Consider the following 56758-nt stretch of genomic DNA (forward strand, 5'->3'; position numbering starts at 1 on the left):
GGCGCGCAGGGGCGGGGAGCCGCCGGCGGCCGCCCGCCGGTGGGGGTGCGGCGGCCGCCCCTGCCGAGGGGGCCGCAGGTGCGGCCCCCGACGCGTCCGGCGCCGGTGGGTGATCCACGCCTCGCCGAGCGGCCGGGGCCCGCGCTTCCCGGCTGGCTGGCGCTGTTCACCGTGGCGGCCGGGGTCGCCGGGGGCGGCGTCGTGCTCTGGTGGATCGGCGCGCTGCCCGCCGCCGCGCTCGCCCGGTTCGGGATCGGCTCCCGCCCGTACGACGGGATCGGGATCGGTGCCTGGGCGGCGTTCGCCGCGCTGATGTCGCTGGTGCTCTTCGCGCTCGGTGGCCTGAGCCGCGGACGCGTGGGGTACGCCTGGGTGCTGACGCTGTTCGGCGAGTACCGGGGAAGCGTGCGGCGTACCGGGCTGATGTGGATCAGCCCGCTGCTGCTGCGCCGCCGGATCGACGTACGGCTGCGGCACTGGCGCAGCGAACCGCTCCCCGCCGTGGACGCCAACGGTACGGCGCTGCGCGTCGTCGTCCTCGTGGTGTGGCGGATCGAGGACACGGTGCGGGCGGCGCTCGGGGTCGCCGACCACGAGGAGTATCTGCGCGAGCAGGTCGAGGCGGCGATGGCCCGGGTGCTCTCGCAGCTGCCCGCCGACGCCTTCCACGAGGACGCGCACACCCTGCGCAACGCCGAGGCGGTCGGCGACGCGCTGACCCGGATGCTGAAGGCGGACTGCGAGCCCGTCGGCATCGAGGTGTACTCGGCGCAGCCGACCGGTATCGAGTACGCGCCGGAGGTCGCCGCGGCGATGCAGCGCCGCCGGATCGCGGCCATCGACGCCAAACACCGTGACAGCGTCTTGACTTCGGTGGTCGACGCGGTCGACGACACGGTCAACCGGCTGACCGCGCGGGGCCTCGTGGAGCTGGACGACTACGAACGGAAGGCCCTGGTCAAGGACTTGACGGTGGCCTTCTACACCGGACGCAGCGGCGGTGAGGGGGCCTGAGGGACGCACGGGGCAGCCGGTCCGGTCAAGCGGAATCCAGTTCTCATTGGTCTGGACATGTTCATATTCCGTCAATAATCTAAGTCTTGGTCTAGACCGCAGGACACGCGTGCAGCACGGCTCATGGAACCTCCCCCACGTTCTTGAGGAGCGACAGCAATGCGTAAAAGGGCAAGCGCGGCCGTGGTCGGCCTGGCCATCGCGGGCGTCTCGATGTTCGCGACGAGCAGTGCCAGCAGCCACGGCTACACCGACAACCCCATCAGCCGTCAGAAGCTCTGTGCCAACGGCACCGTGACGGGCTGCGGCAACATCCAGTGGGAGCCGCAGAGCGTCGAGGGCCCGAAGGGCTTCCCGGCGGCGGGTCCGGCCGACGGCGCGATCTGCTCCGGCGGTCATGGCGAGTTCGCCCAGCTCGACGACCCGCGCGGCGGCAACTGGCCCGCCACCCAGGTCACCGGCGGCCAGGGCTTCAACTTCCGCTGGCAGTTCACCGCGCGCCACGCGACGACGGACTTCCGCTACTACATCACCAAGGACGGCTGGGACCCCACCAAGCCGCTCACCAGGGCCGCCCTGGAATCGCAGCCCTTCATGACGGTGCCGTACGGCGGCAAGCAGCCGCCCGCGACCCTGACCCAGCAGGGCACCATCCCCACCCAGAAGAGCGGGAAGCACATCATCCTGAGCGTCTGGAACATCGCTGACACCGGGAACGCGTTCTACGCCTGCTCCGATGTTCAGTTCTGACGCATAGTCAGTTACCGTGCGGCGCCATGAGGAGCGCAGGCACCGTAGCGGAGCTCGTACAGCGCCAATGGGGCGACCACCGGCCCGGACTGAGACATCGGGACACCGTCCTCACTCATCACCAGGTCGCCTCCGGCGCTGCCGCACGGGCCGCGCTCCTGGCGGATCTGCTGTCGGCGGGCGGCGAACCGCACCTCGGGGTGCTGCTGGACAACACCCCTGAATTTCCTCTCTGGTTGAGCGCGGCGGCCCTGGCCGGGGCCGCCGTGGCCGGTATCAACCCCACCAGGCGCGGCGCCGAGCTGGCCCGCGACATCCTGCACACCGACTGCCGGGTCCTGGTCACCGAACGCGCCCATCTGCCGCTGCTCGACGGCCTGGACCTGCCAGGCGTCCGGATGCTGGTGACCGACACCGACGCGTACGCCGCCCTCCTCGCCCCGTACGCCGGGGCCGAGCCGGGCGACACGGTCCGGCCGGGCATCGGACCCGCGACCAGGATGCTGCTCTACTTCACCTCCGGATCGACGGGCGCGCCCAAGGCCGCGATCTGCACCCAGGGGCGGCTGGCGGCGGCCGGACGGTCGCTCGTCGACCACTTCGGCGTCCGGCGCGAGGACGTCCACTACATCTGCATGCCGATGTTCCACGGCAACGCGGTGATCGCCGACTGGGCGCCCGCACTGGCCGGCGGGGCCGCCGTCGCGCTGCGCCGCCGCTTCTCGGCCTCCGGATTCCTCGACGACGTACGGGCGCACGGGGCGACCTACTTCACCTATGTCGGCCGCGCCGTGCAGTACCTGCTGGCCACCCCGGAGCGCCCGGACGACCGCGAGCACCCGCTCCGGCTCGGCTTCGGCACCGAGGCCGGTGCGGTGGACGCGGCCCGGTTCCGGGAGCGGTTCGGGGTGCGGCTGGTCGAGGGCTACGGCTCCTCCGAGGGCGGCGCGGCGATCCAGCGGACCGGGGACACCCCGGCGCGGGCGATCGGGAGGGCGTCGGCGGGCGACGATCTCGCGGTCGTGGACCCCGAGACCGGCGAGGAGCGCACCGCCGCGGTCTTCGACGCGGCGGGCCGGCTGACCAACGGGGCCGAGGCGATCGGGGAGCTGGTCAACCGGGGGCGCACCCCCTTCGAGGGCTACTGGCGCAACGCGGCGGCGGAGGCCGAGCGGGTGCGCGGCGGCTGGTACTGGACCGGGGACCTCTTCTTCCGCGACGCCGAGGGCTTCCTCTACTTCGCGGGCCGCACCGACGACCGGCTGCGGGTGGACAGCGAGAACCTGGCCGCCGCGGTGATCGAGAACATCCTGGCCCGCTGGGCGGAGGCGGCGGCCGTGGCGGTGTACGCGGTGCCGGACCCGGTCGCCGGGGACCAGGTGATGGCGGCGCTGGCCATGCGGGCGGGGGCCGCCTTCGACCCGGCCGCCTTCACCGCGTTCCTCGCGGCCCAGACGGACCTGGGCACGAAGATGGCCCCCGCCTTCGTACGGATCGTCCCGGGGATGCCGGTGACGGCGACGAACAAGGTGCACCGGGTGGGGCTGCGCCGGGAGGGGTTCTGGTGCGGTGATCCCGTGTGGCGGCGGGATCCGGACGGCGGCTACGCGCCCCTCGGGGGCGAGCGGCTGGCGGCCCTGCTGGGCGAGTACGAGGAGCGGGGGACGCAACTGCCGGACGGGCCCGGAATCCGGGCCCGGCCGGCGAGCGAGGACGGAACGGCGTACCCGCACTAGTCCGTCAGGGCCATCTCCTCCCGCACGGCGGCCGCCGCCGTGCCCGCGCCCGCTTTCGCGGACCGCCGCAGCAGCGCCGCGGCCAGCACCGCGCCCACCAGCAGCAGCGCGGCCCCCGCCACCGAGGCGTACTGCATGCTGTGCACGAAGGCCTCCCGCCCGACCGGGATCAGCGAACCGTCGCCCGTGGCCACCGCTCCGGCGAGGGTCTTGCGGGCGGCCTCGGGAGCGGAGTCCGGCATGTCCGCGGTGTAGATCGCGGTGGCCACCGCACCCAGCAGGGCCATCCCCGTCGCACCGCCGAACTCCTGGCCGGTCTCCAGCAGCGAGGCCGCCGTACCGGCCTTCTCCGGCGGGGCCGTGGACAGCGCCAGGTCCGAGACGAGCGCCATCACGGTGACGATGCCGCAGCTCATCACGGCGCAGCCGGTGAGCAGCAGCGCCAAGGAATCCGTACCGGTCAGGGCGAGGACGGCGAAACCGGCGGCGGCGATGACGAAGCCGGCGCAGATCACTCGCACACGGTCGGTCCGCTGGGCGATCGCCGTGGCCGTCGGGGCCGCGGCGCCCACCGCCAGCGACGGCGCCAGGCTCCACAGCGCGGCCTCCATCGTGCCCATGCCGAGCACCGACTGGAGGTACTGCGTGGTGAAGAACGAGGAGCCCATCATCGCGAACGCGGCCAGTGCGTTCAGCCCGATCCCCACCGAGAAGCCGCGGTCGCGGAAGAGCTCCCGGCTGATCATCGCGTCGGCGTGGCGGCGCTGGCGCCGGACGAAGAGCCGGCCGATCAGCAGCCCGGCCGCGATGATCAGGCCGTTGCGCAGGCCGAGCCCGTGGGCGGCGCTCTCCTTGATGCCGTAGATGACCGGCAGCGCGGACCCCATCGACAGCGGCACGCTGAGGAAGTCGAACCGGCCGGGCTCCGGGTCCTTGAACTCCGGGACCAGCACCGGCACCAGGACCAGCAGCAGCACCATCGCCGGCACATTGATCAGGAAGACCGAGCCCCACCAGAAGTGCTCCAGCATGAGCCCGCTGAGCACCGAACCGAGCGCGATCCCGCCCGCCATGGCCCCCGACCAGATCCCCACGGCCCGGCCGCGCTGCCGCTCGTCGCGGAACATGTTCCGCACCAGCCCCATGGTCGACGGCATCAGCGTCGCCCCGCCGATCCCGAGCAGGGCGCGGGCCGCGATCAGCATCTCGGGGCTGGTGGCGTACGCGGCGGCGACGGACGCGGCACTGAAGGCGACCGCGCCCAGGAGCAGCAGCTTGCGACGGCCGATCCGGTCGCCGAGCGAGCCCATCGTGATGAGCAGGCCGGCCAGGGCGAAGGCGTACACATCGAAGATCCAGAGCTGCTGGGTGGCGCTGGGGGCGAGGTCCCGGTCGATGGCCGGGATCGCGAAGAAGAGGACGGAGATGTCCATCGAGACGAGGAGGAGGGGGAGCAGGAGGACCACGAAGGCGGTCCATTCCCGGCGACCGGCGAGGTGGCCGCGCTCGGCGGTGGTGCTCGTTGCGTTCGTCATGCCAAGGAATGTACGGGCGTTTAAAACACTTGTCTAGTACGCATGTATAAAACGTACGGACGTGTAAGACGTTCGTACATCTCCGAGGGCAGCGAAAAACGCACTGGGCGGTTCACGTGTGTACGTGAACCGCCCAGTGCGTTGTCTGTGCGCCGCCAGGGACTCGAACCCCGGACCCGCTGATTAAGAGTCAGCTGCTCTAACCAACTGAGCTAGCGGCGCCTGCTGACTCGAAAATAATACCTGCTCCCGAGGGGTGCTGATGACACCCCCGCCGGACGGGGCCCGGGGAGGCCCGTCCGGAACGGGACCCTTAGAGCGCCATCGACAGGAGGACCGGCGCCGCCCGCCGGTTCAGCGTCTCCGCCGCCGCGCGCAGCCGGTGCGCGTCCTCGACCGGAAGCGACAGTGCCAGACAGCCCGCCGATGCCCCGGCCGTCAGCGGCACCGCCGCGCACACCGTGCCGACCGCGTACTCCTGGAGGTCGAGCACCGGGACCGTCGCGGGCTGGCTGTCCAGCTTGGAGAGGAGCACCTTCTCGTTGGTGATCGTCCGCGAGGTGAGCCGGGGCGTCTTGTGGCGGGAGATGTGGTCGCGGCGGCCGTTCTGGTCGAGCTGGGCCAGCAGGCACTTGCCGACCGCCGAGGCGTGCGCGGAGGACCGGAAGTCCACCCACTCGTTGACCGCGGGGGTGTGCGGGCCGTCGGCGTACTGCGTGATCCGGATCTCGCCGTCGACGTACCGGCTGATGTAGACCGCCGCGCCGACCGAATCGCGCAGCTGCGCCAGTATCCGCTGGAGCCTGGTCTCCAGGGCCTGTCTGCGGGCCGGCCCGGAACCGATGAGCAGGAGCGAGGAGCCGACGACGTACGCGCCGTCGGTGACCTGCTCGACGTAGCCCTCGCGGCGCAGGGTCAGCAGCAGCGGGGTGAGATGCCCGGCGGGCAGCCCCGTCTCCCGGGAGATCTGGGTGCCCGTCACGCCGTCGCCGTGCTTGGAGACCGTTTCGAGAACGCGAAGGGCGTACTGCACCGAAGGGAACGGTGCGGTCGGCTCGGGCTTCAATGCCACGGTTTCCCCCTGCCAGGTTGTGACCGCAAGCTCTGTCCTCACGATAGCCGCCAAGGCCCCTTGCGGGGGCGGCTGTTGACGACTCGGCGGAGCGCCCCGGCGTCGTGAGCTGGGGCGCATCCGTCCGGCATATGCCAAAGTCACTGTCGTTCGGTGAGTGGCGAGGTCACAGCACTGCGTCGAGGAACGCGCGGGTACGTTCGTGCTCCGGATCCGAGAAGATTTTCTCCGGCGGCCCGGATTCGACCACGTGTCCTGCATCGAACATCAGTACCTTCTTCGAGACGTCCCGGGCGAAGTTCATCTCGTGGGTCACACAGACCATGGTGATGTCGGTGTTCCTGGCGATGTCGCTCAGCAGATCCAGCACGCCCGCCACCAGCTCCGGGTCGAGCGCCGACGTCACCTCGTCCAGCAGCAGGATCTCCGGCCGCATCGCCAGCGCGCGGGCGATCGCCACCCGCTGCTGCTGACCGCCGGAGAGCTGGGACGGATGCGCGTCGATCTTCCCCGAGAGCCCCACCAGGTCGAGCAGTTCGCGGGCCCGGTCCTCCGCTTCGGCGCGGTCCATGCCCAGTACGTTGACCGGGGCCTCGGTGATGTTCCGCAGCACGTTCATGTTCGGGAAGAGGTTGAACTGCTGGAAGACCATGCCGATCTTCTTCCGGGCCTCGCGCAGATGCTTCTCGCTCGCGGGCTTCAGCGATCCGTCGGGCGCCGCGACGTGGGACAGCGGGCTGCCGTCCACCCAGATCACGCCGTCGCTGACCTTCTCCAGGGTCATCAGCAGCCGCAGGATGGTGGTCTTGCCGGAACCGCTGGGACCGATCAGGGTGACGTGCTCGCCGCGCCGCACCGAGAAGTTCAGCCGGTCGAGGACGACGTGGTCGCCGTACCGCTTGACGACGTCGTCGAAGCGGACCAGCGGCGGGCCGGTCTCCGGCGCGGCCCGGGGCGCGGTGGCCGGCACGGCGTCCCGGGGGGCCGCTGCCGCCGGCTTCTGCAGGGGGAGGGGTTCAGTGGCCAAGACGCTTCTCCAGCTTTCTCATAAGGAGCGAGGTGGGGTAGCTCGCGACCAGGAAGACCAGGCCGGCGAGCGTGAATGCCTCGGTGTACGCGAAGTGGTCGGCGCCGTACTTACGGGCCTCGAAGACCATTTCCTGCACCGTGATCACGGCGAGGAACGGGGTCTCCTTGAACATCGAGATCGCGTAGTTGCCGAGCGCGGGCAGCACATTGCGCACCGCCTGCGGCAGGATCACGGCCTGCCAGGTCCGCCGCGGGCCGAGCGAGAGCGCCCGGCAGGCCTCCCACTGGCCCTTCGGCACCCCGTCGATCCCGGCGCGGTACACCTCGGAGGTGTACGTGGCGTAGTGGACACCCAGCACCACGATGCCGATGGTCAGCGGCTCCACCGAGCTGAACAGGGCGGCCGCGCCGACCAGTTGGACGAGCAGCGGGGTGGACCGGATGAACTCCATCACGACCCGCACCGGCACCGTCACCCACCTGCTCGGGGCACGTCCGGCGACCGCGATGGCCAGCCCCAGGACGGCGGCGACCAGCGTGCCGAGAACGGTCGCGAGCAGGGTGACCTCGAAACCCTTGAGCAGCAGGGGGAGGGCGTCCCCGGCGGCGTTCCAGTCGAAGCCGTTCACCGGGCACCTCCCGCCGGCGAGGCGACGGCCTCGGTGGCGCTGCGGCTGCGCAGCAGCGAACCCGCGCCGGTGTGCAGCCCGAGCCGCCGCTTGGCGCTCCGCTCCAGCAGATTCATCAGCAGGGTCAGCGCGTAGGCCAGCACGAAGTAGATGACCAGCAGGGTCAGATACGCGGCGAGCGTCTCACCGGTGCGGTCGCGCAGCTGCTGGACCACGGTCATCAGGTCGGCCGCGGAGATCAGCCACAGCAGCGGGGTGCACTTCAGCAGCTGGATCAGCAGATTGGTGAAGGACGGGATCATCTGCACCCAGGCCTGCGGAAGGATCACCTTGCGCATCCGGTGCAGCGGCGACATGTTCAGCGCGACGGCCGCCTCGTACTGGCCGCGCGGCACGGAACCGATCGCCCCGCGCACCACCTCGGCGCCGTACGCGCCGTAGTTGAGACCGAAGGCGACGACACCGCAGAGCAGCGGGTCCAGCTCGTACCCCGTCAGGGTCGGCATCGCGTAGTAGAGCCAGAACAGCTGGATGTAGAGCGAGGTGCCGCGGAAGAACTCCACGACCACGCGCGACACCCCGCGCAGCACCAGCAGCCGGCCGACCGACATCAGGCCGAGGGCGAACGACAGGAGCAGGGCGGCCAGCGCGCCCAGGACGGTGGCCTGGAGGGTCACCCACAGCCCGGAGCGCAACTGCGGCAGATCGTCGAGGAAGGCGGAGAAGAAATCACTCATGCGGCGCGGTCCGTCCCTGTCAGCCCTTGCACAGATCGGCCGTCTTCAAGGTGGCCGGGGGGAGTTCGGAGGCCCCGAAGCCGTACTCCTGGAGCAGGCCGACATAGCGCGACCGGTCCGCGACGATCTTCTTCAGCTCGCGGTTGAAGGCGTCCCGCAGGTCCTCGTTGCCCTTGCGGAAGACGGCGCCGCCGGGGCTGTACTGCTTCGTGCCGTCCAGCTCCGGCAGGAAGGCGTCGGTGACCTCGGTGTCCGGATTCGTCTTCGCCAGCCAGCGCAGCGAGATCCCGGTGAGCAGGAACGCGTCGATCCGGCCGCCCTTGACCGCGTCGGCGCCGTCCTGCGGCTTCTGCAGCGTCTTGATCCGGCCCTCGGGGATGCCGGCGCCCTGGGCGTACCTGGCCTCGACGGCGCCCGACATCACCCCGACGGTGATCCCGGCGGCCTTCGCGGACGCCAGGTCGGTGACCTTCTTCGGGTTGCCCTTCCTGACCATCAGGGCGGTGGGGGAGATGAACTCCGGTTCGGAGAAGAGGGCGTTGGCGCAGCGCTCGGGCGTGATCGCCATTCCGGCGCTGACCACGTCGTACTTGCCCGCCTGGAGTCCGGGGATCAGACCGTCCCACTCGGAGAGCGTGGGCTTCAGCTCGTCGACGCCGAGCGCCTTGAAGATCTCCCGGTGCAGGGTGGGCGCCTCGCCCTTGAGCTGCTTGCCCTCCAGGTAGCCGTACGGGGCCTCATTGGCGTACGCGACCCGGACGAAGCCCTGCTTGCGGAGCTTGTCGAGCGCCCCCGCCCCGTCCGCGGAACCGGCGTCGGTCTTGCTGCACGCGGAGAGCAGACCGGGAACGACGAGCAGGCCGCCCACGGCTGCCGATCGGTTCAGAAAGCCCCGGCGGGACAGATTCGGGAAGTCAGCCATGGTTCGCAGTCTCCTGGAGGGGTCGAACAGTCCGGACAGGGTGAGCGCCTGCCCGATCCGGTACGTCTATGCAGGAGACGGCCGCATGTGACCGAACGGTGTCCGGAAGGTGACCTTCCCGTGTCCCGTCCGGGGGCGCGGCGAGGCCCGGTGCGCGGGGCCTACTACCCAGTGCGCAAAGCTTCATGACGGCCAGTCATGCGCCGGGAGCGGTGGCCGGCGGACCGGACCAGGTCAGCTCACTTCATTCGCCCGGCTCCCGCACGGGGACGTAACCCCGTTGCTTGTCCACCACGTTGGGCAACGGCTCCCCGGCCGCCCAGAGTTCGTACATCGCCACGAACTGCTCGCTCAGCCGGTCCCGCCAGCCCGCGGTGTCGCCGCTCATGTGCGGGGACACGATCAGATCCGGTACGTCCCAGAGCGGGCTCTTTGGCCCCAGCGGTTCCCGCTCGAAGACGTCGAGTGCCGCTCCCGCGATCCAGCGCCTGCGCAGGGCCTCGGCCAGATCGTCCTCGACGACCATCGGTCCGCGCCCCACGTTGATGAAGCGGGCCGACGGCTGCATCAGCCCGAAGAACCGGGCGTCGAACATGGCGCGGGTCGACTCGGTCAGCGGAGCCGCGCAGATCACCCAGTCGGCCAGGGCGGTCAGCCGGTCCAGGTCCTCGGTGCCGTGGATGGTGCGCCGCGCCGTGCGCCCCACGAGCGCCACCTGGACGCCCAGCGCGATCAGCAGTCTGGTGATCTCCCGCCCGATCGGGCCCGCGCCGACGACCACCGCGCGGCTGCCCGCGAGCCGGATGGTCTCGCGGTGGCGCCACTGTCGCCGCCGCTGGAGCTCCAGCGTGCCGGGGAGATCCTTGGCGAACGCCAGCACCAGACCGGTCACGTACTCGGCGATCGGCCGCTCGAAGATGCCCCGGGCGTTGGTCACCACCGTGCCGGAGGCCGTCAGCTCCGGGCAGAGCAGCCGGTCCACACCCGCGCTCGCCGTGTGCACCCAGGCCGGGCGCGGTCCGTCGCCGGGCCAGGCGGCCCGTACCGCGTCGGAGGTGAAGTCCCACACCAGCAGCACATCGGCCGTCGGGAGCCGTGCGGCGAGTCCGGCCCCGTCCGTGTACCGGATCCGGGCCCGGCCGGTCAGCCGGCCGAGCCGGGGCGACGGGTCGGTGTCCAGCACGAGCAGGGTGGGCACTGACATGAGGGACCGTCGCTCCGCTGCCTCTGGGATGTGCGGATTGACCACGCTCGCACTCGGGCCCGGACCCGTCAACAGGGCACCGCGGGACTCATGTCATATGGGGGAATACTGGTAAGGAACGGGATGTACGGGCGCGGGCCGATCCGCCGCGCCCCGGACGGAACGGGAAGGGTGACATGACGACCGTCGGAATTCTCTACCCGGGCCATCGCGCGGAGGACGACTTCCCGCGGATGGAGATCCTGCTCGACGCCGTCAGGCTGGTCGTGCACCGCACCGATGTCGACGACGACGCCTACACGGCCGACGCGCTGACGCGTACCGGCGCGCCCGAGCGCCTGGCCGCCGGAGTGGAGGAGCTCCAGCGCGCCGGTGTCGAGTCCGTCGTCTGGGCGAGCGGCGGCGGCAGTTTCCTGTACGGCTGGGAGGGTGCCCATGAACAGACCGCCGCCCTGGCGCGGGCGGTCGGCGTGCCCGCCTCCAGCACCGCGCTCGGCTTCGTCCACGCGGTACGGGAGCTGGACGCCGTACGGGTCGCCGTCGCCTCCACCTACCCCGAGCGCCTCACCGGCCTGTTCGCCGACTTCCTGCGCGCCGGGGGCATCGAGGTGGCCGGCACCCGTGCCGAGCCGCTCGGATCGGCCACCGAGGCCGCCGCCTGGGACCTGGGCCGGGTGAAGGAACTCGCCGTCGCCGCCGACCGGCCGGAGGCGGACGCGGTACTGCTGCCCGACACGGCGCTGCACACCGCCGGGCACGAGGCGGAACTGGAGGAACTCCTCGGCAAGCCGGTCCTCACCGCGAACCAGGTCACCGTCCGCGAGGGGCTGCGGCTGGCCGGCCGCCGCGCGTGGTCCCCGGCGCTGGGCAGGCTCTTCGCCGACCGGGAGGCACCGCCGGCCCCGGTCGGCGCCTGGGGCGCGGGGCGGGAACGCGCCCACGGCGGCCGGCACGGACGGCCCGGAAAGTAGCCGGCAGGTCCTGCGGGAGCGGCCCGGGAATAAAACGGAGACGACCTCCTGTTACGCGCTGAGGACGTACGAGCTACGCGCTGAGGGCCTACGAGCCGGACGCAGGCGCACCACCGGAGAGGCCAGGACGTGGACGAGATTCGAGGCGACGAGATCCGGGGCAAGGCGGAGGGAACGGCCACCGTGCCGCTCTCCGTACTCGACCTGGTGACCGTGGGGCAGGGCCGCACCGCCACCCAGGCGCTGCGCACGAGCGTGGACATCGCACGGCTCGCCGAGCGCCGCGGATTCCACCGCTACTGGGTCGCCGAGCACCACTCCATGCCCGGCGTCGCCTCCTCCTCCCCGGCCGTGATCCTGGCCCACCTGGCCGCCCACACCGAGCGCATCAGGCTCGGCTCCGGCGGCGTGATGCTCCCCAACCACGCCCCGCTCGTCATCGCGGAACAGTTCGGCACCCTGGAGGCCATGGCCCCCGGCCGCATCGACCTCGGCCTCGGCCGCGCCCCCGGCACCGACGGCGCGACGGCGGCCGCCCTGCGCCGCAGCGACCGGCTGAACGAAGGGGCCGACGACTTCCCGCAGCAGCTCGCCGAGCTGACCCGGTTCCTGGACGACGACTTCCCCGACGGCCACCCCTACGCCCGGATCCACGCGGTCCCCGGCCCCGTCCAGGCCACGGCCGAGGGCGGCGTCCAGTCGCCGGCCCGCCCGCCGGTCTGGCTGCTCGGCTCCTCCGGCTTCAGCGCCCGGCTGGCCGGGGTACTCGGCCTGCCCTTCGCCTTCGCCCACCACTTCTCGGCCCAGAACACGATCCCGGCGCTCGACCTGTACCGCGAGTCGTTCCGCCCGTCCGCGGTGCTCGACGCCCCGTACGCCCTGATCGGTGTCGCGGCCCTGGCCGCCGACGACGAGCGCGAGGCCCGCCGCCAGGTGCTCTCCGGCGCCCTGTCCATGGTCCGGCTGCGCACCGGCCGCCCCGGCCTGGTCCCGACGCCCGAGGAGGCGGAGGCGTACGCCTTCAGCCCCATGGAGCGCGAGTTCGTCGACGGCTGGCTCACCAACATCGTCCACGGCACGCCGGACGCGGTCCGCGGCGGCCTCGACGACCTGGCCAAGCGCACCGGCGCCGACGAGCTCATGATCACCGCCAACGCCCACGGCGGCGAGGCCAGGCTGCGCAGCTACGAGCTGATCGCGGACGCCTACGGGCTGCCCACCGCCTGACCCCGGGCCCGCGGCACGGCCGTCGTGCGGACGGCCATGCCGCGACGGACCGGTTCGGACCCGCTCAGACCTGTAACGGGCGGGTGCCGATCAGCTCGGCGATCCGCTCCGGGGCCACCGCGCGCGAGTACAGCCAGCCCTGACCGGTGTCGCAGCCGATCCTGCGCAGCCGTTCCGCCTGGCCGGCCGTCTCCACGCACTCCGCGGTGACGGTCAGGCCCAGCCGGTGCGCCAGCTGCACCATCGCCTCGACGATCGTCTCGTCGGCCGGGCTCGGGTGGGCGCCGTCGTCGTAGCGGAAGCCGCGTACGAAGGAGCCGTCCAGCTTCAGCACCGAGACCGGCAGCCGGCTCAGATAGGCGAGGTTGGAGTAGCCCGTACCGAAGTCGTCGATGGCGATCCGCACACCCATCTCGCTGAGCGACTGGAGCGCCTGGATCGGGCGGCCCGCCGAGCCCATCACCGCGGACTCGGTCAGCTCCAGCTGGAGCAGCGAGGGATCGAGGCCGGTCTCGGCGAGGATCTCCGCGACATCGGTGACCAGATCGGAGTCCCAGACCTGGCGCACGGCGACATTGACGCTGATGAACAGCGGCGGATCGGTGGGGTGTTCCAGCTGCCAGCGCCGGGCCTGGCGGCAGGCCGACTGCAGCACCCACCGGCCGAGCTGGACGATCGAGCCGTCCTCCTCGGCGATCGCGACGAACCGATTCGGCGAGAGCATGCCGAACTGCGGATGGTTCCAGCGGACCAGGGCCTCCACCCCGCGTACGACCCCGTCGGCCATGCCGACCAGCGGCTGGTACTCGATGGTGAACTCGCCGCGCTCCACGGCGGGCCGCAGATTGGACGAGAGCGTCTGCCGGGTCATCCGGTGGGCGTTGCGCTCCGGGTCGAAGACCGTCCAGCGGGCCTTGCCGTCCGCCTTCGCCCAGTACAGCGTGGTGTCGGCGGCCTGCATCAGACCGGTGGCCGAGGTACCGGCCACGGCCCGCTCCACCACCCCGATCGAGGCGGACACGGAGATCCGCTGCCCGGCCAGGTCGAAGGGCTGCTGGAGGGCGGCGAGGACCGAGCGGGCCAGGTCGGTGAGCTGCTGCGTACCGGCGGAGTCCTCGACCAGGATGGCGAACTCGTCGCCGCCGAGGCGCGCCACGAGAGGGGCACCGGAGCGGTGCGGGCCGTCCTGGGCGGCGCACTCGGTGAGCCGTGCGGCGACGGCGGCGAGCAGCCGGTCGCCGACCCGGTGGCCCATCGTGTCGTTGACGGCCTTGAAACCGTCCAGGTCCAGGTAGCAGAGCCCGACCCGGCCGTGCCCGGCGGTGCCGTCGTCGTACGGCGGGGTCTCCAGGACGGCCGAGAGCCGTTCGAAGAACAGCGTCCGGTTGGGCAGCCGGGTCACCGGGTCGTGCATCTGGAGGTGGCGCAGCCGTTTCTGCAGCTCGCGCCGGTCGCTGATGTCCGAGACGGAGAGCAGCACCCGGCCGGGCCCCGGGCCGTCGTCCGCACCGGCCGCCCGCTCGGGCATCGGTACGACGGTGACCTCGGCCCACAGCGCGCGTCCGTCGGGGTGCTTGAGCCGGTGGGTGCAGCGGAACCGTGAGCGCCGTCCGTGCAGCACCTCGCGGTACGCGTGCCAGGTGCGGCCGTCCGCCGCGAGGTCGAGCAGATCGGCCGCGGACTGGTTGGCCAGCCTCGGGGCGGAGAGGCCGAGCAGGGTGCCGAGGGCCTCGTTGGCGGTGACCACCAGACCCTCGTGATCGACCACGGCCATCGGGAGCGTGGCGGCCAGGAACGCGGCCCGGTAGCCGTGCGGCTCGGAGCCCCCGGCCTCGGCGGGGGGCCACGGAGCGTGACGATCCACGGCCGCCGGTCCTGCGGAATGCCGGGGTGTGCCCGCCGTGGGCCCGCGCCCTTCGGGGGTTCCGCTCACCGTTCGCTCCCGCCGTGCAGTTCTGTCCTGAACAGGTGTGGCCGGACTGGCCCGTCGCGCGGAGCGCCTGGGTCGGAGGCGGGAATCGCGCGGGAAAGCCTGGTGAAGCATAGAGGTTGGTGCGTCGGCCGTTCCAGCGCCCGACCCTTCCATGCCCCGCGTTCGCCCCGCATGGGCCATTCGCGCAGGGATCCGTTTTGCCCGTAATCGATCACTTCTGAGTGATTGCGTTCTTCTGCATGGCCTCGATGACCGATTGTGACTGTCTGTGAGGGTCGGGGCCCTGATCGATCACTGACTCGACTGGGGCAGCTCAACAGGACGGAAGCCCTCGACCGACACAGGGTGAGTGGGTGACCGCATCTCGCACCCGGAGGTAGTTGTGCCGCGTCAGCACAGATCCGGGGGAGTGGAGAGGCCGAGCCTGCGCGCCGTCGGTGCCGCCGTGACCTCTCTCCTGGCGCTCGCTGCCACCTCCCTCGTCGCCGGGCCCGCCGTGGCCGCCACCGGTGAGGCGGGCCCCTGTGCCCTGCCCCGGACCGAGGCCCACCACTCGCTCGGGGTGAGTGACTGGAACAGTGCCTACCCCCGGCCCGACCACCCCCTCGACGCGGTCATGATCTTCCTGTCCTTCCCGGACCACACCCCCGCGATGACTCCGGCCGAGCTCGCCGCCGACCACTTCCCCGCCACCACCCGGTTCTTCCAGCGCGCCTCGTACGGGAAGTTCACCCTGCGCCCGCACCCGATGCGGCAGTGGATCAGGATGCCCAGGACGTCCGACCAGTACGGCATACACCGCGACTGGGACAACGACGGGCGCGGCGCCTATCTCCGCGACGCCATCGCCGTGGCCGACCCGAAGGTCGACTTCTCCCGGTACGACATCGTCTATCTGGTCGCCGATCCGGACGCCCCGGGCGTCGACTCCGACGCCACCAAGGTCGTCAACTTCGACCAGCCGCTGCACGCCGACGGCACGGCCATCCGCCGCGTCGTCACCGTCTTCGAACAGCACCCGCCGGACCGCAATGTGCTGGCCCACGAGACCGGGCACGTCTTCGACCTGCCGGACCTCTACCACCGCCCGTCCGACGGCAAGGGGGACTGGGACACCTACGTCGGCGACTGGGACGTGATGGGCAGCCAGTTCGGGCTCGCACCCGACCTCTTCGGCTGGCACAAGTGGAAGCTGGGCTGGCTGGACCGCAGACAGGTGGTCTGCGTCCAGCGCAGCCGGGACATCACCCTGGAGCCGATGGCCGCCGCACCCGCGCCCGGGGCCTCCATCGGCACCCGGCTCGCGGTGATCAGGACCGGCGAGGACAGCGCCGTGGCCATCGAGGCCCGCAGTGCCACCGGCAACGACAGCACGACCTGCACCGAAGGAGTCCTGCTCTACCGGGTGAGCAACGGAACCCCGTCCGGCGGCGGCCCGGTCGAGGTCCTCGACACCCACCCCCGCACCGACGCCTGCTGGGACCGCTCGGTCTACGCCCCGCTCGCGGACGCCCCGCTGCGGGTCGGCGAGACGTACAGCATCCCCGGCGGGCACGCCAGGGTCGAGGTCGCCGACCGGAAACCGTCGGGCGCCTGGACGGTCCGGATCACCACCGGGACGTGAGAGGCCCGGCCCCGCGGCCGAAACAACGCAAGAGGCCCGGCCCCCGGCCGAAACGAAGAAGCCCCCCGCTTCCGCGAGGGGCTTCTTCCGTCTGTGCGCCGCCAGGGACTCGAACCCCGGACCCGCTGATTAAGAGTCAGCTGCTCTAACCAACTGAGCTAGCGGCGCCTGCTGACGTCGTAGACATTAGCATCCGGATCGGCGGGAGGAAAAATCGAATTCCGGGCCACCGACGAGGGCGCCGACCTGGTCACCCGCACACAGGCCCAGAGCAGTACGTCGGGGCCCGGCAGCCAGGGGCTGCGGGTGTCGGGTGCGACCAGCCAGCGGGGGCCGGGGGCGGCCGGGGCGCAGGTCAGGGGCGGGACGGTCACCGCGTCCCCGGTGCCGTGGCAGAGCAGCGGCGGAACCCTGCCGTCACCGTCCTCACCGTCGCCCCGCCCCTGCGGGCCCATGGCGGCCCGCGGCTCGGTCCCGCCGCCCCACTCCTCCCAGTCGAGCAGCGAGGGGAGCCGCTGGGCGGTGCCGGGCGAGGCGAAGAGCAGCATCCGCCCGCGGTGCGTGGCCACCGGGCCGGAGCCGGGGCCGTCGGACCACAGGTGCTCCAGCATCCGGCGCCCGAAGAGGGTGGGCACATTCACCACGTCGAAGGCCGATCCGCACGGCAGCACACCGGGCGAGGAGGGGTGGGCCTCCCACTGGGCCAGCGTGCTGCGCGGATACGCGGCCGCGCCGGCGAGCCAGGCGGCACCGGCCGCCGTGACCTGAGCCGTTTGGTGCGTGGCCTGGTTCCGCAGAACGGCGAAGACGTCGGCGTCGTGCGAGCGGGGGGCGTCGCCGTGATGCAGGGTCGAGTTGTCTGGCAGCCATGCGGTCATGCCGACATGTCTACCTGGAGTGATCAAACGGATTCCGAGAGTTGCCGGAAACCGGGACAGGCCGGGGGGCGGAGGAGTATCTTGCGCTCGGGCATATGCCAGTGGTTCTACCCGGGGTCAGGACCGGCCGGGCCGGGCGGTACGCCGGGGCCCTGGGCACCCCGCCCCGCAGGACCGATGCCACCCGCGCGACGGCCGTGGTCCGGCGCCCACGACGGCCGCACCGGACCGGTCCGGTACCGGCCGTCAGGGCGTGGAACCGCCCAGCAGGCTGCGGCCGAACTCCACCATCTTCTTGGCATAGTCCTCGGTCCACCGCGCGCGCTGCGCGATGTCCGCGATGGTGAGCCGGTCGAACCGGCGCGGATCGGCGAGCTGGGCGGCGGCGATCGCCTGGAACTCCACCGCCCGGTCGGTCGCGGCCCGGAACGCCAGGGTCAGCTCGGTGGCGCGGGACAGCAGCTCCTTCGGATCGTCCATCGACTCCAGGTCGAAGAAGTGCTCCGGATCGGCGACTGCCGCCGACGGTTCGAAGAGCAGGGGCGCGGGGCGCATCCGCTGCTGCCCGTTCCGCTCGGGTTGTGCCATGTGGTGTTGCCTCCTCGGGTCGGGCCGACGGCCACCCTCCATTGTCCAACGCCCCGCAAGGGGGCCCGGCACACGGCCGGGACCGGGGGTGCGCCGGAGGCCGTCACGCCGCCCACCGCACCCGGTGCTCCGCCAGATGCGCCAGCACCGCGTGGTTGGCCTCCCAGCCGTCCGGGAACTTCACCGTGACGCCCAGCTGGACCGGCTCCGTCGACGGGTGTTCGTCCAGCAGCTCGGTGACGCCCGCCCGGCACACCACGATGCAGGCGTGCCGGTGGCGCGAGGCCAGTACGCAGAGCCGGCCCGTCTCCAGGTGGAAGGCCGTGGCGTCGGGGCGGCCGGACAGCGGGTGCAGGACCACCGTCACATCGAACTCGCGGCCCTGGAGCCGGTTCGCCGTGTCCACCGCGACGCCCGTCACCCCCAGCTCCGCGAGGGCCGCCCGGACCGCCGCCGCCTGGTCGCGATGGGCGGTGCCGACCGCGACCCGGTCCGCCGTCACCGGCACCGGGTCCGGGGAGCGCTCGCTGGTCGCCGCACCGCCCCGGTCCAGCAGCCTGCGGACCACCAGGGCCACCGCCCGCACCGCCTCCGGGTCGGTGCGCGGGGTGTGCCTGGCCGGCAGTTCGAGCAGGCCCCAGCCGGACTCCGCGGCCTCGTCCAGCACCCGGTCCGGCGCCGAGCCGTCGGACGCGACGCCGAACGCCAGCTGCCGGTCGCCGTGGTCCGTACCGCTGCGGAACGGGGTGTACGGGTAGAACGCGTCCGAGACCAGCGGCGCCGCGGAGGCGGGCAGCCGCCACGACACCGGCAGCCGGTGCTGCGGCAGCCGGGGATTGTGCGCGAGGAGGGTGGAGACCGCACTCGCGGACGGGTCGTAGGAGAGCCCCGCCCACTGGTCCGCGCCGACGATCGAGAACGGGTCCAGCTGGCCCGGGTCGCCGACGAACAGCGCCCGCTCGAAGAGCCCCGCGACGGCCAGCAGCGCGTCCGAACGCATCTGGTACGCCTCGTCCACGATCGCGTGGCCCCAGGGCTCGACGTTCTTCACGTGCGCCCACTTCGCGGCCGTCGAGATGACCACGTCGAGCCCGGCGAGATCGGACGCCTTCGCCGACTTCCGAACGTTGGCCAGCCCGTCCAGGACCTTGTCGTACGGGTCGGTGTCATTGCTGTGCAGCCGGCCGACCGGCAGCCCCGGATCCTTCTCCGCCAGCCGCACCACCAGGTCGTCGACCTGGGCGTTGGTCTGCGCGACCACCATCAGCGGATGCCCGGCCGCGGCGAGTTCGCGCGCGGCGCGCACCACCAGCGTCGACTTGCCCGCGCCCGGCGGGGAGTCCACCACGATGCCGCGCGACGTACCGCCCAGGGTGTCGGCGAGGATCGCGTCGGTCGCCCGCGCGGCCTGGGCGCCCGGGTCGAATACGGCGGTCACAGGAGGTCCTCCGCGGTCACGGGGTCGGGATGCTCGGCGAGCCCGGCCGCACCCGGCGGGCCGCCGTGCGTCCAGGGCGTCGCCTCCGGGTCCGGCAGCTTCGGGCCGCCGCGCTGATCGTGCTCGAAGAGCGTCCAGGCGATCCGGTCGCCCGGCTCGGGCAGCGAACCCGGCGCCGGCTCCTTGCCCCGGCCCATCCGGTCGAGGATCCGCAGCACCAGCGAGGGCGCGCCCCCGCCCTCCGGCTCGGCGTACCCCACGAACTCGGCGGTCTGCGGCCTGCCCTCCAGCGAGCGGTACACCTTGGTGCGCTCGCCGAGATGCGGGTGCTCCTCCGTAAGGACCGTGACCAGCGGGCGCGGCGAGGGGCGCTTGGACTCGCTGTACGCCATCACCACCTCCGCCACCTCGGCGACGAACGCCTCACCGGCCAGCCGCCGCCCGGCCAGCACCAGCGGATCGTCCAGCGCCTCCTGGGCCTCCAGCTGGGCCTGGGCCGTCTCCCGCGAGGCCAGCTTCCGCGCCGCCGTCACCGCGTCGTCCCGGCGGGGCTGCGGCGGCTCGCCCGAGCGCACCCGGTCCCGGTGGCCGGTGAACGACCAGCGGTCCCTGGTCCAGCGGTCCTCGGCCCTGGCCCCCTCGGGGAGCTCCCTCAGCAGGTCGAGGCCCCGCCACACCGCGTCCCACGTCGGCCGTGTGACCCGGGCCAGCAGGGCCCTGATCTCCCGCTCGGCGGCGGTCAGTTCGCCCAGCCGGGCATCGGCCGCCAGACCGTCCTCGGCCGCCGCGAGCGAGGTGCGCGCCCGGTCGTACTTCTCGATGGCGGGCGCCAGCAGCCGGTTGTCGAACGCCGGGTCCGTGGCCGGGCCGGCCGGCGGGCACAGCAGCTGCCCCTCGCCGTCCCGCGCCCCCTCCGCGCGGAGGGCCGCCGAGGCACCCGACTCGCCCGCCGGGGCGTCGATCCAGGCCAGCAGCGCACCCAGATGCTGGTCCTCCAGACTGCTCTGCCCGGTCGCCCAGTGCCGGTTCAGCAGATCGGTGGTGGCGAGCAGCAGCGAGGAGCCGGGCACCCGGGCCCGCTCCCCGTAGTGCGTCAGCCAGCGGCCCAGCAGCGGGACCCGGGCGGGCGCGGGGTACGGGGCGTCCGGGTCGTCCTCGGCGGTGCGGCGGAACCGCATGGAGCGGCCCAGCAGCCGGACGAACTCGATGCCCGCCCGGCTCGGCACGATCAGCTGCGGCGCGTCCGCGCACAGCTCGACCTCGACCTTGACCTTCTTCCCGGTCTCCGGATCGGTCTCGTTGCGCTCGGCGGGCTCGACGACGTCCTCGTACGCCTCGATGTGCGGCAGCACCGCCTCGGCCAGCTCGGCGAGGAAGGCGAACCGCAGATCCCGGTCGCGCGGCTGCGAGACCGTCAGCAGCCGGGGCGCCTCCCGGTCCGTCCCGACGAGCGCGCCCAGCGGGGCGCCCGCCTCACCGGCCGTGGTCAGCGGGACCAGGACGAGCGGCCGGTCGGTGAGATGGCGGTGCCGGACCGTCGCCATCGGCTGCGCCCGGCCGCTCTCCACGGCCTCCAGCCGGGCCAGGGTGCTGATCAGCGACATGCCGGACCGCCCGCCAGCGCCTCGGCACGCAGGGCCGCCGCCCGCCGCAGGGCCGCGACCGTCGGATCCGCCGGGTCGCCCTCCTTGCCCGCGGCCGCCGCCAGCACCTCGCCCACCGTGGTCAGCCCGCCGAGCTCACCGCGCACACTCCGCCCCAGCGCCTCCACCGCACCGGCCGCACGCGCCTTCGCCCGGCAGTGGAAGGCCAGCTCGCAGGCGGCCAGGCACTCCGGGGCGTACGCCGCGCCGACCGATTCGACCGCGGCCTCCAGCTGCGGCCGGGGGCACTCCGGATCGAAGCCGGCGCCCGGGGGCAGGGTTGCCGCGATGTCCTCGATCCGGGTCAGCCTGGTCAGCTGGCGGCGGGTGACCGCGCGCTGCTTGCGTACGTCGACGACCGAGGCGGTGGGCAGGTTGGAGAAGTCCTTCGGGCAGACCAGCAGCACTCGGTGGCCGACCTCGGCGCCCTCGGTCCGCTCCGCGATCCGCTCCAGCGCCAGTACGTAGACGGCGGACTGCCGGGCCGCCGCGCCGACCTTCGCCGCGTCGGCCGAGCCGTCGACCATGGGGAAGGACTTGATCTCGACGACCGTCCAGGTGCCGTCGGGGTGCACCGCCACCGCGTCCGGCTCCAGATAGGCGGGGGAGCCCGCCACCTCCAGGGCCAGCATCGGGTGGTCCAGCAGCGCCCAGCCGCCCGCCTCGGTCGCCTCGCGCAGCGCCAGCGCCGTGCGCGCGGCGCGGCCCTCGGGGCCCGCCGCGGTCAGATCGGGCACCGCGATCCCGTGCGGTGCCTCACCGGCGCCGCCGAGGTGTTCGTGCAGCAGCCGCATCAGCTCCGTGCCGCCGTCGGCCTTGACCCTGGCCTCGAAGGCGTTGCCCCGGACGAAGGCGAACTGCGACTGCCCGTAGGGGGCCGGTGAACCGAGCGCCGCGGCCAGCGCGGCCTTGTCCACCCCGGCGCCGTCGAGCAGGGCGCGGCGCCGGCAGCCGGGGTTGGCGGCGAGGGCGGCCAGCGCGCGGGCGTCCAGCGGACGGGGCGGGACGGCCGGTCCGCGCAGCTCAGCGAGCCGCTGCCGGAGCGTCGTCGCCCGCCGCTCCCGCTGCTGCGGGGGCGGCGGTGTCGGCCCGGGGGACGCGACCGGCCGAGGCGTCTGCGTCGGCCGATGCGGCGGCATCGGTGGAGTCTGCGGAGGTGGTCCGCTGGCCGGGGATTCGCTCACCCGCGGAAGTCTTGCATCCGGCACTGACAACCGGGGACTCCGCGACCGGGGCGATCCTCGGGAAGCGTGCTCCGACCCGGTCCCGGATCCGGTCGGCGAGACGCATCACGGGCCGGGCCAGCAGGGCTCCGAGGCCCATCACGGCGGCGCCCGCGACCGCGTCGAGGAGGTAGTGGTTGGCCGTGCCCATCACCACGAAGGTGGTGATCAGGGGGTAGGCGACGCCCGCGGCCCGGACGTACGGATTCTTGCTGTGGCGCCAGAGCAGGATGCCGCACCAGAGCGCCCAGCCGACGTGCAGGCTCGGCATCGCCGCGTACTGGTTGGTCATGCCGCCCATGCCGCGCGGGGCGCTGGCCTCGGTGCCCCACCAGCCGTACGAGCTGTACTGCGCCATCGTGTCGACGAAGCCGTGCCGGGCCTCCAGCAGCCGGGGCGGGCAGGTCGGCAGCAGCGTGAAGCCGATCAGGCCGAGCAGTGTGGAGGTCATCAGCCAGGTGCGGGCCCTGCGGTACACCTCCTGGCGGCGGCGGAAGAGCCAGATCAGGACGGCCGGGGTGACGAGGTAGTGCAGGGACGCGTACGCGAAGTCGGAGGGTATGCCTATCGAGGGGTGCGCGGTGAGCAGCCGGTTGAGCGGATGTTCGAGGTTGATGTGGAGCGTCTTCTCCAGGCGCAGGATGCTCAGGCCGTGGTCGACGGCGGTGGACACGTCGCCGCGCGCCACCAGCCGGCCCGCCGAGTAGGCTCCGTACACCAGGGCCAGCAGCGGCAGCTCGGTCCACCAACGGGGCCGCGGGCGCGCCACGGGCGCGGTGCTGGCGTGCTGCATCCGGAAGCTCTCCATCATGTGTTCATACGACCGACGACGGGCGTTCAACCGTACGGGGCGGTCCGGTCTCGATTCCCCCGGGGTCCCTTCGGGACCCCGCGTGCGGACAGATTTCTCCGCGCAGAGTGGGACGCCGGTGCGGCCCGGGAGGTTGCCTCGCGAGCACGTACGCGATGATGGGAAAACCGGATGATCCGCATCGTCGCGGACGCCGGCCTCAGATCTCAGTTCAGGGAGAGCCGTCATGGCACCGCGTATCCTGCTCGCCCGGCACGGCCAGACGGAGTGGTCCGTCAACGGCAACCACACCGGCAGGACGGACATCCCGCTGCTCGACACCGGCCGTGCGGGCGCGAAGCTCCTCGGCGAACGGCTGCGGCGCGGGCCGTGGGCGGAGCTGCCCGGCCTGGAAGTGCGTACCAGCCCGCTGGTGCGGGCCAGGGAGACCTGCGACCTCGCGGGATTCGCGGACCGGGCCGAGCCGTGGGACGCGCTCATGGAGTGGGACTACGGGGCGTACGAGGGGATGACCCCGGCCGAGATCAAGGCGACCCGGCCGGACTGGTTCATCTGGCGCGACGGGGTGCCGGAGGGGGAGACCCCGGCCGAGCTGTCCGCCCGCGCCGACGAGATCGTGGCCTGGGCCCGCTCGGCCGACCGCGACGTCCTGGTCTTCGCCCACGGCCACATCCTGCGGGCCCTGGGGGCGCGGTGGCTCGGCGAGGACGTGTCGTTCGCGGCCCGCATCCGGCTCGACCCGACGTCGCTGTCGGTGCTGGGGTGGGCCTACGGGGCGCCCGCGATCGAACGCTGGAACGACACGGGGCACCTGGAGCGTTAGGGCCTGTCCGGCGGATCAGGCCCTGCGGCCTTTCGCCGGACTGCCTACGGGCCCCGGTCCTACGAGGCGGCGGGTTCCGTCGCCTCCGTGTGCCGCTCCAGGAAGTCCCGCACCTCCGTCACACAGCGCTGCGGTACCAGCACCGCCACCGCCTCCGCCAGCATCGCCCGGATGCGGGTCGACCGGACCCGGCCCAGCAGGTCCAGCACCTGATGGCCCGCCGCCGCCGCCTCCGCGACCCGGCCCGCGCGGGCGAGGTCCCAGGTCAGCTCGGTCCGGTACAGCGCCAGGTTCCGGGTGAAGTGCGGGTCCTGGAGCCGGGCGGCCCGCCGGGCGTGCCGGGCCGCCCGCGACCAGTCGCCCAGCGCCGACCAGCACTGCGCCTCCAGCATCTCCAGTTCCGCCTCCCGGAAGAAGGTCATCCACTCCGGGTCGGCGTCGCACGGGCCGCGCCCGAACGCGGTGTGCGCCCGGCCGATGGCCCGCTCGCAGCCCGTACGGTCCCCGAGCCCCGCCCGGCCCCCCGCCTCCCGCAGTGCGAGCAGGGCCAGCAGCCGGGGCGAGCCCAGCGGCTGCGCCGCCCGCTGCCCGGCCTCCGCCGCGCGCACGGACTCGCGGGGCCGCCCGGTGTCCCGGGCCAGGAACGACGTGTTGCAGAACGCGTGCGCCTCCAGCGCCGCGTCCCCGGCCACCCTGGCCGTCGCGAGCGCCTCCGCGTAGTGCGAGCGGGCGTCCTCGAAGCGGCCCGAGTCATGGGCCAGCCAGCCCACCGAGATGGCCAGTTCGCCCGCTCCGGCGTGCAGCCGGTCGGCGGTGGAGCGCCTGGTGGCCGCCCCGGAGTCGAGCAGCGCGTACGCCGCCCGCAGCGGCCGGGACGCCCTGCGGTACAGACCGTCGGCGCCGTGCCGGTCGTCGAGCAGCCGGATCTGCCGCACCGCCTTCTCGACGGCGCTCACCTCGGTCTCGCCGACCCGGCGCGGGTCGGGCAGGGCGGCGGCGGACGGGGGGCCGAGGCCCAGGGTGGCGGCCGCCATCGCGGTGGTGCCGCTCGTCATGAATACGCGACGCAGCACGTCGCTCTCCTCGTAGGTGTCGCTGTGGAGCGTAGGGGGCGGGGGAGTGTCGGCAGGGGTCCGCGCCCCCCGGCCGCGTACGGTTTCGCGCGGCGAGAAGCCCAGGTCCGCCAGGGTCGTTCCGGGGAACATGTGCAGGAAGACCCGTTCGTACGCGTAGTTGGGGCAGCGGATCTCCCCGGACTCCACGCGTCCGATGTACCGGGCGTCGCACGCGACCTGCTCGCCGATCTCGCGGGCCGATCTGCGTACCGCGGCAGCGAACTCCCCGGCGGAGCGCTGTCCGCGCAGCCGCCGGAAGGCGAGGTTGGGAACTGCCCCTGTCGACACCATGGCGGGGACCTCTCTTCTGCAGCTCGTCTGCAACCGGGCTCCTGCTTCCGGTGTCCCGGCGGAGCAAGAACGTACCTGCTGTAACGAGTCACACACACAGCGTTTGCCTACAAAGCGGGCATCTCGCCCACGATCCGCCATGAACTGCCACCCTTTGCGGCGGCGTGGCACCGTAGCCCTTGACGCCGTCGGCGCGTTGGTCCATGCGGAGACGGAATCCGGCTCCGCCCGGCGATGAGAGGAGAGGTCCCTTGTTGCACCTCGGCACGGAGACCGGCTCGCGGACGACTGCGACGACCCCGGCCGTACCGGGCGCCACGGCGCCCGCCGCTGTCACGGAGGAGCACGGTGCCGCACCCTGCGACCTGGTGACCGTCCCGGCCCGCCAGGGGCTGGAGGCCGTGGACATCCTGCGCCGGGACGCCGGTCAGGGCATCGGCCCGGTCCTGCACGACGGCGCCTGCGACACCCTCGGCTTCCTGGTGCCGCCGGGGACCGCCGAGGCGTGGGACGTACCGGGCAGCGCCTGTACGCAGACCGCCGGCCGGGGGCTTCGCATCCCCGCCGAACCGCCCGTCATCGGCAGCGGCTGGCTGCTGCCGCCCGAGGACGACGCCCCGGTCACCGACCCGGCCGTGCTGCGGGCCGCGCTCGACCAGGCGGCCCGGCTGATCGAGGCGGCCGACAACTGCCGCTGACCGCCGGTACCTCGCCCGCGCGCCCATAATGGGCAGGTGGGCGGGTTTCCCCGGCACGGCCGGTTCCCTACCGGTCCCGAGCGAAGAGCAGTGAGCGGGCACGAGCAGCGGTGGCACGTCGAGGAGCGTCGGGCGGGGGTGCGGGCGCCCGTAAGCGGTCCGACCGCAAGGCCGAGAACAGGGCCGGGACCGGGAGCAGGGCCGAACGCGGGACCGGACGGGCCGGGCGCAGGGCGGAGCCCCTGGCCGAACCGGTCGACGGCGGCCTCGCCGAACTGGTCCCCGACCGGGAGCGGCCGCGCGCCTGGACGCTGACGCTGGACGGCGCCCCGCAGTCCCACGTGGATCTCGACGACCCCACGTTCCTGTCCTTCGAGTACCAGCGCAGGATCGGCCACATCGCCGATCTCGTCGCACCGCCCGGACAGCCCCTGCACGTGGTGCACCTGGGCGGCGGGGCCTTCACCCTCGCCCGCTACATCGCCGCGACCCGGCCCCGCTCCACCCAGCAGATCGTCGAGGTGGACGCCGCGCTCGTCCAACTCGTCCGCCGGGAACTCCCGCTGGACCCGCAGGCCAGGATCCGGGTCAGGACCGCCGACGCGCGTGCCGGGCTCGGGAAGATCCAGGACGGCTGGGCGGACCTCGTCATCGCCGATGTCTTCAGCGGGGCCCGTACCCCCGCACACCTCACCAGCACCGAGTTCCTCGCCGAGGTCCGCAGAGTCCTGAAGCCCGGCGGGAGTTACGTCGCCAACCTCGCGGACGGGCCGCCGCTGACCCATCTGCGCGGTCAGATCGCCACCGCGGCCACGGTCTTCCCCGAACTCGCGCTCGCCGCCGACCCGACCGTGTGGCGCGGCCGCCGCTTCGGCAACGCCGTGCTGCTCGCCTCGGACCTGCCGCCGGCGGTCGCCGAGCTGACCCGCCGGGTCGCGACCGATCCGCATCCCGGCCGCGTCGAACACGGGCGGGCGCTCGCCGACTTCACCGGCGGCGCGGCGGCGGTGAGCGACGCGGACGCCAAGCCGTCCCCGCCGCCGCCCCCCTCGGCCTTCGGCTGAGGCACGGCTCCCGGGCGCGGCCTCCGGAGCAACGGTCGCCGGGGGCAACGACTTCTGGGGCACGGCTCCCGGCGCGCCCTCCGGCCGTGCGAGCACGCGTACGAGCCCGCCTCGCAGCCGGTACGTCCTGCGCCCTCGGGTCGCACACCCGTCCGGATCACCTGCGGGCGGTACCACCGGCCCCGGATGGCGTACGGTGCCGCCCATGGCAAGTGTGCTCGTGGTCGAGGACGACCAGTTCGTACGATCCGCCCTCATCCGGCACCTGACCGAGGCGTCCCATACGGTGCGCAGCGTCGGCACGGCGCTCGAAGCCCTGCGCGAAGTCGCCCACTTCCGCTTCGACGTGGTCATCCTCGATCTCGGCCTGCCCGACCTGGACGGCGCCGAGGCGCTGAAGATGCTCCGGGGCATCACCGACGTACCCGTGATCATCGCCACCGCACGGGACGACGAGAGCGAGATCGTCCGGCTGCTCAACGACGGCGCCGACGACTACCTCACCAAGCCGTTCTCGGTGGAACACCTGTCCGCGCGGATGGCCGCGGTGCTGCGCCGCTCGCGCGCCGCCGGGGGCGAGGCGCCGCCGCCGAGCGTCCTGCGGGTCGGCGGACTCACCATGGACCCGCTGCGCCGCCAGGCCGAACTGGACGGCACCGCGCTCGACCTGACCCGCCGTGAGTTCGACCTGCTCGCCTTCCTCGCCGGGCGGCCCGGGGTCGTCGTGCCCCGCAAGGAGCTCCTGGCCCAGGTCTGGCAGCAGTCCTACGGCGACGACCAGACCATCGACGTCCATCTGTCCTGGCTGCGCCGGAAACTGGGGGAGACGGCCGCCCGACCGCGCTATCTGCACACCCTGCGCGGGGTCGGTGTGAAGCTGCAGCCGCCCGCCCCGGGCCCGGAGCGGCCTGCATGAGATGGGCCCTGGTCAAGGTCTGTCTGGCCGTCACGGCGATGGTCGTGGTCGCCTTCGCCGTACCGCTCGGTCTCGTCGTCAAGGAGATGGCCCGGGACCGCGCCTTCTCCGATGCCGAACGACAGGCCGCCACCATCGGCCCGACGCTCTCCATCACCACCGACCGCACCGAACTCGAAACGGCCGTGCTCACCACCGAACCGGGCGGCGCGGGCCGGATGGCCGTGCACATCCCCGCCGTCGAGGAGTCGGACAGTCGGCCCCTGGAGATCGGCACCGGACACGCCACCCGCGCGGACCTGAGGACCGTACGGAAGGCGGGGCGCGCCTCGATCACCGAGGTGCCGGGCGGCTTCGCGCTGCTCCAGCCGACCGCGCTCGGCTCCGGGGACAACGCCGTCGTCGAGGTGTTCGTGCCCGAGGGCGAGGTCTCCCACGGTGTCGCCACCGCCTGGCTGGTGCTGGCGGGCGTCGGCATCGCGCTGATCTTCGGCTCCGTCGCGGTCGCCGACCGGCTCGGCGTACGGATGGTGGAGCCCGCCCAGCGGCTCGCGGGCGCCGCCCACGACCTGGGGGAGGGAAGGCTGGGCACCAGGGTGGTGGAGGAGGGCCCGGCCGAACTGCGCTCGGCCGCCGCCGCGTTCAACTCCATGGCCGACCAGGTCGTCCAGCTCCTGGCCGCTGAACGGGAGCTGGCCGCCGACCTCTCGCACCGGCTGCGCACCCCGCTCACCGTGCTCCGGCTCAACGCCGCCTCGCTCGGCGAGGGCCCGGCCGCCGAGCAGACCCGGGCCGCGGTCCAGCAGCTGGAGCGCGAGGTCGACACCATCATCAGGACCGCCCGCGAGCAGCGCCCGCAGACCCAGGGGCTGAACGGTGGCCCCGGGGCGGGGTGCGACGTCTCCGAGGTGATCCGGGACCGGATGGCGTTCTGGTCGGCGCTCGCCGAGGACGAGGGCCGGGAGGTGAGCCTGGCGGGGGTGGACCGGACGGTACGCGCCCCGGTCGCCCGGCCCGAACTGGTCGCCGCCCTCGACGCGTTGCTCGGCAACGTCTTCCGGCACACCCCCGAGACGACCGCCTTCGCCGTCGATGTGCACCACAGCGGCGACGCGGTGATCGTGCTGGTCTCGGACGCGGGCGGCGGCATCGCCGACCCGGAGACGGCACTCGCCCGCGGCGGCAGCGGCCGGGGCGGCGCGGGAGGCGCGGTGGGGTCGACCGGGCTCGGCCTGGACATCGTCCGCCGGGTCGTGGAGTCCACCGGCGGCGATCTGCGGATCGGCCACTCGGTGCTCGGCGGTACGGAGGTGCGCCTGCGGATCGGCCTCGACGGGCGACGGCCCGAGCGGGACCGGCGCGGGCACCGGATGGGGCGGGGGCGGCGTGGAGGGGCGCGCCGGAGCACGGCGTTCCGTAAACGCTCCGGAAAGGTCTGAACCGGCGCCCCATGAACCGCCCCCGTCCCACGAGCCCCGGCCGCCCCCCCCGCGGGGTGCGCGCCCCTACGCGGTGCGGCCGTACGCCCCTTCCGCCCGGTTCACCGCCGACAGCACCGCCAGGATCGAGGCCGTGAGGACGGAGGTGTCCTGGCCGGCCCCCCAGCACAGCTGCCCGCCCACCCGGCACTCCGCGTACGCCATCGCCGGGCTGCCCTGCCCCGGACCTGTCGCGTGCTCCGTGAAGTCGAGGACGTCCACCTCGATGCCCGCGGCCGCCAGCGCACGGGTGAACGCCGACACCGGGCCATTGCCCGTGCCCTCGTAGTCGCCCTCCCGCTCGTCCACCCGCAGGGTGCAGACGAACCGGTGCTCACCGGCCGGGTTCCGGTCCGTGGACCAGGAGGTCAGGGCCACGCCCCCGTCCCGTCCGGGCGCCAGGTACGTCGTGTCGAACAGCTCCCACAGATCCTTCGGGGTGGCCTCCAGACCACTGTCGTCGGTCGCGGTCTGCACCGTGCGGGAGAAGTCCGCGCGCAGCCGGGCCGGCAGGTCCACGCCGTAGTTGCTCCGCAGCAGATGGGCGATGCCGCCCTTCCCGGACTGGCTGTTGACCCGGATGACCGCCTCGTACGTACGCCCCACGTCCGCCGGGTCGATCGGCAGATACGGCACCGACCACAGCTCCGAGCCGCTGCGCGCGTGATGGGCGAGGCCCTTGCTGATGGCGTCCTGGTGGGTGCCCGAGAACGCCGTGTACACGAGATCGCCGCCGTAGGGGTGGCGGGGCGGCACCGGCAGCCGGTTGCAGTACTCGACCGTGCGGCGGATCTCGTCGATGTCGGAGAAGTCGATCATCGGGTCGACGCCCTGGGCGTGCAGATTGAGGGCCAGGTTGACCAGGTCGACGTTGCCGGTGCGCTCCCCGTTGCCGAACAGGCAGCCCTCCACCCGCTGCGCGCCCGCCAGGACGGCGAGTTCGGCGCACGCGGTGCCGGTGCCGCGGTCGTTGTGCGGGTGGACGGAGAGGATCACCGAGTCCCGCCGGTCCAGATGACGGTGCATGTACTCGATCTGGTCCGCGTACACGTTCGGCGTCGCGATCTCCACCGTGGCGGGCAGATTGTGGATGACCGGCCGGTCCGGGGAGGCGTCCCACAGCTCGGTGAGGCTGTTGCAGATCTCCAGGATGAAGTCCGGCTCGGTGAGGATGAACACCTCGGGGGAGAACTCGAACCGGATGTCCGCCCCGGGCCGCGCCCGCGCCAGCCGCTCCATCTGCTGTGCCGCCTCCCGTACGGTGCCGTGCACCTCCGCCCGGTCGCGGCCGAGCACCACCTCGCGCCAGACGGGGGCGGTCGGGATGTAGAGATGGACGACCGCGCGGTCCATCCCCTCGATGGACTCGAAGGTCCGCTCGATCAGGTCCGGCTTGGCCGGGGTGAAGACGACCACGGTGACGTCGTCCGGCACGGCGCCGCTCCCGGCCAGGTGCCGGACGAAGTCGAAGTCGGTGCGGCTCGCGGAGGGGTAGCCGACCTCGATCTCCTTGAAGCCCATCGCGACCAGCAGATCGAACATCCGGCGCTTGCGCGGTGTGTCCATGGGCTCGGCCAGTGCCTGGTTGCCGTCGCGCAGGTCCACCGGCACCCAGAGCGGGGCGCGTTCGATACGGGCCTGCGGCCAGGTGCGGCCGGTCAGCGGGATGTCGACGCGGTCGAACGCGGAGCGGTAGCGGTGGGAGGGCATGGAGCCGGCCCGCTGCGGGTTCCAGCGGGGGGCGTCGGCGGGCACCGGCCCGCGCGGGGTGCAGAGGGTGGGGAAGCCGTGCATCGGTGACTGACGGTCGGACATGAGGACGGTCTCTTCTCGCATCGCCGGATGCGACCGGCACGGCACGGCACCCCGCGGCGGGGTGCCGGTCGCTTCAGGCCCCGCCGCGGCAGCCGAGAAGAAGGAGACCGCTGTGCGTCATGGCCGGTAGAGTAGTCACAGAACAAGTCCTCAGACAACCTGACAGGTGAACGCAGTGTCCTCGCTCGGTCCGCTCCGCCCCAGCCCCCTGGTCGAACAGGCCACGAACCATCTGCGCGAGCAGATCACCGAGGGGCACTGGCCGGTCGGCACGCGGATTCCCGGCGAGACGACCCTGGCCAGGACGCTCGGCGTGGGCCGCTCCACGGTCCGCGAGGCGGTACGCACCCTGGCCACGCTCGGGCTGCTCCAGTCCCGGCAGGGCGCGGGCGTCTTCGTCATCGCCGACCGGGTGACGGAGGACTGGCCGACCAGGCTGCGCCGGGCCGCGGTCACCGATGTGTACGAGGTGCGCATGCTGATCGAGGTCCAGGCCGCCCGGCTGGCCGCGCGGCGCCGTACGGACGAGGACCTGATCGCCCTCGACGCGGCGCTCGCCGCACGGCGGGCGGCGGGGGCCGGGGGAGACGCGGAGTTCGTCGACGCGGACATCGCGCTGCACCGGGCGGTGGTGGCCGCCGCGCACAATCCCGTACTCACCGATCTCTTCGGTGAGTTCGCGCCCGCGCTGCGGCAGGGCCTCATCGACCTCGTGGAGCTGTTCGGCCTGCGCCGCGAGGATCCGGACCACGGCGACGCCACCCATGACGCGCTGGTGCGGGCCGTGGTGGCCGGGGACGCGGAGTCGGCGGGGCGGGCCGCGCAGGCCGAACTGGAATCCACGCTGGCCCGGCTGCGGGCGGCGTAGGCCCGGTTGCCCCGGGGCCCAGGGGTGGCGCCCCCGGCTTCGGAGGAAGAAGGCGGCCGCGCACCTGACGGCCCCCGACCGCCCCGCCGTGCGATGCCCCGTTCACCTTCCGGCGGGCGGGCGGTGTGAACCGGGGATGACGCGTACCGCTCCCGGCGGTGGGCGGACATGCCGCGCGACGGGGCCGTCCGGCGTGTCCGGCGCGGTACGCCACTCCCGCCGCGCCCCTGGCCTGCGGGTTCTCCGTGCGGCGGGAAATCCCGGGCGGCGCATACGGGTTGAGGCAAGACCTCGGCGGGACACGGTCCCGTGACGTACCGGACACGCTCGGGCAACGGAAGCGCCTTCAACTCTTGACACCCACCCCTTCAAGGCAGGAACCTTCCGACATCGACGCATGGGAGCGCTCCCACATCGGAGGGGTCCGCCCGTCCGAACGGCACTGCCCGTGCCCTCCCCCCTTGAACCACGCGGCACCCGCACTCACCGGCGGCCCGGCCGCGCGGTCCGAACGCCAGCCACCGGGACGTCCCGTCCGGAACGTCCCACCGGATATGCCACACCCGGAACGTCCCACCCGGAATGTCCCACCCGGAATGTCCCACCCGGAACAAGGAGTAGTGGAATGCGCATCACCCGCACCGTCGTCGCCGGCCGGCGACGCAGAGCCGCGGTTCTGGCCACCACGGGCCTGACGATCCCGGCCCTGCTGCTGACCGGCTGCAGCAGCGACTCGGACACCTCGGGCAGCACGGGCCCCGACGCGAACGGGAACATCACGCTGACCGTCGCCGACTTCGGGCAGTTCGGCTACAAGGAGGCCGGGCTCTTCGCCAAGTACCACGAACTGCACCCGAACATCACGGTCAAGGAAGACGTCACCGCCGACGAGAAGATCTACTACCCCAAGCTGCTCCAGCAGCTGAACTCGGGCAGTGGTCTCGCCGACGTCCAGGGCATCGAGGTCGGCCGGATCAAGGAGATCACCGACACCAAGGCGGACTCCTTCGTCGACCTCGGCAAGGTGATCGACGTCGGCGACTGGGTCTCCTGGAAGGCGAAGCAGGCCACCGCGCCCAGCGGTGCGGTGATCGGCGCGGGCACCGACATCGGCCCGATGTCCCTCTGCTACAACACCGACCTGTTCAAGAAGGCCGGCCTGCCGACCGACCGCGCGGAGGTCGCCAAGAAGGTCGCGGGCGGCTGGGAGGACTACCTCAAGCTCGGCGAGGAGTACAAGAAGAAGGCCCCCGCGGGCACGTACTTCATGGACTCCGCGAGCGCCATGTTCAACGCCGTCGTGAGCTCGAACGCGAAGCAGTACTACGACGAGAGCGGCAAGCCGGTCTACAAGGAGAGCCCCAGCGTCCAGCAGGGCTGGAACCTGGCCGCCGAGGTCGCGTCCAAGAAGCTCTCCCAGGGCCTGGCCCAGTTCGACACCAACACCTGGGTCCCCGCACTGCGCAAGGGCACCATCGCCACCGTGGCGTGCCCCGCGTGGATGGCCGGCCAGATCTCGGCCAACGCCGGTGAGGGCAACAAGGGCAAGTGGGACATCACCACCGCGCCCGGTGCGACCGCCGCCAACTGGGGCGGCTCCTTCCTCGCCGTGCCCAAGTCGGGCAAGAACGTCGAGGAGGCCGGGAAGCTCGTGAAGTGGCTGACCGCGCCCGAGCAGCAGGCCGCCGTCTTCAAGGCGATCGGTGTCTTCCCGTCCAACAAGGGCGCGTACGACCTGCCGGACGTGAAGAACGCGAAGCTCCCGTACTTCAACGACGCGCCGATCGGGCAGATCTACGCCGACGAGGCCAAGTCCATCCCCGAGGCGGTACTCGGCCCGAAGGACGGCGTCATCAAGGACACCATCTCGACCCAGATCACCAACATGGAGCAGCGGGGCACCAGCCCCGACAAGGCGTGGAAGGCCGCGACCGACGCGATCGACAAGGCGATCGGCTGACCGCATCCGGTGCGGGCGGCCCCGAAGCCGCCCGCCCCGGCGCGCCCGCCCCTGCCCGTACCCGCTCGCACCCCCCGACCCCCGCCCCGGCCCACGCCCCACCAGGGCGCCCCCGTCACCCAGGGAAGGACTCCCGCCCGTGGCCACCTCGACTCCCACCCGGGACGCATACGCCCCGCCACCCGGCGGATCCCCGCACGCGCCGGCCCGATCCGGTCGGCAGACCTGGCGGAGCAGGCTGTGGCGGTTCGACGACAAGGCGTCGCCGTACGCCTACATAGCCCCGTTCTTCCTCGTCTTCGGCGCCTTCGGCCTCTACCCGCTGCTCTACACCGGGTGGATCGCCCTGCACCGGGTGGAGATGACCGGCCTGAACCAGATGGAGTGGGTCGGCTGGGAGAACTTCGACAAGATCCTGCACGACGCGGAGTTCTGGACGGCCGTCGCCAACACCTTCCTGATCGGGGTCATGTCGACGGTCCCGCAGCTGCTCGTCGCCCTGGGCCTGGCCCATCTGCTGAACTACCGGCTGCGCGCCAGCACCTTCTGGCGGACGGTCGTCCTCACCCCGTACGCCACCTCGGTGGCCTCCGCCGCCCTCGTCTTCGCCCTGGTCTTCCGGGCCGACGGCGGTCTGCTGAACTGGCTGCTGCACTTCGTCGGGCTCGGCGACACCAACTGGGCCAACGGCCACTGGACTTCCAAGATCGCGATCTCCGTCATCGTCATCTGGCGCTGGACCGGCTACAACGCCCTGATCTATCTGGCCGCCATGCAGGCCGTGCCGGCCGATCTGTACGAGGCGGCCTCGCTGGACGGCGCGTCGCGCTGGCAGCAGTTCCGCAAGGTGACCATCCCCTCGCTGCGGCCCACGATCCTCTTCACGATCGTCATCTCGACCATCGGCTCCATGCAGCTGTTCGGCGAGCCGCTGCTCCTGGAGGGCGGCCGGCTCGGAGCCACCGGCGGCAACGAGAATCAGTACGAGACGCTCAGCGTCTACCTCTACAACTACGGCTGGAATCTCGGGCACCTCGGTCCGGCCGCCGCAGTGGCCTGGGCGATGCTCGCCCTCCTGCTGATCATCGCCGCGGTCAACTGGCTCGTCGGCCGCTTCGTCCGCAAGTCCGCGGTCTGACCGGGAGCGAATTCCATGACCATGACCAGTACCGCCAAGGCCCCGGAAGCCACCGTCCCGTCCGCGCGCCGACGGGAACCGGGCCGCCCGAGCCGGTTCAGGCCGGGCGCGGGCAAGCAGTTGCAGGGCGGGCCGTTCGCCTACATCGCCCTCGCCGTCGTCGGCATCGGCTCGCTGCTGCCGCTCTACTGGACGCTGGTGGCCGCGTCCCACACCCAGGACGAAGTGCTCGCCACCACACCGCCGTTCCTGCCGGGCGGGCGGCTGCTGCACAACCTCGACGCGGCCTGGAACCAGGCACACCTCGGCAAGGCGATCGTCAACAGCTTCGTCGTCGCGGGCTGCATCACGGCCGCGACGCTCTTCTTCTGCACCCTGGCCGGCTACGCCTTCGCCAAGATGCGCTTCCGGGGCCGCGGCGCGCTGATGACCGGTGTCATCGCCACGCTCACCATCCCGCCGCAGCTCAGCGTCGTCCCGCTGTTCATGATGATGTCCGACATCGGCTGGGGCGGGCAGCTGGAGTCGGTGATCTTCCCGACCCTGGTCAGCGCCTTCGGGGTGTTCTTCATGCGGCAGTACCTGAGCGAGGCCCTGCCCTACGAACTCGTCGAGGCCGCCAAGATCGACGGTGCGAACAACTTCCGCATCGTGCTCAGCGTCGTCCTGCCGGTGGCCCGCCCCGCGATGATGGTGCTGGGGATGCTCACCTTCGTCCAGGCGTGGAACGACTTCTTCTGGCCCTACCTCGCCCTGAACCAGCAGAACCCCACGCTCCAGGTGGCCCTCGGCCAGCTGAGCGCCTCGTACACCCCCGACCAGAGCATCGTCATGGCCGGTGCGCTGATCAGCACGCTGCCGCTGCTCGTGGTGTTCGTGATCTTCGGCAAGCAGATCGTCGGCGGGATCATGTCCGGCGCCGTCAAGGGCTGACGCCGCGTCATCTCGCCCGCCCTCCACCTGGCTCACCCCTGCCCGTCCCCTCCTGCCCGTCGACTCCTGGGAGCGCTCCCGCATGACTGCCGTACGACCCGACATCGCCCCGAAGCCCGCACCCGAGGCGGCGCAGTTCCCGGCCGGCTTCGTCTGGGGGGCGGCCACGGCCGCCTACCAGGTCGAAGGCGCCGCGGCCGAGGACGGCCGCACCCCGTCCATCTGGGACACCTTCAGCCGCACTCCGGGCAAGATCCACAACGGCGACACCGGAGACATCGCCGCCGACCACTACCACCGCTACCGCGACGACGTGGCGCTGATGAAGCGGCTCGGCCTGACGGCCTACCGCTTCTCCGTCTCCTGGCCCCGGGTGCAGCCCACCGGCCGCGGCCCCGCAGTCGAACGCGGCCTGGACTTCTACCGCAGGCTCGTCGACGAACTCCTCGAAGCGGGCATCGCACCCGTCGCCACCCTCTACCACTGGGACCTGCCCCAGGACCTGGAGGACGCGGGCGGCTGGCCCCAGCGGGTGACCGCCGAACGCTTCGCCGACTACGCCGAGATCATGGCCGGTGCCCTCGGCGACCGCGTCGCCACCTGGACCACCCTCAACGAACCGTGGTGCTCGGCCTTCCTCGGCTACGGCTCCGGCGTGCACGCCCCCGGCCGCACCGAACCCGCCGCCGCGCTGCGCGCCGCCCACCATCTCAACCTCGCCCACGGCCGGGCGACCGGGATCCTGCGCGACCGCCTCCCCGCCACCGCGCGGATCTCGGTCACCCTCAACCTCCACCACGTCCGCCCGCTGACCGGCAGCCAGGCCGACGCGGACGCCGCCCGCCGGATCGACGCGGTGGGCAACCGGGTCTTCACCGGCCCGATGCTGAGCGGCGCGTACCCGCAGGACCTGCTCGCCGACACCGCGCACCTGGTCGACTGGGCGGAGCTGGTCCGGGACGGCGACCTGGCCGCCATCTCCACCCCGGTCGACGTCCTGGGCGTCAACTACTACACACCCACCCTGGTCTCCGCACCCGCCGACGGCACCGGCGACTCGCGCGACGACGGACACGGCAACAGCGACCACTCCCCGTGGCCCGGCTCCGAGCACGTCGCCTTCCACCTCGCCGAGGGCAAAAAGCGCACCGCGATGAACTGGGTGATCGACCCCGACGGGCTCTACGAGCTGCTCACCGACGTCTCCCGGGACCACCCCGAACTGCCGCTCATGGTCACCGAGAACGGCGCCGCCTTCGACGACTACGTGTCCCCCGAGGGACGGGTCGCCGACCCCGAACGGATCGCGTATCTGCACGGCCACCTCGACGCCGTACGGCGGGCCGCGGCCGACGGGGTGGACGTCCGCGGCTACTTCCTCTGGTCCCTGATGGACAACTTCGAGTGGGCGTACGGATACTCCAAGCGCTTCGGCGCCGTCTACGTCGACTACGCCACCCAGCGCCGCACCCCCAAGGCGAGCGCCCACTGGTACGCCGACGTCATCCGCCGCAACGCCCTGCCCCCGGCCCCGGCCACCGGCCTCGGCTGACCCGCACCGCCCCTCCCGGGACCCGGCCGTCCGCGCCGGGTCTCCCTCATTTCCGCCCGGATCGGGCCGCCGTATTCTGGGAGCGCTCCCAGAACGGCGGCCGCGGAGCCTCCGCCCGGCCCGTACGGGGGTCGCGGGACCCCGCACCAGGACTTGGTTTGGTCATCCGGCTGTGAGAAATTGACCGCGAACGGGAGGCAGCCATGGCGGCAGCGCGAGTACGGAGCGGTGGCCGGCCCACGCTCGAAGAGGTCGCGGCACGGGCAGGGGTGGGGCGCGGCACGGCCTCACGGGTCATCAACGGCTCGCCACGGGTCAGCCCGCACACCCGCGAGGCGGTGGAGGCGGCCGTCGCCGAGCTGGGCTACGTACCCAATCGCGCGGCCCGCGCGCTCGCCGGGAACCGCACGGACGCCATCGCCCTGGTGGTGCCCGAGCCGGAGACCCGCTTCTTCGCCGAGCCGTACTTCTCCGACATCGTCCGCGGGGTCGGCGCGGCGCTCGCCGACACCGACATGCAGCTCCTGCTGACCCTCGTCGGCAACGACCGCGAGCGCCGCAGGCTGGCCCAGTACCTGACCGCGCACCGCGTCGACGGTGTGCTGCTGGTCTCCGTCCACGCCGCCGACCCGCTGCCGGACCTGTTGGAGCAGCTCGGCATGCCGGCCGTGATGAGCGGCCGCAGATCGGCCTCCGAGACGCTCGCCTCGGTCGACTCCGACAACTTCGCCGGGGCCGGGGCCGCGGTCGGCCATCTCGTCTCCCGGGGGCGCCGCGCCATCGCCACGATCACCGGGCCCCAGGACGTCTACGGTGCGCAGCGCCGCCTCGACGGCTACCGCGCGGCGATGTCCGAGGCCGGCCTCGGACCCGACGAGCGGCTGATCGCCCCCGCCGACTTCTCGGAGGAGGGCGGCGCCAGGGCCATGCGCGAACTGCTCGCCCGCCGCCCCGACGTCGACGCGGTCTTCGCCGCCTCCGACGTCATGGCCGCGGGCGCCCGCCAGGTGCTGCGCGAGGCGGGCCGCCGCATCCCGGACGACGTCGCCCTCATCGGCTTCGACGACTCGGCGGTGGCCCGCCACATGGACCCGGCGCTCACCAGCGTGCGCCAGCCGATCGAGGAGATGGGCCGCACGATGGCCCGCGTGCTGCTCGACGAGATCGCGGGCGAGCACCGGGAGCGCCCCCAGATCGTGCTCCCCACGGAACTGGTCGTCCGCGACTCCTCCTGACGGCGTTTCACCGCTTCGGGCGGTCGGCACTCCCGGCCCGAGGCGGTAGTTACGGAAGCAGACCCTCCGTATTTCACATGTCCTCCACGAACGGACGGTCCGTCCCCTAAGGTTTGCGTGTACGGCGAATGTGTGACGCACCACACAACGTCACACGAGGGGCTGCCGGGTGCGTCCGATGCGGCCGTGCATCTGGGGGGCCTCATGCACGAGATGGTCAAGGGTTCCAACGTCGGCCTGGCGGAGCTGAGCGAGGACACCGGCTCAGTGATGGTGAGCCTGGCCTGGAGCAGTGACACGGGCGAGGGCGACGCCGATGTCTCCGTGCTTCTGCTCGACGGGAACGGCAAGGTCGGGAACGACGCCGACTTCTGCTTCTACAACAACCCTGTGGCCGGCAGGGGGAGCGTGCAGCTTCTGGGGAAGACGCCCACGGCCGAGGGCAGCGAGGACCGGATCGGCTTCGACCTCGACGCGGTGCCGCCGGAGGTCGAGCGGATCGTCCTCGCGGCGAGCCGTTACGACGGCTCCCGGTTCGGCGACCTCCACGATCTGCGCCTCACGCTCGCGGACGGCGCCGGCGAAGGACTGCTCCGGTTCGCCATCGAGGACTCCGGAGCGGTCAGCGCGCTGATCTTCGGCGAGATCTACCGGCGGTCCGGCGCATGGAAGTTCCGGGCGATCGGTGACGGATACGCGTCCGGGCTGGCGGGCCTGGCCACGGACTTCGGCGTAGATATCGACGACGACGCGGACGCGGACGAGGCCGCCGGACAGGAGGAGGCGAGAGAGGAGCATGGGCCCTCCGCGGCGCCCCCACCGGCAGTCGCGCCCGGGGTGCAGCCGGTCATCCCCGCACAGGCGTCGCCTCCGGCATCGTCGTCGGCCGGTGCCGCTGCTCAGGAGCCTCCGGCGCGGGAGAAGCGCCCGGCCCGCCCGCGTACGGCGAAGAAGAAGGTGACGCTTCCCAGAGCCGCCAAGAAATCCCTCGCCGAAAGCGATGCGTGGAGTGAGGCCCGGCTCTTTCCCGCGTCGGCGCTCAAGAGCGACCGGGAACGCGAGACGCGCGCGACGTCGGTCGTGCTGTCCGTCATGGCCCAGGTCCCGGAGTTCGGCCGCCGTCTGACGGCGGCCTTCGGGGCACCCGCCGGACGCATGGAGACGTTCACGGAGGTGTCGTTCCCGCACGGCGAAGCTCCCAGGCGTCCCGACGGTGTCATCCGGGTCGAGCGAGCGGGCAAGCTGTGGACCGCGCTGGTCGAGACGAAGACGAACGGCAGCGCTCTCAGGACCGACCAGGTGCAGGCGTACATGGACATCGCGGCCCGGCGCGGATACGAGGCCGTGATCACCCTCTCCAACGATGTGGCCCTGGAGGGCAGCTCACTCGTCGATGTGAGGATCGACGGCCGGCGCAAGCACAAAGTCGCACTCCGGCATCTGTCCTGGGCCGAGGTGGCGCACCAGGCGCAGATGCTGATCCGTCACGAAGGCGTGGGGAACGCCGCACACGCCTGGTTGCTCCAGGAGCTTCTCCACTATCTCCAGCACGAGAACTCGGGCTGTCACGGATTCCAGAACATGGGCGCTGCCTGGGTTCCGGTGCGCAGGGGCATCGACGACGAGACGCTGTGCCAGGGCGACCCCCGTGCCCTGGAAGTGATCGAGAACTGGGAAAGGCTGGTCCGTCAGGTCTGCCTGAGGCTGGGTGGTGAGCTCGGCCAGAAGGTACTTCCCGTCCAACGTGCCAAGCGTGGAGCCGACCCGCGCGTCCGTCGTGTGGAGCTGGCCGACCAGCTCTGCGCGGAGGGGCGTCTCCACGCGGTCATCCGGATCGAGGGCACGCCGGGCCTCCTCGCCATCACCGCCGATCTCCGGACGGGAAAGCTGCGCACATCGATCGAGGTGCCCGCGCCCGAATCGGGATATCCGCTGAGCAAGGCCAAGCGACTGATCCGCCGGCTGGCGGCCGCACCGGCCGATCTGCACATCGAGACCCTTGTCGAGGGCGACGGGCCGGGGCCGCGCGGCACTCTGGAACGGCTGCGGCCCGAGCCCGCCGACATCCTGCCCAAGGACGGTGCGCAGGTCACCGGTTTCCGGCTCTCGCTCTTCAAGGGCATGGGCAGCGGCCGGGGCAACGCGGAGTCGGGCTTCATCCGGAGCGTCGACGCGGCGGTGGACCGCTTCTACGCCGGCGTCGTCGTCCTGCTGGAGACTCAGCCGACCCACCGCTCCCGGACCGACGCGCAGACGGACGTGTGCTGAGGCCCGGAGCGGGCGCGGCACCGACGGGAGTTCGCTTGCAGCAGCGGGCGAACTCCCGTCGTGCCGGGCCGAATGCGGGACGGCACGACGGGCGGTTTCGCGGACTGGCTCGCGGCCGGGACGTCCCAGCGGGTTCTGTCGCCCCGTACTCCATGTGACGTACGGCACGCAGTGCCCGGTGAGGCTCGCTCGTCATGGGGCGTGAGACAAAGGGAAGGGCCCCGGTCCGAAGACCGGGGCCCTTCCCTTCAGGGTGAGTAACGGGACTCGAACCCGCGACATCCTGGACCACAACCAGGTGCTCTACCATCTGAGCTATACCCACCATGTCCGGTCTTTTTCTGACCGGCCGAGAAAAAGTGTACAGGGTCCGAGAGGGTGCTCGCGCCCCCGTTGTTCAGCCGCTGATCCTGACCCCCGAAAGGGCTATGACCAGCGGCTTCACAAGGTCCTACGGCGCGGGCGGCGCGACGCGGGCCGCGATGGCCTTCGCCCGCTCCGAGTCCGGGCCGGGCTGCGGCACGAAGACCGCCTCGCGGTAGTAGCGCAGCTCCGTGATGGAGTCACGGATGTCCGCGAGTGCCCGGTGGTTGCCGTTCTTGTCCGGGCTGTTGAAGTACGCCCTCGGGTACCAGCGGCGCGCCAGCTCCTTGACCGAGGAGACATCGACGATCCGGTAGTGCAGATAGCTCTCCAGAGCCGACATGTCCCGCGCCAGGAAACCACGGTCGGTGGAGACCGAGTTCCCGCAGAGCGGGGCCTTGCCGGGCTCCTTCACATGCTCGCGGACGTAGTGCAGCACCTGGGCCTCGGCGTCGGCCAGGGTGGTGCCCCCGGCCAGCTCGTCGAGCAGGCCCGAGGCGGTGTGCATCTGCCGCACCACCTCGGGCATGGTCTCCAGGGCCGCGTCCGGCGGGCGGATCACGATGTCCACCCCTTCACCGAGTACGTTCAGCTCCGAGTCGGTGACCAGCGCGGCCACCTCGATGAGTGCGTCTTCCGTCAACGAGAGCCCGGTCATCTCGCAGTCGATCCACACCATGCGATCGTTCATGGCCCCACCCTACGGGGCGCTCCGTTGACCGGGCAGGGTCGGGCGCCCGGTCGTGTACGCGTCGGGGACGGGTTTCCCCTGCTCCGGCGGGACCGTGCCGGCCGTCGGCGCCGTGATGACGTGCGCGCCCGGCGGGATGGCCGTGGCACGCCGGACCGCGGCACCGCCCTGGGCGGGTACGACCGGTTCGGCCGCCGGTGCCATGGGCTCCGCGCCACCGCCCTGCGGACGGCGGGCCCGGTAGGCGGCCCGGTACGCGGCGGGGGAGGAGCCCAGCTGACGCCGGAAGTGTCCGCGCAGCGCGACCGGCGAGCGGAAGCCGCAGCGGCCCGCCACCTCGTCGACCGAGTACTCGGACGTCTCCAGCAGCCGCTGCGCCTGCAGCACCCGCTGGGTGATCAGCCACTGGAGCGGTGCGCTGCCGGTGAGCGAACGGAACCTGCGGTCGAAGGTCCGCCTGCTCATGTAGGCGCGCGCGGCCAGCGTCTCCACGTCGAACTGCTCGTGGAGGTGCTCCAGTGCCCAGGCCACGACCTCGGCGAGCGGGTCGGAGCCGATCTCCTCAGGTAAAGACCTGTCGAGATAGCGCTCCTGGCCGCCACTGCGCCGCGGCGGCACGACGAGCCGTCGGGCCAGTGCCCCGGCGGCCTCCGTGCCGTGGTCCGTGCGGACTATGTGCAGACAGAGATCGATCCCGGCCGCCGTCCCCGCGGAGGTGAGCACATCGCCGTCGTCGACGAAGAGCTCGCGCGGATCGACGTGCACCGACGGATAGCGCTTGGCCAGCGTCGGCGCGTACATCCAGTGCGTGGTCGCCGGGCGGCCGTCCAGCAGGCCGGCGGCGGCGAGCACGAACGCACCCGTGCACAGTCCGACGATGCGGGCGCCCTCCTCGTGGGCACGGCGCAGCGCCTCCAGTGCCTCGGCGGGCGGTGGCGAGGTGATCGAACGCCAGGCGGGCACCACGACGGTGCCGGCCCTGCTGATCGCCTCCAGCCCGTAGGGCGCGGTGAGTTCGAGCCCCCCGGTGGTTCGCAGCGGTCCTTCTTCTCCTCCGCAGACGAGGAGTCGGTAGCGCGGAACTCCCGCGTCCTGGCGGTCGATTCCGAACACGGAGAGCGGGATCGAACTCTCGAAGATGGGGCCGCCGCTGAACAGCAGCACGGCGACGACTTCTCGTCGTCGACGGCCACTGAGCTTCCGTACAGCCTCCGTTGCGGCGGCGGAGTCCTGGCTCATGACGCTAAGCCCCCCTCGGTGTTCGCGTCTTCCTGGTCCTTACGGGCCTGTCGCACCTGCACTTTTCCCCTCGGTCCTGCACGAGTTCCCCAGACTTCGATACCCAAGATCGAATCTACTGCGTCCCGTGGTGCCGGCGTGACAAGTTCACCAACCGGCGTTATGTCGACAAGGCAACTTGGCGGGAAGCATTCGATCACGAAGCGTTTCATCCGACGGCCGTGCAGGGAAGGGCGTCTCGCATTCATGGCCCGTCCCCGTTGGGTGGAAGCGTACCGCGCGGTCTCTTCCTGCCTGGTGACAAGGGGGCTGATCGGCCAATTCGGCAAGGAATGGGTACGGGTATGAAGTTGGCTGAAAATAGCTGGTTGTGCATACGTGATTCAGTCATTGAACCGGCGCACAACCCGGGTGATCAACCGCTTCTTTGCGCCCCCTGGGCAGGTCGGAGGGGTGATCGTACGGAACGGGGTGGTGGCAAACGGCAACGACCGGATTCCGCCCGCCGGGCCGGTGTCGGTACCCGTCCGGGTGGATCGCCCGGAGCGGGGCGGGCGGGCCGGAGCGGGTGCGGTGTGACTCCCGGGGCGGGGTGCCGTCGACGGCGGCGCGATGATCCATTCCGCGGCCGTACGGGGCGCGGAGGGCGTGCCCCGGCGCGGAGCGGCGACGGATCCGGCTCCGTCCGGTCACGGATCGCGGCCGTCCGGTCCCGGCGGCGTCGATGTACGGCACAAGCGGCATTGCCATACGGGTCCGCCTCGGGCATGCTCCGTGGAACGTCGCGCGCGCTTTGCGCGGGTCTGGGCAGTGGAGGAGTGGCGCCGTACCCTTGGGGGTAAGGGGTTGGGAAGATGATTCCCGGACACCGCATCACCGCCCGCTGACGCACCTTCCCCAAGTCGCTCTCCTCACGAGGACTCTCTTCGCCGAGACACCGATGGCCGGTCACGAAATCCCCGAACCCGCCGACCGCAAGCAGGTAGCCGACCCCGTGTCGGACCCGCAGACGGTCGAAGAAACACGTCATTCCTGCGATCCGGCGTTCCGCCATGGAGTCGTGGTCGGCTTCGACGGCTCGACCTCCAGCGAGCGGGCCCTCGCCTATGCCATCGGGATGGCCCGAAGATCCGGCTCCGGTCTGATCATCGTCCATGTCGCCAACCGGCTGCCGACCACGGTCTGGGCGGGCTGCGAACCTCCCGTCTTCGTGGATGTGCCCGATCACCGCACCGAGGTGCTCGGCCTGGAGCTCGCCTGCGCGGACTACCTCTCCGAGGTTCCCTGGGTCCTCGTCGAGCGGGGCGGGGACATCTGCCACGAGTTGGAGGAGGTCGGCCGGGAGTACTCGGCCGACGCCATCGTCGTCGGCTCCACGCACGGCATCGTCGGCCGGATCTTCGGCTCCGTGGCGGGGCGCCTCGCGCGGCGCGCGCAGCGCCCGGTCGTCGTCATTCCCTGAGGGCTGTCCCAGGGCCTTCCGCCCGGCTCCTGCCGGGCTCGCGGGGGCCGGCCCGGTCCGAGTGGAAGTCCCCGGTGCCCGACGTCCCGGCAGCCCCTTTGGTCCCTCCCGTGGTCCCGGTGCGGCGGTCCCATTCGACGTGGCGTCAAATCACCTTCAGAAACCGGCATTTGATGGTCCGTGAAAGGTGGATTGGGTGCTTGTGAGGGGTACATCACGGTTACCGGCCGGGCCGGTGCACCGGGGCAGGCACCGGCCGGTGCCGACGCGATCCCGCATCCGCGGTGGCGGCGGATGCGGGGCCGCACGGCACATCTCGGCCGTTCCACGCGGGCCTACTCGACGGTGACGGACTTCGCCAGGTTGCGCGGCTTGTCGATGTCACGGCCCATGGCCAGCGCCGTGTGGTACGCGAAGAGCTGGAGCGGGATGCCCATCAGGATCGGGTCCAGCTCGTTCTCGTTCTTCGGTACGACGATGGTGTGGTCGGCCTTCTCCTGCACCTGGTGGGCGACGGCGAGGATGCGGCCGCTGCGGGCCTTGATCTCCTCCATCGCGGCGCGGTTCTTCTCCAGCAGATCGTCGTCCGGCACGATCGCCACCGTCGGCATCGCGGGTTCGATCAGCGCGAGGGGGCCGTGCTTCAGCTCGGAGGCCGGGTACGCCTCCGCGTGGATGTAGGAGACCTCCTTGAGCTTCAGCGAGGCCTCACGGGCGACGGGGTAGCCGCGTACCCGGCCGATGAACATCATCGACTTGGCGTCCGCGTACTCGGCCGCCATCTTCTTGATCTCGTCCTCGTTCGCCAGGATCTCGCTGATCTGGGCGGGCAGCCTGCGCAGCCCCTCGATGATCCGCTTGCCGTCGGCGACCGAGAGATCCCGGATCCGGCCCAGGTGCAGGGCGAGCAGCGCGAACGCGACGACCGTGTTGGTGAAGCACTTGGTGGAGACGACGCACACCTCGGGCCCGGCGTGCACGTACGTACCGCCGTCGGCCTCCCGGGCGATCGCTGAACCCACCACGTTGACGACACCGAGCACGCGGGCGCCCTTGCGCTTGAGCTCCTGGACGGCGGCCAGTACGTCGTACGTCTCACCGGACTGGGAGACCGCGACGTACAGCGTGTCCGGGTCGACGACCGGGTTGCGGTAGCGGAACTCGGAGGCCGGCTCGGCGTCCGCGGGGATGCGGGCGAGCTCCTCGATCAGCTGGGCGCCGATCTGGCCGGCGTGGTACGAGGTGCCGCAGCCGAGGATCTTGATCCGGCGGACCCCACGCGCCTCCCGGGCGTCCAGGTTGAGACCGCCCAGGTGCACGGTGGCGAAGCGGTCGTCGATCCGGCCGCGCAGCACCCGGTCGACGGCGTCGGCCTGCTCGGAGATCTCCTTGTGCATGTACGTGTCGTGGCCGCCCATGTCGTACGACTCGGCCTCCCACTCCACGGTGGTCGGGGTGGCCGTCGTGGACGAGCCCTCCGTGGTGTACGTACGGAAGTCGTCGGCCTTCAGGGTGGCCATCTCGCCGTCGTCCAGGGTGACGACCTGGCGGGTGTGGGCGACCAGCGCGGCGACGTCCGAGGCGACGAACATCTCCTTCTCGCCGATGCCGAGCACCACCGGGGAGCCGTTGCGGGCGACCACGATGCGGTCGTTGAAGTCGGCGTGCATGACGGCGATGCCGTACGTGCCCTCGACCGAGCGCAGCGCCTCGCGGACCTTCTCCTCCAGGGTGTCCGCCTGCGCGTGGGCGATCAGGTGGACCAGCACCTCGGTGTCGGTCTCGGAGAGGAAGACGACACCGTCGGCGACGAGCTTCGCACGGAGCTCGGAGGCGTTGTCGATGATGCCGTTGTGGACGACGGCGACCTTGTTCTCGGCGTCCAGGTGCGGGTGCGCGTTCTCGTCGCTCGGGGCGCCGTGGGTGGCCCAGCGGGTGTGGGCGATCCCGGTGGTGCCGGTGAAGCGCTTGGGGACGCGGGCCTCCAGCTCGCGGACCCGGCCCTTCGCCTTGACCATCCTCAGGGGGGCGGGCTTGCCCGCCGACGCCTTGCCGGTGATGACGATGCCCGCGGAGTCGTAACCCCGGTACTCCAGTCGCTGCAGCCCTTCCAGCAGCAGCGGAGCCACATCACGCTTACCGATATATCCGACGATTCCGCACATAGAGTCTCTGCCCCTCCATCGACGTACCTGTGGTGCCCGTCGCTCGGCCCTGGGTTCTTCAGCCGTAGACGATGCGGCGCAGCTGGCGGAGCGAGAGCTCCGGCGGCGCGACCGCGCGGTGCGGCAGCTCGGCCGCGATCCGCTCGAAGATCTCCGCGTTGACCAGGCCGCCGGACTGCAGTTCGCGGTGGCGGCGGCGGACGAAGTCGTCGGTCGTCTCGTCGAAGTACGCCAGCACGTCGAGGATCACCCGGGCGGCTTCACCGCGCTGGAGCGCGGTGCTGCGCACCAGGTGGTCGATGAGGTCGTCATGCGACGGGCGGCGTTCGAGCACTCGTTGATATTGCGATGGGCGGGGCACTTACGCAACAATTCTGCCCGATATCGGGCAGGCTCGGGTGTGATTACGCTCTCGAACGACCCCGGAACCGGTTGGGGCCGGGCCGGGGATGGGTCGGCCAGGCTGTGCGCGCGGCGCTCCGACGCGTCTACAGGCGTTTGAGTACGGCCTGCTTGGCGGCGGCGAACTCGTCGTCGGTGAGGACCCCGGACCGGTGCAGCTCGCCGAGCTCGCGCAGTCGGCGCAGCAGTACGTCGTGGTCGTCGCCCGCCGGGGCCGCGAGCTCCGCGGGCGCGGCGGGCGACGCGGCCGGTACCGCCGCCGGGGCCCTCCCCGCCGCGTCGGGCAGCCGCACCAGGACCGCCGCCGCGACCAGGACCGCCGTGTACTCCTTCTTGGACAGTCCCCACAGATCCAGCGAGTACGGGTCGTACTCGGCCTCCGGGGCGGAGGCCGCCGGACCCCCGCCCCGTACGAAGCGCAGATGGCCGTTCTCCAGGCCGATGGCGGGCATCCAGTGCACGCCCGTGACCTCCGAGACCGGGAACGCGACCGGGCCGCCGGAGGTCTTGACCTCCTTGGCCTTCCAGTTCCAGGTCAGGCGCACGGTCTCCCCGTCGAACGAGGCCGTGCCGTCCCCGCCGCCACCGGCGACCGGCACGGCGGGCCCCGGCAGCAGGAAGCCGTCCACCGCGCCGGTGGGCACCTGCTCGATCCGCAGGGCGTCGCGCACCTCGTCGGCGAAGTACTCCGCCACTCCGCTCCGGTCCTTCTCCACGGTCAGCTGATACGGGTCCGCCGCGTCCTTGAGCCGGCCGTCGGCCGCCCGCAGCACCGGGCACGCGCCGTCGCGCAGCCGCAGTCGCAGCCGGCCGCCCTTGCGGTCCGGCTCGAAGGAGATCCCCGCCAGGGCCCGCAGCGGGACGGCACGCTCGCCGAGCTCCTGCCGGAGCGGGTGGATGCCCTTGCCCCGGCCCGGCACGATCCGCACCGTCTCGCCGTCGAAGTGCCAGGTCCCGTCGCGCTGGATTATTTCCGCCATGCGACAGATTCTGTCAGCCGTGAAACGGGGGAGCGGTCTGCACCTTGACCACGCGTGAGGCGCGCGATACGCATGGTGATGGCTCGGTCGCTCGGAGATCCATACCGGTCGCTCAGGAGATCCACAGGTGTGAACCCGTCGAAAGGGATCCGGCTCGTGAGACTGCACAGGACACAGCGCACCGCCCTGCCCCGCCTCCTCGGCTCGCTGCTGCTCGTCACCGCGGCCGGGATCTCCGGTGTCGGCGCGGCGGCGGAGAGACCGGCGGCGGACAGCGGCCCGGCCGCCGCCCCGCCCCGTCCGCTCGGCCAGATCGTGCCCGCCCCCGCAGAGGTCGAGCCCGGTGGCTCCCCGTACACCATCACGGCGGACACCAGGATCCGCGTCGACGGCTCCGGCGAGGCCCGGAAGGTCGGCGACTACCTGGCGGGCGTGCTGCGCCCGTCCACCGGATACCCGCTGCCGGTCACCGGCGACGGCGGCAACGGCATCCGGCTGCGCGTCGACCCCCGCATCGGCGAACTGGGCGCCGAGGGCTACCGCCTGATGTCGAGTCAGGGCTCGCTCACCATCACCGCCCGCGGCCCCGCGGGGCTCTTCCACGGCGTCCAGACGCTCCGTCAGCTGCTCCCGGCCGCCGTGGAGAGGAGGAGTCCCCAGAAGGGGCCGTGGACGGTCGCGGGCGGCACGGTCACCGATACGCCGCGCTACGCGTACCGGAGCGCGATGCTCGACGTCTCCCGGCACTTCTTCTCCGTCGCCGAGGTCAAGCGCTACATCGACCAGCTCGCCCTCTACAAGATGAACAAGCTCCATCTCCACCTCTCCGACGACCAGGGCTGGCGGATCGCGATCGACTCCTGGCCGCGGCTCGCCACGTACGGCGGGCAGACGGAGGTCGGCGGCGGTCCCGGCGGCTCCTACACGAAGAGCGACTACCGGGAGATCGTCCGGTACGCGGCCTCCCGCTATCTGGAGGTCGTGCCGGAGATCGACCTGCCCGGCCACACCAACGCGGCCCTCGCCTCGTACGCGGAGCTGAACTGCGACGGGGTCGCGCCGCCGCCGTACACCGGCACCGAGGTCGGTTTCAGCTCGCTCTGCGTCCCGAAGGCCGTCACCTACGACTTCGTGGACGACGTGGTCCGCGAGATCGCCGCGCTCACCCCCGGTACGTACCTCCACATCGGCGGCGACGAGGCGCACTCCACCAGTCATGAGGACTACGTGGCCTTCATGGACAAGGCGCAGGCCATCGTCGGCAGGTACGGCAAGACCGTGGTCGGCTGGCACCAGCTGACCGGGGGGACGCCGGTGAAGGGCGCGGTCGCCCAGTACTGGGGGTACGACCAGACGGGCGCCGCCGAGCGTGCGCAGGTCGCGGACGCCGCCGTGAACGGCACGAAGCTGGTGCTGTCCCCGGCCGACCGCAGCTACCTCGACATGAAGTACGACAAGGACACCGAGCTGGGTCTGGCCTGGGCCGGTTATGTCCCGGTGCAGCGCTCCTACGACTGGAACCCGGCGACGTACCTGGCCGGCGCCCCGGCGGATTCGGTGCTGGGGGTCGAGGCGCCGCTCTGGTCGGAGACCCTGTCCGACAGCGACGAGATCGAGCAGATGGCGTTCCCCCGGCTGCCCGGCATCGCTGAGCTCGGCTGGTCGCCCGAGGCCACGCACGACTGGGACACGTACAAGGTGCGGCTGGGCGCGCAGGGGCCGAGGTTCTCGGCGCTCGGCATCCACTACTACCGCGCGCCGCAGGTCCCCTGGGCCGCCGAATGAGCTGACCGGGCCCGTCCGGCGACCACGCGCCTCCGGTCGCCGGACGGAACCGGTGCTCGCGCTCCACTCGTCCCCGGCCTGTCGTCGCCGGTCACCGGACCAGGACCCCGCCGCCCACCGACCGGGCCCGCAGCGCGGCCCGGGTGATGTCGGCGAGCCGGTCCGCCGCGTAGTCCTCCCGGTAGCCGCTGCGCGTACCGAGCTCCGCGGTGTGCCCGCGCGGCGGTTCGCACTCGGCGAGGAACTCCTCGACGTCCTCCGGCTGTACACAGAGGTCGTCGTCGGCCGGCCGGGGAAGGAACCGGGTCCCGAGCGCACGGGCGGGCTCCGAGCCCCAGAGCCTGGTCCGGCTGCTCTCGAACCCGGCCATGTCACCGCCGTCCTCGGGGTCGTCGAGCAGCCGCAGCTTCCCCGGCCCGTCGTGGACGAAGGTGTGGACCAGCAGCGTCATGCCCCGAACTCCGCCCGGCAGCCGTCGAGTCCCTCGACGGTGACCTCGGTGCTCCGGCACTCCTCCCAGCGCGCCCGGTCCATCCGCAGCCGTTGCAGGGTGACCGGCGCTCCCCGCACGGCGGCGACGGTGGTGCCGTCCGGCAGATAGCCGAGCCGGTGCGAGACCCCCAGCGAGCGCGGGTTGTCGGTCATCGCGGCCGACACCGCGGTCCGGGCCCCGAGACCGGCGAAGGCGAGATGCAGGACGGCGGCCCGCATCTCGGTGCCGATGCCCCGGCCCTGGTGGGCGAGGCCCAGCCACGACCCGGTGCTGACCTGGCCGGTCACGGCGAAGTCCCTCGCCATCAGGTCCTGCCGCCCGACCACCCGTCCCTCGCACAGCACGGCGAGGCTCAGCGCCCAGTCCCGTACCGACCAGCCGGCGACGGTGGACAGCACATGCTGGAACACCACCTTGCCGCGTTCCTCGGGCGGTACGGCGGTCCACGGGACGGTGAACGGCATCTCGTCCGGAGCGTGCACCCCGTCGGCGGCGACCGAGGCGAGCTCGTCCAGCAACTCCAGGTCGGGCAGGCGTAGTTCCAGGCGGGGCGTGCGGAGGCGGAGCCCGTACAGGGGCCAGTGCGGCGGCTTCATGGACGGACTCTGCCGTGCGGCGCGGCGTGCTGTCGAACGGATTCCGCCGGATTCCCCGGGTGGCCCGCGAACGGTCAGGGGCGCGGCCAGGGGCGGCCGCCCAGGCGCTCGATGTCGGTGTTGAAGCGCCTCAGGTAGGAGGCGAAGCCGGAGATGTCCTCGTCCGACCAGTTGGCCATGACCCGCTCCAGGGAGCTGACCAGGCCCTCGCGTTCCGCGTCGAGCATGCGGGCGCCCTCGTCGGTGATCCGGAACTTGCGGGCCATGCCGCCCTCGGGGTCCGGGATGCGCTCCACGAGTCCGGCGCGCATGGCCGCCGCGGTCTGCCGGTTGAGGGTGGAGGCGTCGAGCCCGAAGGCGTCGCTGAGCTCACCGATCGACATCGGTCCCTGGACGCGGACGCGGCTGAGCAGGATGTAGGCGCTGTGGTCCATCAGCCCGTCCTTGCGCCGGCCGCCCTTGTTCTGCAGGAGGCCGTGGCGGCTGAGGAGCATCTGCTCGTACTCGACCTCGTGGGTGGGCCTGGTCATGCGCCTGCCGCCTCCTGCTGTCGTCCGGGCGTCCCGGCGTGTTTCCGAATGTCGTCCTCCATTCTCCCACAGGCCCATGCAACGTACATATAACGTGCTCGATGCATGAAGTGTGTACGATGCATAATCTTCTTCCGATACACACCCGAGGAGTCCCGGATGGGTGCCCCCCAGCCAACAACCCGCCCCGGCGGCGTCGTCGCCACGCTGGCCATCGCCGGTGTCACGGCGGCGATCATGCAGACCCTGGTCACCCCGCTCATCGCGGAGCTGCCGCAGATCCTGAGCACCACCCCCTCGAACGCGACGTGGGTGATCACCGTCACCCTGCTGGTGTCCGCCGTCTGCGTGCCCGTCTCCGGACGTCTGGGCGACATGGTCGGCAAGCGCCGGATGCTTCTCGTCTGCTCCGTGCCGCTGATCGTCGGCTCGGTGGTGTGCGCGCTCTCCTCGTCCGTCGTCCCCATGATCGTCGGCCGTGGTCTCCAGGGCATGGGCATGGGCGTGCTGCCGCTCGGCATAGCCCTGCTGCGCGACGTGGTCCCGGCGGAGAAGCTCAGCTCCTCCATCGCACTGGTCAGCGCCTCCATGGGCATCGGCGGCGCGCTCGGCCTGCCGATCGCCGCGGCCGTCGCCCAGTACACGGACTGGCGGGTGCTGTTCTGGGGCTCGGCCGGCCTCGCCACCGTCGTCGCGGCGCTGATCTGGTTCCTGATCCCCGATGTGCCGGCCGGGGCCAAGGGGCAGCGGTTCGACGTGCTCGGTGCGCTCGGTCTCGGGGCGGGCCTGGTCTGCCTGCTGCTCGCCGTCTCCAAGGGCGCCGACTGGGGCTGGGGCTCGGCGACCACGCTCGGCCTGTTCGCCGCCGCCGTCGTGGTGCTGGTCGCCTGGGGTGCGTGGGAGCTGCGTACCCGGGACCCGTTGGTCGACCTGCGCACCACCGCGCGTCCCCGGGTGCTGATGACCAACCTCGCCTCCGTCTTCGTCGGCTTCGGCATGTACGCCACCATGCTGATCTCCCCGCAGCTCCTCCAGTTCCCCTCCGCCACCGGCTACGGCCTGGGTCAGTCGATGCTCGCGGCGGGCCTGTGGCTGGCGCCCGGCGGCATCATGATGATGATCGTCTCCCCGCTCGGCGGAAAGCTCATCGACGCCCGGGGCCCGAAGTTCACCCTGGTCTGCGGCATCCTGGTCATCGCGGTCGGCTACGGCCTGGCGCTGGTGCTCATGGGCTCCGCGTGGGGCCTGATGGTGGTCGGCATGGTGACCAGCAGCGGTGTCGGCCTGGCGTACGGGGCGATGCCCGCACTGATCATGGGCTCGGTCCCGCTGTCCGAGACCGCCGCCGCCAACGGCTTCAACACGCTCATGCGCTCCCTCGGTACGTCGATCGGCGCCGCGGTGATCGGCGTGGTCCTCTCGCAGATGACCGTCACCATGGGCGGCCACACCTTCACCTCCGAGAACGGCTTCCGTACCGGACTCCTGGTCGGCTGCGGCGTCGCCCTGGTCGCGGCGGTGATCGCCGCCGCCATCCCGGCCATGCGCCGCACGGGGGACGGCGCCGACGCCACTCCGGAACCGGCCCCGGCCAAGGTCTGACCCGCGACTCGCGTACTGCTCCGCCGCCCGTTCTCCGCGTACGCGGGCGACGGGCGGCGGCGGTTCCGGTAGTGTCGCGCTCTTCGGACGGCGTCAGCCCCCGGAGCCCTGAAGGCGATCACGCCCATGACCTCCTCGCGCCCCTCCGCCGCGCCCCCCGCCCGCCGTCGCCTCGACGCCGCGCTGGACAACCTCGCGGTCACCTTCCGCGGCATGACCGCCCGCCCCGACGAGAACAACTGCGAGTGCCACTGGGGCAGCGCCGAGGACCTCGCCCTGCTCAAGGTCCCGGACATCGAGCTGGACGACGATCTTCTGCAACGCACCTGGCGGGCTTCCGACTGGAGCGACCACGCGGCGGTGCTGCGCCGGATCCTCCCTCAGTTCGCCCGGTACCTCGTCGCGGGCCGCGTCGAACCCTTCCTCGGCCCGGAGGAGATCGGCCGCTCGTTCGACCGGGGCCACTGGCAGCAGTGGCCCGCCGAACAGGGAGCGGCGGTAAGGGAGTTCCTCCACGCCTGGTGGACCCACACCCTCACCGACCCGGCCCCGGCCGTCCCGGCCCACGAACTCCTCGCCCTGCTCGTCGAGGCATCCGGCGCGCTCACCCCGTGGCTCGCCCACTGGGAGACGCAGACCGGCACCCCGGCCACCCGGCACCTCGCCGAGGCCGCCACCCACTGGGAGTACCACCTCCTCGGCGACGAACTCCCCTGGGACGCCTGGGACAGCGAGGACGACGGGGGCGAGAGGCGCGCCGAGCTGACGGCCTGGCTGCTGGACCACGCCCGGCCCCGCCTCATCGCACACGGCGCACCCGACGAACTGCTCCACCGCATACGCCTGCTCGGCCTCACCGGCCCGGCCCGCTGGGAGGACCCGTACTGGCCCAACCACCGCTACTGAATGGCGGGGTCGGGCTCCTAGGCCCAGCAGGTCGTGGCCCGGCCCGGGACCGGGGAGGGCGGGCCTCCCCGCCCGGCCGGCCCCGGGCCGTCACCGCGTCAGGCCGGCAGGCCCAGTTCGCGGGCGATCAGCATGCGCTGGACCTCGCTCGTGCCCTCGCCGATCTCCAGGATCTTGGAGTCGCGCCACATCCTGGCGACCGGGTACTCGTTCATGAAGCCGTAACCGCCGTGGATCTGGGTCGCCTCGCGGGCGTTGTCCACCGCCACCGTCGACGAGTACAGCTTCGCGATCGCCGCCTCCTTCTTGAACGGTTCGCCCGCGACCATGCGCGAGGCCGCGTCGCGCCAGCCGATCCGGGCCATATGGGCCCGCATCTCCATGTCCGCGATCTTGAACTGGATGGCCTGGTTGGTGCCGATCGGGCGGCCGAAGGCGTGGCGCTCGGCGGCGTACTTGACCGACTCGTCGACGCAGCCCTGCGCCAGGCCCGTGGACAGGGCGGCGATGGCGATCCGGCCCTCGTCCAGGATGCGCAGGAACTGGGCGTAGCCGCGGCCCTCCTCGCCCAGCAGGTTGGCCAGGGGGACGCGGACGTCGGTGAAGGACAGCTCGCGGGTGTCCGAGGCGTTCCAGCCGACCTTGGAGTACGGGGCGGCGACCGTGAAGCCGGGGGTGCCGGACGGCACGATGATCGAGGAGATGAGCGGGGCGCCGTTCTCCTTGCGGCCGGTCACCGCCGTCACCGTGACCAGCTCCGTGATGTCCGTACCGGAGTTGGTGATGAAGCACTTGGAGCCGTTGATCACCCACTCGCCGGTGGCCTCGTCGCGCACCGCCGTCGTCCGGGTGCCGCCCGCGTCGGAGCCGCCGTCCGGCTCGGTCAGGCCGAAGGCGCCGAGCGCCTCGCCCGCGCAGAGCTTCGGCAGCCACTGCCGCTTCTGCTCCTCGGTGCCGAAGTGGTAGACCGGCATCGCGCCGAGCGAGACCCCTGCCTCCAGCGTGATCGCCACGGAGGAGTCGACCCGGGCCAGCTCCTCCAGGGCGATCCCGAGGGCGAGGTAGTCGCCGCCCATGCCGCCGTACTCCTCCGGGAACGGCAGCCCGAACAGGCCCATCCGTCCCATCTCCCGCACGATCTCGTACGGGAACTCGTGTCGTTCGTAGAGGTCGCCGATCTTCGGCGCGACGACGTCGTGCGCGAACTCCTCGACGGTGCGCCGCAGTTCCTCGTGTTCGGCGGTCAGCCGGTGGTCCAGGGACATGGCAGGGTCACTCCTTGTGGGGACGTTCGGTTACCGGACCGAGAGCGCGCGGACGGTACGGGACGGGCTGGGTCGGCCCAGTTGTTCGGCGAGCCACACGCTGGTGGCGGTGAGCGCGTCGAGATCGACCCCGGTTTCGATGCCGAGGCCTTCGAGCATCCACACGAGGTCCTCGGTGGCGAGATTCCCGGTCGCGCTCTTCGCGTACGGGCAGCCGCCGAGGCCGCCCGCGGAGGCGTCCACGGTGGTCACCCCGTGCTGGAGCGCGGCGAGGGTGTTGGAGAGGGCCTGCCCGTAGGTGTCGTGGAAGTGCACGCCGATGGTGTCGGTGGGCACCCCTTCCTCGTTCAGCTCCGAGAGCAGGTTCTGTACATGGCCGGGCGTGGCGACGCCGATGGTGTCGCCGAGGGAGAGCTCGTCGCAGCCGAGGTCCATCAGCGCCTTGGCCACCCGGACGACCTGGTGGACGGGGACGGGCCCCTCCCACGGGTCGCCGAAGCACATCGACAGATAGCCGCGGACATGCACCTGGTCGGCCTTGGCGCGGGCGACGACCGGCTCGAACATGGCGAGCGATTCGTCGACGGTGCGGTTGAGGTTGCGGGCGGCGAACGTCTCGGTCGCCGAGCCGAACACCGCGATCCGGCGGGCGCCGAGCGCCAGCGCCCGGTCCAGGCCGCGTTCGTTCGGAACCAGGACCGGCAGCGCGACGCCGTCGATGTCGGCGAGGCGCGGGAACAGGTGCTCGGCGTCGGCCAGTTGGGGCACCCACTTGGGGTGCACGAAGCTGGTCGCCTCGATGGTGGTCAGGCCCGCCGCGGCCAGCCGGTGGATGAACTCCGCCTTCACCCCGGTCGGGACGACGGCCTTCTCGTTCTGCAGCCCGTCACGCGCGCCGACCTCGTGGATGCGCACCCGGGCGGGCAGATCCTGGGCCGGCACGATCATGGGCAGGGTGCGGGTCGTCGTCATGCTTCCTCCCCGGGAGCCTCGACGGGGGCCACCACGGCCAGGATCTGGTCCATGGCGACCGTGGCACCGGCGGTGACGTCCAGCTCGGTCACGGTCCCGGCGTGCGGGGCGGAGATGACGTGCTCCATCTTCATCGCCTCGACGACGAGCAGGCTCTGACCGGCCACGACCTCGTCCCCGACCGCCACC

At 72.0% G+C, this 56758-nt stretch carries 49 protein-coding genes and 3 tRNA genes (1 of these 52 cut by a window edge); 22 read left to right on the plus strand and 30 right to left on the minus strand.

What is annotated here, in order from left to right:
- From GA0115234_RS31240 to GA0115234_RS31250, 3 genes are all read left to right on the plus strand, one after another.
- Window positions 1-1014 (plus strand): SPFH domain-containing protein (locus tag GA0115234_RS31240; protein WP_141718507.1); only part of this gene is annotated, 1014 nt, incomplete at its 5' end.
- A gap of 159 nt (window positions 1015-1173) precedes the next feature.
- Window positions 1174-1764, plus strand: coding sequence for a lytic polysaccharide monooxygenase auxiliary activity family 9 protein (locus GA0115234_RS31245; RefSeq protein ID WP_093548447.1), 591 nt, complete (start codon window positions 1174-1176; stop codon window positions 1762-1764).
- Between the two features lie 26 nt (window positions 1765-1790).
- On the plus strand, window positions 1791-3500 hold the full coding sequence (locus GA0115234_RS31250) for an AMP-binding protein (protein ID WP_093548449.1): 1710 nt from the start codon (window positions 1791-1793) through the stop codon (window positions 3498-3500).
- Here GA0115234_RS31250 and GA0115234_RS31255 read toward each other — a convergent pair.
- From GA0115234_RS31255 to GA0115234_RS31290, 8 genes are all read right to left on the minus strand, one after another.
- Window positions 3497-5035 (minus strand): MFS transporter, encoded by a 1539-nt coding sequence (locus GA0115234_RS31255; RefSeq protein ID WP_093548450.1) that lies wholly within the window; start codon window positions 5033-5035, stop codon window positions 3497-3499. The two genes, GA0115234_RS31250 and GA0115234_RS31255, sit on opposite strands and share 4 nt — an antisense overlap.
- Window positions 5036-5183: 148 nt before the next feature.
- Window positions 5184-5257 (minus strand) — tRNA-Lys (locus GA0115234_RS31260).
- 91 nt (window positions 5258-5348) lie between these two features.
- Window positions 5349-6107: an IclR family transcriptional regulator gene (locus GA0115234_RS31265; RefSeq protein ID WP_093548452.1), complete on the minus strand. Its 759-nt coding sequence runs from the start codon at window positions 6105-6107 to the stop codon at window positions 5349-5351.
- A gap of 166 nt (window positions 6108-6273) precedes the next feature.
- Window positions 6274-7134, minus strand: a complete 861-nt coding sequence (gene ehuA, locus GA0115234_RS31270) for an ectoine/hydroxyectoine ABC transporter ATP-binding protein EhuA (RefSeq protein ID WP_093548454.1) — start codon at window positions 7132-7134, stop codon at window positions 6274-6276.
- On the minus strand, window positions 7124-7765 hold the full coding sequence (gene ehuD, locus GA0115234_RS31275; protein WP_093548456.1) for an ectoine/hydroxyectoine ABC transporter permease subunit EhuD: 642 nt from the start codon (window positions 7763-7765) through the stop codon (window positions 7124-7126). The genes ehuA and ehuD overlap by 11 nt, the downstream gene beginning before the upstream one ends.
- Complete coding sequence (gene ehuC, locus GA0115234_RS31280; protein WP_093548458.1) at window positions 7762-8502, minus strand: ectoine/hydroxyectoine ABC transporter permease subunit EhuC; 741 nt, start codon at window positions 8500-8502, stop codon at window positions 7762-7764. Before ehuC ends, ehuD begins: the two co-directional genes overlap by 4 nt.
- A gap of 19 nt (window positions 8503-8521) precedes the next feature.
- The gene (gene ehuB / locus GA0115234_RS31285; RefSeq protein WP_093548460.1) at window positions 8522-9424 is read right to left on the minus strand and encodes an ectoine/hydroxyectoine ABC transporter substrate-binding protein EhuB; all 903 of its coding nucleotides are present in this window, start codon (window positions 9422-9424) and stop codon (window positions 8522-8524) included.
- A gap of 244 nt (window positions 9425-9668) precedes the next feature.
- Window positions 9669-10628, minus strand: coding sequence for a D-2-hydroxyacid dehydrogenase (locus tag GA0115234_RS31290; RefSeq protein ID WP_093548462.1), 960 nt, complete (start codon window positions 10626-10628; stop codon window positions 9669-9671).
- A gap of 176 nt (window positions 10629-10804) precedes the next feature.
- On the opposite strand from GA0115234_RS31290, the gene GA0115234_RS31295 reads away from it, so the two are divergent.
- Both GA0115234_RS31295 and GA0115234_RS31300 read left to right on the plus strand, forming a co-directional pair.
- Window positions 10805-11599 carry a maleate cis-trans isomerase family protein gene (locus GA0115234_RS31295; protein WP_093548464.1) on the plus strand — a complete coding sequence of 265 codons (795 nt, stop codon included), beginning with the start codon at window positions 10805-10807 and terminating at the stop codon, window positions 11597-11599.
- Between the two features lie 129 nt (window positions 11600-11728).
- The gene (locus tag GA0115234_RS31300) at window positions 11729-12826 is read left to right on the plus strand and encodes an LLM class flavin-dependent oxidoreductase (RefSeq protein WP_093548466.1); all 1098 of its coding nucleotides are present in this window, start codon (window positions 11729-11731) and stop codon (window positions 12824-12826) included.
- Window positions 12827-12890: 64 nt separating this feature from the next.
- Here GA0115234_RS31300 and GA0115234_RS31305 read toward each other — a convergent pair whose 3' ends face one another.
- Entirely contained in the window at window positions 12891-14690 is a 1800-nt protein-coding gene (locus tag GA0115234_RS31305) for a putative bifunctional diguanylate cyclase/phosphodiesterase (RefSeq protein WP_256088871.1), read from the minus strand.
- Window positions 14691-15168: 478 nt separating this feature from the next.
- Here GA0115234_RS31305 and GA0115234_RS31310 point away from each other — a divergent pair, with 478 nt between their 5' ends.
- The gene (locus tag GA0115234_RS31310) at window positions 15169-16383 is read left to right on the plus strand and encodes a M6 family metalloprotease domain-containing protein (protein WP_176729325.1); all 1215 of its coding nucleotides are present in this window, start codon (window positions 15169-15171) and stop codon (window positions 16381-16383) included.
- Window positions 16384-16477: 94 nt separating this feature from the next.
- Here the strand turns inward: GA0115234_RS31310 and GA0115234_RS31315 are convergent.
- From GA0115234_RS31315 to GA0115234_RS31345, 7 genes are all read right to left on the minus strand, one after another.
- Window positions 16478-16551: transfer RNA gene (locus GA0115234_RS31315), tRNA-Lys, on the minus strand.
- Window positions 16542-17261 (minus strand): hypothetical protein, encoded by a 720-nt coding sequence (locus tag GA0115234_RS31320; RefSeq protein WP_093548472.1) that lies wholly within the window; start codon window positions 17259-17261, stop codon window positions 16542-16544. The genes GA0115234_RS31315 and GA0115234_RS31320 overlap by 10 nt, the downstream gene beginning before the upstream one ends.
- A gap of 246 nt (window positions 17262-17507) precedes the next feature.
- On the minus strand, window positions 17508-17849 hold the full coding sequence (locus GA0115234_RS31325) for a hypothetical protein (protein ID WP_093548473.1): 342 nt from the start codon (window positions 17847-17849) through the stop codon (window positions 17508-17510).
- A gap of 103 nt (window positions 17850-17952) precedes the next feature.
- Window positions 17953-19287 (minus strand): AAA domain-containing protein, encoded by a 1335-nt coding sequence (locus GA0115234_RS31330; RefSeq protein WP_093548475.1) that lies wholly within the window; start codon window positions 19285-19287, stop codon window positions 17953-17955.
- Entirely contained in the window at window positions 19284-20891 is a 1608-nt protein-coding gene (locus tag GA0115234_RS31335) for a hypothetical protein (RefSeq protein WP_093548477.1), read from the minus strand. Before GA0115234_RS31335 ends, GA0115234_RS31330 begins: the two co-directional genes overlap by 4 nt.
- Window positions 20882-22069 carry a hypothetical protein gene (locus tag GA0115234_RS31340; RefSeq protein ID WP_237541887.1) on the minus strand — a complete coding sequence of 396 codons (1188 nt, stop codon included), beginning with the start codon at window positions 22067-22069 and terminating at the stop codon, window positions 20882-20884. Before GA0115234_RS31340 ends, GA0115234_RS31335 begins: the two co-directional genes overlap by 10 nt.
- A complete protein-coding gene (locus GA0115234_RS31345; RefSeq protein WP_237541888.1) occupies window positions 21954-22946 on the minus strand; it encodes a phosphatase PAP2 family protein in 993 nt (330 codons plus the stop codon). The genes GA0115234_RS31340 and GA0115234_RS31345 overlap by 116 nt, the downstream gene beginning before the upstream one ends.
- 244 nt (window positions 22947-23190) lie before the next feature.
- On the opposite strand from GA0115234_RS31345, the gene GA0115234_RS31350 reads away from it, so the two are divergent.
- Window positions 23191-23787, plus strand: a complete 597-nt coding sequence (locus tag GA0115234_RS31350; RefSeq protein WP_093548481.1) for a histidine phosphatase family protein — start codon at window positions 23191-23193, stop codon at window positions 23785-23787.
- 59 nt (window positions 23788-23846) lie between these two features.
- Here the strand turns inward: GA0115234_RS31350 and GA0115234_RS31355 are convergent, their stop codons facing one another.
- Complete coding sequence (locus tag GA0115234_RS31355; RefSeq protein ID WP_093548483.1) at window positions 23847-25193, minus strand: transcriptional regulator; 1347 nt, start codon at window positions 25191-25193, stop codon at window positions 23847-23849.
- A gap of 251 nt (window positions 25194-25444) precedes the next feature.
- On the opposite strand from GA0115234_RS31355, the gene GA0115234_RS31360 reads away from it, so the two are divergent.
- The 4 genes from GA0115234_RS31360 (at window position 25445) to GA0115234_RS31375 (ending at window position 29310) form a co-directional block, all read left to right on the plus strand.
- A complete protein-coding gene (locus tag GA0115234_RS31360) occupies window positions 25445-25891 on the plus strand; it encodes a hypothetical protein (protein ID WP_176729326.1) in 447 nt (148 codons plus the stop codon).
- 110 nt (window positions 25892-26001) lie between these two features.
- A complete protein-coding gene (locus tag GA0115234_RS31365; RefSeq protein WP_093548485.1) occupies window positions 26002-26955 on the plus strand; it encodes a spermidine synthase in 954 nt (317 codons plus the stop codon).
- A gap of 205 nt (window positions 26956-27160) precedes the next feature.
- A complete protein-coding gene (locus GA0115234_RS31370; RefSeq protein ID WP_161275700.1) occupies window positions 27161-27871 on the plus strand; it encodes a response regulator transcription factor in 711 nt (236 codons plus the stop codon).
- Complete coding sequence (locus tag GA0115234_RS31375) at window positions 27868-29310, plus strand: sensor histidine kinase (protein ID WP_093548489.1); 1443 nt, start codon at window positions 27868-27870, stop codon at window positions 29308-29310. Before GA0115234_RS31370 ends, GA0115234_RS31375 begins: the two co-directional genes overlap by 4 nt.
- 66 nt (window positions 29311-29376) lie before the next feature.
- On the opposite strand, the gene leuA is transcribed toward GA0115234_RS31375, so the two are convergent.
- Complete coding sequence (gene leuA / locus GA0115234_RS31380) at window positions 29377-31164, minus strand: 2-isopropylmalate synthase (protein WP_176729327.1); 1788 nt, start codon at window positions 31162-31164, stop codon at window positions 29377-29379.
- A gap of 166 nt (window positions 31165-31330) precedes the next feature.
- On the opposite strand from leuA, the gene GA0115234_RS31385 reads away from it, so the two are divergent.
- From GA0115234_RS31385 to GA0115234_RS31415, 7 genes are all read left to right on the plus strand, one after another.
- Window positions 31331-32032, plus strand: a complete 702-nt coding sequence (locus GA0115234_RS31385) for a FadR/GntR family transcriptional regulator (RefSeq protein ID WP_093548493.1) — start codon at window positions 31331-31333, stop codon at window positions 32030-32032.
- Window positions 32033-32657: 625 nt separating this feature from the next.
- Window positions 32658-33992: an ABC transporter substrate-binding protein gene (locus GA0115234_RS31390; RefSeq protein WP_093548494.1), complete on the plus strand. Its 1335-nt coding sequence runs from the start codon at window positions 32658-32660 to the stop codon at window positions 33990-33992.
- Between the two features lie 139 nt (window positions 33993-34131).
- Window positions 34132-35130: a carbohydrate ABC transporter permease gene (locus tag GA0115234_RS31395; RefSeq protein ID WP_093548496.1), complete on the plus strand. Its 999-nt coding sequence runs from the start codon at window positions 34132-34134 to the stop codon at window positions 35128-35130.
- 15 nt (window positions 35131-35145) lie between these two features.
- A complete protein-coding gene (locus tag GA0115234_RS31400; protein ID WP_093548498.1) occupies window positions 35146-36063 on the plus strand; it encodes a carbohydrate ABC transporter permease in 918 nt (305 codons plus the stop codon).
- Window positions 36064-36145: 82 nt separating this feature from the next.
- Window positions 36146-37615, plus strand: coding sequence for a GH1 family beta-glucosidase (locus tag GA0115234_RS31405; RefSeq protein ID WP_093548500.1), 1470 nt, complete (start codon window positions 36146-36148; stop codon window positions 37613-37615).
- Window positions 37616-37818: 203 nt separating this feature from the next.
- A complete protein-coding gene (locus tag GA0115234_RS31410) occupies window positions 37819-38850 on the plus strand; it encodes a LacI family DNA-binding transcriptional regulator (protein ID WP_093548502.1) in 1032 nt (343 codons plus the stop codon).
- Window positions 38851-39054: 204 nt separating this feature from the next.
- Window positions 39055-41118, plus strand: a complete 2064-nt coding sequence (locus GA0115234_RS31415; protein WP_093548763.1) for a TerD family protein — start codon at window positions 39055-39057, stop codon at window positions 41116-41118.
- A gap of 252 nt (window positions 41119-41370) precedes the next feature.
- On the opposite strand, the gene GA0115234_RS31420 is transcribed toward GA0115234_RS31415, so the two are convergent.
- The 3 genes from GA0115234_RS31420 to GA0115234_RS31430 all read right to left on the minus strand — a co-directional run bounded on the left by GA0115234_RS31420 (window position 41371) and on the right by GA0115234_RS31430 (window position 43411).
- A tRNA-His gene (locus tag GA0115234_RS31420) sits at window positions 41371-41443 on the minus strand.
- A 126-nt stretch (window positions 41444-41569) separates the two neighbouring features.
- The gene (gene orn / locus GA0115234_RS31425) at window positions 41570-42172 is read right to left on the minus strand and encodes an oligoribonuclease (RefSeq protein ID WP_093548504.1); all 603 of its coding nucleotides are present in this window, start codon (window positions 42170-42172) and stop codon (window positions 41570-41572) included.
- Between the two features lie 9 nt (window positions 42173-42181).
- Window positions 42182-43411: a helix-turn-helix domain-containing protein gene (locus GA0115234_RS31430; protein WP_093548506.1), complete on the minus strand. Its 1230-nt coding sequence runs from the start codon at window positions 43409-43411 to the stop codon at window positions 42182-42184.
- Window positions 43412-44351: 940 nt separating this feature from the next.
- Between GA0115234_RS31430 and GA0115234_RS31435 the strand changes: the two genes are divergently transcribed.
- Window positions 44352-44873, plus strand: a complete 522-nt coding sequence (locus GA0115234_RS31435; RefSeq protein WP_093548508.1) for a universal stress protein — start codon at window positions 44352-44354, stop codon at window positions 44871-44873.
- A 335-nt stretch (window positions 44874-45208) separates the two neighbouring features.
- Here GA0115234_RS31435 and glmS read toward each other — a convergent pair whose 3' ends face one another.
- The 3 genes from glmS to GA0115234_RS31450 form a co-directional block, all read right to left on the minus strand.
- A complete protein-coding gene (gene glmS / locus GA0115234_RS31440; RefSeq protein WP_093548510.1) occupies window positions 45209-47038 on the minus strand; it encodes a glutamine--fructose-6-phosphate transaminase (isomerizing) in 1830 nt (609 codons plus the stop codon).
- Between the two features lie 58 nt (window positions 47039-47096).
- Window positions 47097-47372: a hypothetical protein gene (locus GA0115234_RS31445; RefSeq protein ID WP_072489218.1), complete on the minus strand. Its 276-nt coding sequence runs from the start codon at window positions 47370-47372 to the stop codon at window positions 47097-47099.
- Between the two features lie 154 nt (window positions 47373-47526).
- A complete protein-coding gene (locus GA0115234_RS31450) occupies window positions 47527-48420 on the minus strand; it encodes a DUF4429 domain-containing protein (protein WP_093548512.1) in 894 nt (297 codons plus the stop codon).
- A 156-nt stretch (window positions 48421-48576) separates the two neighbouring features.
- On the opposite strand from GA0115234_RS31450, the gene GA0115234_RS31455 reads away from it, so the two are divergent.
- On the plus strand, window positions 48577-50205 hold the full coding sequence (locus GA0115234_RS31455) for a beta-N-acetylhexosaminidase (RefSeq protein ID WP_256088872.1): 1629 nt from the start codon (window positions 48577-48579) through the stop codon (window positions 50203-50205).
- A 91-nt stretch (window positions 50206-50296) separates the two neighbouring features.
- On the opposite strand, the gene GA0115234_RS31460 is transcribed toward GA0115234_RS31455, so the two are convergent.
- The 3 genes from GA0115234_RS31460 to GA0115234_RS31470 all read right to left on the minus strand — a co-directional run bounded on the left by GA0115234_RS31460 (window position 50297) and on the right by GA0115234_RS31470 (window position 51824).
- Window positions 50297-50656 carry a hypothetical protein gene (locus tag GA0115234_RS31460; protein WP_093548514.1) on the minus strand — a complete coding sequence of 120 codons (360 nt, stop codon included), beginning with the start codon at window positions 50654-50656 and terminating at the stop codon, window positions 50297-50299.
- Complete coding sequence (locus GA0115234_RS31465) at window positions 50653-51294, minus strand: GNAT family N-acetyltransferase (RefSeq protein WP_176729328.1); 642 nt, start codon at window positions 51292-51294, stop codon at window positions 50653-50655. The genes GA0115234_RS31460 and GA0115234_RS31465 overlap by 4 nt, the downstream gene beginning before the upstream one ends.
- Window positions 51295-51368: 74 nt before the next feature.
- Window positions 51369-51824 (minus strand): MarR family winged helix-turn-helix transcriptional regulator, encoded by a 456-nt coding sequence (locus GA0115234_RS31470; RefSeq protein WP_093548516.1) that lies wholly within the window; start codon window positions 51822-51824, stop codon window positions 51369-51371.
- Window positions 51825-51983: 159 nt separating this feature from the next.
- Here GA0115234_RS31470 and GA0115234_RS31475 point away from each other — a divergent pair, with 159 nt between their 5' ends.
- Together GA0115234_RS31475 and GA0115234_RS31480 are read left to right on the plus strand one after the other, a co-directional pair.
- Complete coding sequence (locus GA0115234_RS31475) at window positions 51984-53426, plus strand: MFS transporter (RefSeq protein ID WP_093548518.1); 1443 nt, start codon at window positions 51984-51986, stop codon at window positions 53424-53426.
- A gap of 126 nt (window positions 53427-53552) precedes the next feature.
- Window positions 53553-54332 (plus strand): hypothetical protein, encoded by a 780-nt coding sequence (locus GA0115234_RS31480; protein ID WP_093548520.1) that lies wholly within the window; start codon window positions 53553-53555, stop codon window positions 54330-54332.
- Window positions 54333-54430: 98 nt separating this feature from the next.
- Here the strand turns inward: GA0115234_RS31480 and GA0115234_RS31485 are convergent, their stop codons facing one another.
- The 3 genes in view from GA0115234_RS31485 to GA0115234_RS31495 are tightly spaced (at most 30 nt apart) and all read right to left on the minus strand, a layout consistent with a single transcriptional unit that may run on beyond the window.
- Window positions 54431-55597, minus strand: a complete 1167-nt coding sequence (locus GA0115234_RS31485; protein ID WP_093548522.1) for an acyl-CoA dehydrogenase family protein — start codon at window positions 55595-55597, stop codon at window positions 54431-54433.
- Window positions 55598-55627: 30 nt separating this feature from the next.
- A complete protein-coding gene (locus tag GA0115234_RS31490; protein ID WP_093548524.1) occupies window positions 55628-56569 on the minus strand; it encodes a hydroxymethylglutaryl-CoA lyase in 942 nt (313 codons plus the stop codon).
- A protein-coding gene (locus GA0115234_RS31495) for an ATP-binding protein (protein ID WP_176729329.1) crosses the window boundary here: on the minus strand, window positions 56566-56758 show its end. The gene runs 1898 nt beyond the window's last position; 193 of the gene's 2091 nt are visible here — the last part of the coding sequence; its start codon lies off the right edge, out of view; the stop codon is at window positions 56566-56568. Before GA0115234_RS31495 ends, GA0115234_RS31490 begins: the two co-directional genes overlap by 4 nt.

Origin of the sequence: Streptomyces sp. DvalAA-43, from assembly GCF_900091725.1 — a bacterium.
GTDB classification, from domain to species: Bacteria; Actinomycetota; Actinomycetes; order Streptomycetales; family Streptomycetaceae; genus Streptomyces; species Streptomyces pulveraceus.

Excerpts from the sequence above, each read along its gene's own strand:
- leuA (WP_176729327.1), bottom strand. The coding sequence starts at position 31,164 with ATGTCCGACCGTCAGTCACCGATGCACGGCTTCCCCACCCTCTGCACC.
- GA0115234_RS31470 (WP_093548516.1), bottom strand. The coding sequence starts at position 51,824 with ATGACCAGGCCCACCCACGAGGTCGAGTACGAGCAGATGCTCCTCAGC.
- GA0115234_RS31350 (WP_093548481.1), top strand. The coding sequence starts at position 23,191 with ATGGCACCGCGTATCCTGCTCGCCCGGCACGGCCAGACGGAGTGGTCC.
- GA0115234_RS31245 (WP_093548447.1), top strand. The coding sequence starts at position 1,174 with ATGCGTAAAAGGGCAAGCGCGGCCGTGGTCGGCCTGGCCATCGCGGGC.
- GA0115234_RS31430 (WP_093548506.1), bottom strand. The coding sequence starts at position 43,411 with ATGAGCCAGGACTCCGCCGCCGCAACGGAGGCTGTACGGAAGCTCAGT.
- GA0115234_RS31255 (WP_093548450.1), bottom strand. The coding sequence starts at position 5,035 with ATGACGAACGCAACGAGCACCACCGCCGAGCGCGGCCACCTCGCCGGT.
- GA0115234_RS31450 (WP_093548512.1), bottom strand. The coding sequence starts at position 48,420 with ATGGCGGAAATAATCCAGCGCGACGGGACCTGGCACTTCGACGGCGAG.
- GA0115234_RS31355 (WP_093548483.1), bottom strand. The coding sequence starts at position 25,193 with ATGGTGTCGACAGGGGCAGTTCCCAACCTCGCCTTCCGGCGGCTGCGC.
- GA0115234_RS31250 (WP_093548449.1), top strand. The coding sequence starts at position 1,791 with ATGAGGAGCGCAGGCACCGTAGCGGAGCTCGTACAGCGCCAATGGGGC.
- GA0115234_RS31340 (WP_237541887.1), bottom strand. The coding sequence starts at position 22,069 with ATGCCGCCGCATCGGCCGACGCAGACGCCTCGGCCGGTCGCGTCCCCC.
- GA0115234_RS31405 (WP_093548500.1), top strand. The coding sequence starts at position 36,146 with ATGACTGCCGTACGACCCGACATCGCCCCGAAGCCCGCACCCGAGGCG.
- GA0115234_RS31375 (WP_093548489.1), top strand. The coding sequence starts at position 27,868 with ATGAGATGGGCCCTGGTCAAGGTCTGTCTGGCCGTCACGGCGATGGTC.
- GA0115234_RS31345 (WP_237541888.1), bottom strand. The coding sequence starts at position 22,946 with ATGCAGCACGCCAGCACCGCGCCCGTGGCGCGCCCGCGGCCCCGTTGG.
- GA0115234_RS31460 (WP_093548514.1), bottom strand. The coding sequence starts at position 50,656 with ATGACGCTGCTGGTCCACACCTTCGTCCACGACGGGCCGGGGAAGCTG.
- GA0115234_RS31320 (WP_093548472.1), bottom strand. The coding sequence starts at position 17,261 with ATGACCGCATGGCTGCCAGACAACTCGACCCTGCATCACGGCGACGCC.
- GA0115234_RS31410 (WP_093548502.1), top strand. The coding sequence starts at position 37,819 with ATGGCGGCAGCGCGAGTACGGAGCGGTGGCCGGCCCACGCTCGAAGAG.
- GA0115234_RS31335 (WP_093548477.1), bottom strand. The coding sequence starts at position 20,891 with ATGTCGCTGATCAGCACCCTGGCCCGGCTGGAGGCCGTGGAGAGCGGC.
- orn (WP_093548504.1), bottom strand. The coding sequence starts at position 42,172 with ATGAACGATCGCATGGTGTGGATCGACTGCGAGATGACCGGGCTCTCG.
- ehuB (WP_093548460.1), bottom strand. The coding sequence starts at position 9,424 with ATGGCTGACTTCCCGAATCTGTCCCGCCGGGGCTTTCTGAACCGATCG.
- GA0115234_RS31435 (WP_093548508.1), top strand. The coding sequence starts at position 44,352 with ATGGCCGGTCACGAAATCCCCGAACCCGCCGACCGCAAGCAGGTAGCC.
- GA0115234_RS31325 (WP_093548473.1), bottom strand. The coding sequence starts at position 17,849 with ATGGCACAACCCGAGCGGAACGGGCAGCAGCGGATGCGCCCCGCGCCC.
- glmS (WP_093548510.1), bottom strand. The coding sequence starts at position 47,038 with ATGTGCGGAATCGTCGGATATATCGGTAAGCGTGATGTGGCTCCGCTG.
- GA0115234_RS31295 (WP_093548464.1), top strand. The coding sequence starts at position 10,805 with ATGACGACCGTCGGAATTCTCTACCCGGGCCATCGCGCGGAGGACGAC.
- GA0115234_RS31390 (WP_093548494.1), top strand. The coding sequence starts at position 32,658 with ATGCGCATCACCCGCACCGTCGTCGCCGGCCGGCGACGCAGAGCCGCG.
- GA0115234_RS31370 (WP_161275700.1), top strand. The coding sequence starts at position 27,161 with ATGGCAAGTGTGCTCGTGGTCGAGGACGACCAGTTCGTACGATCCGCC.
- GA0115234_RS31475 (WP_093548518.1), top strand. The coding sequence starts at position 51,984 with ATGGGTGCCCCCCAGCCAACAACCCGCCCCGGCGGCGTCGTCGCCACG.
- GA0115234_RS31480 (WP_093548520.1), top strand. The coding sequence starts at position 53,553 with ATGACCTCCTCGCGCCCCTCCGCCGCGCCCCCCGCCCGCCGTCGCCTC.
- GA0115234_RS31290 (WP_093548462.1), bottom strand. The coding sequence starts at position 10,628 with ATGTCAGTGCCCACCCTGCTCGTGCTGGACACCGACCCGTCGCCCCGG.
- GA0115234_RS31415 (WP_093548763.1), top strand. The coding sequence starts at position 39,055 with ATGCACGAGATGGTCAAGGGTTCCAACGTCGGCCTGGCGGAGCTGAGC.
- GA0115234_RS31465 (WP_176729328.1), bottom strand. The coding sequence starts at position 51,294 with ATGAAGCCGCCGCACTGGCCCCTGTACGGGCTCCGCCTCCGCACGCCC.
- GA0115234_RS31490 (WP_093548524.1), bottom strand. The coding sequence starts at position 56,569 with ATGACGACGACCCGCACCCTGCCCATGATCGTGCCGGCCCAGGATCTG.
- ehuC (WP_093548458.1), bottom strand. The coding sequence starts at position 8,502 with ATGAGTGATTTCTTCTCCGCCTTCCTCGACGATCTGCCGCAGTTGCGC.
- GA0115234_RS31485 (WP_093548522.1), bottom strand. The coding sequence starts at position 55,597 with ATGTCCCTGGACCACCGGCTGACCGCCGAACACGAGGAACTGCGGCGC.
- GA0115234_RS31400 (WP_093548498.1), top strand. The coding sequence starts at position 35,146 with ATGACCATGACCAGTACCGCCAAGGCCCCGGAAGCCACCGTCCCGTCC.